The 57,671-nt window shown below is 58.2% G+C and carries 17 protein-coding genes (2 of these 17 cut by a window edge); 6 read left to right on the forward strand and 11 right to left on the reverse strand.

The annotated features are described in order from the left end of the window. The 4 genes from ACVBAU_RS18710 to ACVBAU_RS18725 all read left to right on the forward strand — a co-directional run. Nucleotides 1-494 carry the final stretch of a GMC family oxidoreductase gene (locus ACVBAU_RS18710; protein WP_448329663.1) on the forward strand. Its footprint begins 1,234 nt before the window's first position, so 494 of the gene's 1,728 nt are visible here — the last part of the coding sequence; its start codon lies beyond the left edge, outside the window; its stop codon occupies nucleotides 492-494. Nucleotides 495-571: 77 nt separating this feature from the next. Next, entirely contained in the window at nucleotides 572-2,194 is a 1,623-nt protein-coding gene (locus ACVBAU_RS18715; RefSeq protein ID WP_448329664.1) for a long-chain fatty acid--CoA ligase, read from the forward strand. Next, nucleotides 2,191-3,930, forward strand: coding sequence for an aldehyde dehydrogenase family protein (locus tag ACVBAU_RS18720; protein WP_448329665.1), 1,740 nt, complete (start codon nucleotides 2,191-2,193; stop codon nucleotides 3,928-3,930). The genes ACVBAU_RS18715 and ACVBAU_RS18720 overlap by 4 nt, the downstream gene beginning before the upstream one ends. A 28-nt stretch (nucleotides 3,931-3,958) precedes the next feature. Then, nucleotides 3,959-4,552 carry a TetR/AcrR family transcriptional regulator gene (locus ACVBAU_RS18725; RefSeq protein ID WP_448329666.1) on the forward strand — a complete coding sequence of 198 codons (594 nt, stop codon included), beginning with the start codon at nucleotides 3,959-3,961 and terminating at the stop codon, nucleotides 4,550-4,552. A 32-nt stretch (nucleotides 4,553-4,584) separates the two neighbouring features. Here ACVBAU_RS18725 and ACVBAU_RS18730 read toward each other — a convergent pair whose 3' ends face one another. The 10 genes from ACVBAU_RS18730 to repA form a co-directional block, all read right to left on the reverse strand. After that, complete coding sequence (locus tag ACVBAU_RS18730; RefSeq protein ID WP_448329667.1) at nucleotides 4,585-7,674, reverse strand: efflux RND transporter permease subunit; 3,090 nt, start codon at nucleotides 7,672-7,674, stop codon at nucleotides 4,585-4,587. Then, entirely contained in the window at nucleotides 7,671-8,795 is a 1,125-nt protein-coding gene (locus ACVBAU_RS18735) for an efflux RND transporter periplasmic adaptor subunit (protein ID WP_448329668.1), read from the reverse strand. Before ACVBAU_RS18735 ends, ACVBAU_RS18730 begins: the two co-directional genes overlap by 4 nt. A 262-nt stretch (nucleotides 8,796-9,057) precedes the next feature. Then, nucleotides 9,058-9,873: an efflux RND transporter periplasmic adaptor subunit gene (locus tag ACVBAU_RS18740; protein ID WP_448329669.1), complete on the reverse strand. Its 816-nt coding sequence runs from the start codon at nucleotides 9,871-9,873 to the stop codon at nucleotides 9,058-9,060. After that, nucleotides 9,870-11,864: a preprotein translocase subunit SecA gene (locus ACVBAU_RS18745; RefSeq protein ID WP_448329670.1), complete on the reverse strand. Its 1,995-nt coding sequence runs from the start codon at nucleotides 11,862-11,864 to the stop codon at nucleotides 9,870-9,872. Before ACVBAU_RS18745 ends, ACVBAU_RS18740 begins: the two co-directional genes overlap by 4 nt. After that, nucleotides 11,857-14,007 (reverse strand): peptidase M50, encoded by a 2,151-nt coding sequence (locus ACVBAU_RS18750; protein WP_448329671.1) that lies wholly within the window; start codon nucleotides 14,005-14,007, stop codon nucleotides 11,857-11,859. The genes ACVBAU_RS18745 and ACVBAU_RS18750 overlap by 8 nt, the downstream gene beginning before the upstream one ends. Before the next feature lie 4 nt (nucleotides 14,008-14,011). Continuing rightward, nucleotides 14,012-15,850 (reverse strand): efflux RND transporter periplasmic adaptor subunit, encoded by a 1,839-nt coding sequence (locus ACVBAU_RS18755; protein ID WP_448329672.1) that lies wholly within the window; start codon nucleotides 15,848-15,850, stop codon nucleotides 14,012-14,014. Nucleotides 15,851-15,983: 133 nt separating this feature from the next. Beyond that, a complete protein-coding gene (locus ACVBAU_RS18760) occupies nucleotides 15,984-51,728 on the reverse strand; it encodes an LEPR-XLL domain-containing protein (RefSeq protein WP_448329673.1) in 35,745 nt (11,914 codons plus the stop codon). A gap of 401 nt (nucleotides 51,729-52,129) precedes the next feature. Beyond that, on the reverse strand, nucleotides 52,130-53,419 hold the full coding sequence (gene repC, locus ACVBAU_RS18765) for a plasmid replication protein RepC (protein ID WP_448329674.1): 1,290 nt from the start codon (nucleotides 53,417-53,419) through the stop codon (nucleotides 52,130-52,132). Nucleotides 53,420-53,658: 239 nt separating this feature from the next. Next, nucleotides 53,659-54,627, reverse strand: coding sequence for a plasmid partitioning protein RepB (gene repB / locus ACVBAU_RS18770; RefSeq protein WP_448329675.1), 969 nt, complete (start codon nucleotides 54,625-54,627; stop codon nucleotides 53,659-53,661). Then, nucleotides 54,627-55,811, reverse strand: a complete 1,185-nt coding sequence (gene repA / locus ACVBAU_RS18775) for a plasmid partitioning protein RepA (RefSeq protein WP_323804297.1) — start codon at nucleotides 55,809-55,811, stop codon at nucleotides 54,627-54,629. The genes repB and repA overlap by 1 nt, the downstream gene beginning before the upstream one ends. A 316-nt stretch (nucleotides 55,812-56,127) precedes the next feature. On the opposite strand from repA, the gene ACVBAU_RS18780 reads away from it, so the two are divergent. Together ACVBAU_RS18780 and ACVBAU_RS18785 are read left to right on the forward strand one after the other, a co-directional pair. Next, on the forward strand, nucleotides 56,128-56,631 hold the full coding sequence (locus ACVBAU_RS18780) for a sigma-70 family RNA polymerase sigma factor (protein WP_448329676.1): 504 nt from the start codon (nucleotides 56,128-56,130) through the stop codon (nucleotides 56,629-56,631). Then, nucleotides 56,628-57,371 (forward strand): hypothetical protein, encoded by a 744-nt coding sequence (locus ACVBAU_RS18785; RefSeq protein ID WP_448329677.1) that lies wholly within the window; start codon nucleotides 56,628-56,630, stop codon nucleotides 57,369-57,371. The genes ACVBAU_RS18780 and ACVBAU_RS18785 overlap by 4 nt, the downstream gene beginning before the upstream one ends. A 1-nt stretch (nucleotide 57,372) precedes the next feature. On the opposite strand, the gene sorU is transcribed toward ACVBAU_RS18785, so the two are convergent. After that, nucleotides 57,373-57,671, reverse strand: partial view of a SorU family sulfite dehydrogenase c-type cytochrome subunit gene (sorU, locus tag ACVBAU_RS18790; protein WP_448329678.1) — the 3' portion only. 445 nt of this gene lie beyond the right edge of the window; 299 of the gene's 744 nt are visible here — the last part of the coding sequence; its start codon lies beyond the right edge, outside the window; its stop codon occupies nucleotides 57,373-57,375.

A 57,671-nucleotide genomic window follows, 5' to 3' on the forward strand; every position in this document is an offset into this window, starting at 1 on the left:
CGGACGGTGCAGGCAATCCGACGGACAGCGAAGGCTTCACCATTATGCCGAGCCTAGTCGGTACAAAGTCGGTTGGGGAAATCACGCTCGCGTCAGCCAACCCAGAGGATGCGCCGCTGATCAATCCGAATGCTTTTGCCGAGGCGCAAGATCTGGAAATTCTGGTCGAGGGGGTCAAGATCGCACGCAAGATCATGAGCTCTCCTGCGCTGGATGATTTCCGTGGCGAAGAGCGCTTTCCGGGGGCGGATGTCCAAACCGATGATGAAATCCGAGCCTATTTGCGCGCCAATATCCAGACGATCTATCACCCTGTGGGCACCTGTAAAATGGGGTCCGATGACATGGCGGTGGTCGGCGCAGATTTGAAAGTCCACGGGATCGACGCGCTGCGCGTCGCGGATGCGTCTATCATGCCGACGATCGTCAATGGCAACACCAATGCTGCCGCCATCATGATTGGCGAAAAGTGTTCTGACCTGATCCGGGCCTAACCGGCACTTACCCCTCGCGACCTCGGGGAACCGAGGTCGCAGCCCCCCCTTTAGTTTTAAAATTACGGAGCCGCTCTATGCTTGGCAAAATGATGGACCAGCAGTTGCTGATCTCTTCCCTTATCGATCACGCAGCCCGATGCCATGGGCGCACCGAAGTCGTCTCGGTTGAAACTTCGGGCGAAGTCGACGTCACGAACTGGCAAGAGGTTGCCAGGAATGCGCGGCGCTTGGGTTCGGTATTGACCAAGCTGGGTTTGCCGCAGGAAACCCGGTGCGGCACCATCGCATGGAATAACCGGCGGCACCTCGAGATTTACTTTGGCAGTTCGGGTGCAGGCTTCATCTGCCATACCCTCAATCCGCGTCTGCATCCCGACCAGATGGTCTATATCGCCAATGACGCGCAAGATCGGGTGATGTTCTTTGACCGAACCTTCCTGCCCGCTGTAGCAAACTTGAAGGACCGGTTTGATACGGTCGAGCATTACGTTCTATTGGGCCCGCGGGACGACGAAGCGGCCCAGATGTTTGACGGGCTGCAATTCTATGATGAATTGATCGCTGACGGAGACCCGGATTTTGTCTGGCCCGAACTCGATGAACGCCAGCCCTCTTCGCTATGCTATACTTCGGGGACCACGGGAAACCCGAAAGGCGTGCTTTATTCCCATCGGTCAACCTTGCTTCATGCGCTTGTGGGCAACCAGCCCGACGGGCTTGCGATCTCGGCCTGTGATACGGTGATGCCGGTTGTGCCAATGTTCCATGTCAATGCGTGGGGCGTGCCCTATACCGCTGCGTCGGCCGGCGCAAAACTGGTGCTACCGGGTCCGGGGCTTGGTGGGGACAGCCTTGCAAACCTGATCGACACCCAACACGTGACTGCGGCCTTTGGCGTGCCCACGATTTGGATGGGGCTATTGGCGGCGCTGGAGAAATCCGGCTCTAAGCTGCCAAGCCTGACCCGCACCATCGTCGGTGGCGCACCGATGCCGCCGTCGATGTATACGGCGTTCCGCGATAAGTATGATGTCGAATTAATACAGGCTTGGGGCATGACAGAGACCAGCCCCCTCGCGACGGTCAACCGTCTGCTGCGTCGTCACAAGGGTCTGTCTACCGAAGCGCAAACCGACATTCGCGTGGGCCAGGGCCGCTCGGTTTACGGGATAGAAATCCGGCTGGTAGATGAAGCCGGTAATCTGCTGCCCGAAGACGGTACGACGCAGGGCGACCTGCAGGTGCGCGGTCCTTGGGTGGTTCACAGCTACTTTAACAAAGAAGACTCGGCGCTGACCCCCGATGGGTGGTTCGACACTGGCGATGTCGCCACGATTGACGCGGATGGTTTCATGGTGATCCGAGACCGTTCAAAGGACATTATCAAATCCGGCGGCGAATGGATCTCTACGGTTGAGCTTGAAAACATCGCAATCGGTCACCCGGCGATCGCAAATGCCGCCGCCATCGCCGCCCATCACCCTAAATGGGACGAGCGCCCGATCCTGATCGCGGTCAAATCCGGTGACGTCTCCGAAGCAGAGCTGTTGAAATTCTACGACGGCAAAGTCGCCAGCTGGCAGGTGCCGGATCGCGTGATCTTTGTTGATGAACTGCCCCTAGGTGCCACGGGTAAAGTGGTGAAACTCAAACTACGCGAGACCTACGCGAACATCCTTCTGGAGGGAGCCGCATGAAACATCAAAGTAACTTCACCCCCGATCTGCAAGCGGCCTATGACGTCGACCTAAAAGCCCTAGACGCGGCCAAGGACCGTTGGGCGCAAACCTCGCTGAGTGAACGCATCGCGGTTCTGCAGGCGGTCAAAGATAATCTGATGCGCGTCGCCGACGAATGGGTCGATGCGGCGGGCAAGGCCAAGGGCATCCCGCAAGGTTCCCATCTATTGGGGGAGGAATGGACGTCGGGCCCCTATGCCGTCATGTCCTGCTGCAACGGACTGATGGATACGCTGTCACAGATGGAAGGCAAAACCTTTCTGGACGGGCTAAAGAAACGCAGCCTGCCAAGTGGCCAAACCGCCGTGCGCGTTGTGCCACATTCGATCTGGGACCGGCTGCTGATTTCGGGCGTGCATGCGGATGTCTGGATGCAAAAAGGCGTGACCCCCGCCAACCTCAAGAACAACGCTGCGTCGGCCTATGATATCCCTACCAATCAACGGCGTGGCAAAGTCGCGCTGGTTCTGGGCGCAGGCAATATTGCAGCGATCACGCCGCTGGATGCGTTCCAGAAGCTCTTTCTGGAAAATCAGGTCGTCTTGCTGAAAATGAACCCCGTCAACGACTACTTGACCGAGCCGCTGCAGGCCGCCCTGAAGCCGTTGATCGACTGCGACGCGCTACGTATCCACCGCGGCGATGGCCCGGCGGGGGCCTATCTTACGACGCATCCGCTGGTCAAGGAAATCCACATCACCGGTGCCCGCGCCACCCATGATCTGATCGTCTGGGGCGCAGGCGAGGAAGGCGAGAAGAACAAGGCCGCCAACACGCCGAAAAACACCCGCCACATGACGTCCGAGCTTGGTGCCGTTTGCCCCACCATCGTCGTGCCAGGCCCGTGGACCAAGGCGGACTTGCGCTTTCAGGCGGAAAACATCGCCACCATGAAACTGCATAACGGTGGATTTAACTGTGTCGCGGTGCAGAGCCTTATTTTGCCGAAAGGTTGGGATAAGACAGCCGAGCTGATGGGGAATGTCGCCGATGTGATGGCCAAGCACACCAAACGGGCCGCCTATTACCCTGGTGCCGAAGATCGCCAACAGGCTTTTGTCGATCACGCCGAAAACCCGCAAAAGCTGGATCGTGGGGCGGATGTGGCTCCGCTTTATCTTGCCGATATGGCCGAGGGTGATAGCGATTGGCTGGCCCAGACCGAAGTCTTCACATCTGCGCTTGGTGTCATGCACATCGAGGCAAAAGATGCCGAAACCTATATGATCGAAGCGATTAAATGGGCGAATGACACGCTCTATGGCACATTGGGCGGCAATATCATCATCCACCCTGCCACGATCCGCGCCATGGGCCGTAAACGGTTCGAAGAGATCATCGCCGAATTCCGCTATGGCGCGATTGCGATCAATGCGTGGTCCGGCCTTGCCTTTCTGGTGACTGCCTGTCCCTGGGGCGGCTTTGCCGGCGCAACCTTGCAAAACGTCCAGTCTGGTGTGGGCACGGTCCACAATACCTTCATGTTGGAAAACGTCGAACGCACGGTGATCGAGGCCCCGTTCCGTCCCTTCCCGCGCAATCTGTTGTCCGGTGGGATGAGCTTACTGCCGCGTCCGCCTTGGTTCGTATCAAACAAGCGTCAGCATCATATCGGTCGTTTGCTGACCCGGTTTCAGCACAAACCCAGCTGGTTCAAGCTGCCGCGTATTTTCTTTCACGCCCTCTTGGGCTAAGTCCAACGGGGTCAACAGAGAGCATCCGATGAACGACATGACCCCAGCACCAAAGCTTGCGGACCGTAAGGCAAACAAGGTCCGCAAGCGCGAGAGCCGCAAACGCGAGATCGCCCAAAGCGCGATTAACGCGCTCAAGCTCTATGGCTATGCGCGCACGACTTTGCGTGACATCGCATCGCAGTCTGAAATGTCGCTCGGCAGTCTGCACTACTATTTTGAGGATAAGGACGAACTGCTTATCTACTGTGTGCGGCAGTACAAAAGTGATTTTGTACGGACAATTTCAGCAGCAGTCAGCGGCATCTCCAGCCCACAAAGCATCAAGACTGCCTTTTGTACTGCGCTGGCTCAAACGATCGCCACAGAAGCCGAGCTTCACCGTCTTTGGTATGACATTCGAAATCAGGCCATGTTTGACAAAGCCTTCGTGCCCGTGATTGTCGAGATCGAAGAACAGTTGATCGAAATGATGAGCCCGATTGCACCTGATCGCGCATCCAAGGAACTCCTCTATCTCCGCTTTGACGGTGCTTTTCGGTATTTGCTGCAGCTGAACCTTGCGGGCCATCCACGCAACCTAGAGGAAATGTCCGAGGTCCTTGAAGCCGCGGCAGGATAGGCGGGCGATGGTCATACCCCACAACCGGTTCACTAGGCACTCGCAGGTGCCTGCAGCTCTGCCTTTAGCCTGCGTGCCGCACCTCCGGGTGTTGCGCCCCAGACCGCAATCCAGCGGTAGAATATCGGCGTGAGGAACAGGGTAAACACCGTTGCAAAGCCCAAGCCGCCGACGATCACCCACCCCACAGCGATACGGGCTTCGGCCCCCGCGCCAGAGGTCAGGATTAGCGGAAGACCCCCAAAGACGGTTGAGACCATCGTCATCATCACCGGTCGAATGCGAAGGCGCAGCGCGCTTCGGATGGCGCTGTCGATGTCCTCGCCCGCTTCGCGCAACTGGTTTGCGAACTCGACGATCAAGATACCGTTCTTGGCCATGACCCCGATCAACATCACCAGGCCGATCTGACTGTAGTAGTTCAGCGACCCCCCCGATAGCGAGATTGCCAGCAGCGCGGCAGCAAGGCCAAAGGGTACCGTCATCATGATGACAACCGCACTGGCGAAGCTTTCGAACTGGGCTGCGAGCACAAGAAGCACGACGACCAGAGCCACGCCAAAGACCATGTACATGCCGCTTTGGGAGTCGCCGAGTGTTGCGGCTTCTCCGGTGAAGGTAATGCCCATACCATCGGGCAAGACCTCGTCGGAAATCGCGAGCACCCGGTCCATCGCGGTCGACAGGTCGACGCCCTCACCAAGGTTCGCCTGAAGCGAGACAGCCAGCGCGCCACCCAACCGTTCGATCTGAGCATCGCTCACCACCATGTCGAGCGATGCAACGGTAGAGAGCGGGATATAGGCACCGCTATCTAGGCGGATAGACATGGATGCGATATCGGAAGGATCATCAATCGGTGGCCCGCCGGGGACGACATTGACGTCTATTTCAACATCATCGGAAAAGACGCTGACCGCGACGTCGCCTTGAACCATGGCGCTGACCAGACTGGTGATATCTGCGGTGTTAAGCCCCATGTCCCCCGCGGCGCTATCGTCCACGTTCACTTCCAATTGCGCGTTGACACTGTTGTTGGACAGTTGCGGGTTCAGAAAGGTCGCATCCTGCGACATCGCCGCGACAAGCGCGTCGGCAGTTTCGGTCATATTGGCAAGATTGGTCCCAGTCACGGCAAAGCTCAACCCGCCGCCCGCGCCACGAATGTTAAGGCTATTGGTCGAACGGGCGCTGACCTGCACACCGGGGACCGAGGACAACGTGCCGCTGATCTGCGCAATCAGTTCTTGCTGGGTGAAGTCACGTTCGGCCCAGTCCGGCAGCCGCACGACGATAAACGCGCTGGTGCCGCCACCGACGCCGATAATGCTTTGCACTGTCTCGATCTGTCCGCTTTCTCGATACGGCGCAAGGATATCCTCGACCAGCCGGACCTGCGTGTCGAGATAGTCAATCGTCGTGTCCGATGCCCCACGCGCCTGCACCAGAAAGAAGCCACGATCCTCTTCTGGCGTGACGCTAGACGGCAGCGTCGTCGCGGCCCCCATAGCGATGATCGCAAAGCCGATGGCGACTGCCAGAACCAACAAAGGCGTGCGGATGGCGAAATCCATGACGCGGTCAAAGCTGCGCGCCATGGCGCTCGGTGCGGCTTGCACGGCATTGGCCTGCGTCTTGCCGGGGTCCAGAAGCGCAGACAGGACCGGCGCAAGGGTGAGCGCAGTGATCGACGAGAGCGTGACCGCAAAAGCCAGCACAAAGCCGAATTCGGAAAAGACACCGCCCGCCTGACCGGGCAGGAAAGAAATCGGGATAAAGACCGCCGCGAGCGTCGCCGTGGTCGAAATAACCGCGAAGAAAACCTCGTTGGTCCCCGCCGCCGCGGCAGCAAATGCCCCCATGCCAGACTTTCGCTTGCGCACAATATTCTCGACCACAACGATGGCATCATCCACCACCATCCCCGTCGCCAATACCAGCGCCAGAAGACTGATCGTATTTACGGAAAATCCGGTGATCCAGATTGCAGCAAGCGTCCCGATCAGGGCCACTGGGATCGTGACCGCTGGGATCAACGTCGCCCTGGGAGAGCGCAAAAACAGGAAAATCACCGCAACCACGATACCTGTCGCCATGAGGATCGATTTAACAACTTCGTTAATCGATCCTTCGATGAAGATGCCGTCGTTCGACGTCACCAACAGCTGCACGTTCTCGGGCAATTGGTCGCGCAATTCCTCGACCGCAATCGTAACGTCCCGCGAGATTTCCAGCGTATTGCCAACCGATTGTCGGGTAATATCAAGGCCGATGGCAGTTTCTCCATTCACGCGCGTAAAGACGCTCGTGTCTTCGGGGATAAACTGAACAAAGGCGACATCAGCCACCTGCGTCGTGTCATTGATCGGCAGTTGGTTAATGCTTTCCACCGTGACAGCTTCATTCCCGACCCGCAGCGAAAGCGTCTGGGACTCGCTTTCAAGTGCGCCCAAGGCAGTGTCATCGCGAAGCTCGGCAAGCGCGGTCGAGACGTCAAAGATGGTCAACCCGCGGCTTAGCAACGACGGAATGTTCACTGTTACGCGAAATTCGTTGGCGCGGTCACCGCGCACGGTGACTTCGGCGATGCCGTCGATCAGTGAAAGACGCTCGTAAACCACGCCTTCCGCAAGCTTGGTGAGCGTGTCGAGGCTGGCATCTCCGAGCAGCGCAAGACGAATGATTGCGTCAGCGTTGCTATCGCTTTTGGTGACGCTTGGATCGTCAATATCGTCGGGCAAAGAACGCAAAGCACCCGATACGATTTCGCGCGCCTCGTTCGCAGCTACGTTGACATCAGTCCCGTCGGAGAGATCAATGGTGATGCGGCTCGACCCCGTGCTGGACGTGGATTCGATATAAGACATCCCTTCTAGTGCGCTTAAAGCATCTTCAAGGACTTGGGTGACTTCGGTGTCCACAGTGCTTGCCACGGCACCCTCGTACGTGGTCCGGACAGAAAGTACCGGCTGATCTACGTCTGGCATTTCGCGAATGTCGACGCTGGAAAACGCCGCCAGTCCGGCGATGATGATTAGCAGGTTCAACACGATCCCGAAAATCGGCCGCGCAACAAAGACATCGGCAAAACCAGATTTATGCGCTTTCTTCTCAAAGCTCATGCGCCCGGTCCCTTACGTGCACTAGCGGCAGTAACCTGCGCCCCTTCGCGTAGCTTTGCGGCGCCCTCGGCCACAATCTGAGCCCCCAAGGGGGCATCGGTTTCGATCCAGACCTGATCGCCCTCGCGGTAGCGGATGGTGGCTGGAACGCGGCGGGTACTGCCGTCTTCGGCGATCCAGATGCCGGCACCGGTTCGGTCCCATGTAATTGCCGTGGCGGGCACGGCAGGCAGGGGATCGGTTACTTCGGTCATACGGATGGCAAAGGTCATCCCCGCCAGCAGCACCCCGTCGGGGTTCTCAATCTCAGCCTGAACCGTGGCGCTGCGCGTTACGCTATCAAGTCGGCTGTCGAAGGCGGTAATCTTCCCTCCGAAAATACGCCCTGCATAGGTTGGCGTCGAGACGAGGACCGGCTTGCCCTCGGCCAGAAGACCAATAGAGCGTTCAGGCACTTCGAAAGTGGCCAGCAGGCTGGTGGTATCATCAATCGTCACGATGGTGTCTCCGGTCGATAGACGATCCCCCACGCTCACGTCGCTGAGCCCCAGCCGGCCAGAGATCGGGGCCACTATTGTACGATCATCAAGCGCGACCTGTGCCAGCCCCACGTTGGCCTCCGCCAATCGCAACGCGACGCGTGCTTCGGAAAGGGCCACATCCGTCACGACGGAACTGCCGGTGGTGCGCAAGCCTTCGTAACGGGTGACAGTGGCTTGCGCCTGATCGCGGGTGGCCTCAGCAATCTCAAGCTCCAGCCGTTCGGTGCGGTCGTCTAGCTGCACAAGGACGTCGCCCTTTTCCACCATCGTGTTGGCGCGCAGCGCAGTCTCGGCAACCTCACCCGCATCGACGGCGATCACTTCGGTACGACGGAGCGAGACGGCACTGCCAACGGTGCGCAAAACAAGCGTATATTCGCTTGCCTCCAGCGGCGTAAGGACCACCGTCGTGGCCCGTCCTTGCCCCCGCGACCCGGATCGCGCGTCTTTGGGCGCATCAGCGGTTACAGTCGCACTCCCGCCCCAAAGCCGAGCGATCTGATCCGGAACACCAAAGGCAACACTATAGGCACCCGCAATAATGATGAGCGAGAAAATGGCGTAAAGTAATTTTTTCAAAGTCTTCGTGGCTCCTGAAAGGCCCTGCCCGTGCGGATACGGCGGTTCGTATGCGTTGTATTACGTTCAGTGATCCGCATTCCGTCGCTCGCGATTGGAATTTTTTAGTAGAAGGAATTTTTAGTTAACTGATCCACGCACCTGTCGCGCATGCGCGAAGAACTGCCCCAACGCTTTTCTTGGGCCGGCCCAAGAAAAGCGTTGGTTCCAGCGAGGGCGGGCAAACCGCCCATATGGGAAAATCAGGAGGCGCTTGCTCTGCTTATTCGCCAATCTCGATCTTGCAATCGATACCCGCAACCAATGCACCCTCAGGATTGTCCAGCTTGAGACGTACACCGAACGTATCGCTCGCTGCGTCGAACACGCGGTCGATGGCGATAACCTCGGCTTCGTACAGCCCACCTATCGGGGCTCCGGGTTTGACCTTGGCCATTTGACCCATCTGGACGGTGGTGAACATGTCCGTTGGCAGGAAAACCTCGATATGTAGCGGATCAATGCGGGCGATCTGGATGATCGGCGCTTGGGCAAAGACATACTCCCCGGGGCCGATCATGCGCGTGATGACGATACCATCGACCGGTGCATGGATGTTGCGACGTGCAAGCTGAGCTGCGACACGCGTTTCATCAAGGGCCGCGAGCCGCTTTTCAAATTCTGCCTGTCTCAGTTCAAGGATGGCCTGGTCGTATTGGCTGACGGCAGAGTCGACGACCGCCTGGGGGACAAGTTTCTTCGCTCCCAACTCCTTGGCACGCTCTGCCTCGGTCGCCAGCAGATCAATGCGGCCTTGGGCAATTTCGATTGGCGATGTATCGGTGGCACGTGCGCGGGCGTAATCGAGCGCCACCTGCTCTGCGCCAGATTCCAGCTTGGCGACCAACTGGCCTTGGGTCACCAGATCACCGCGCTGCACAGAGATACTTTGGATGATCCCCGCCTCGGCGCTGCCGATTTCGACCACAAGTGACGGGTCCATCAGGCAATCATATTCGCGGGCAAAACCCGCGTTCGCGATCAGCGCGAAAACAAATGCCAAGGTGAGGGTACAGGATTTCATGGTCTTCTCCATCATTCGCCGCGTCCACTGAACGCGAGCAATTCATCTAGGCTATCATCGGCCTTAAGCAGGCTTTTGCGGATACCGCTATTGCGTTTTTCGCTGGCCCATTGTGCAAGGTTCACGGACGGCCGCGCCAGAATACCGGGCACCCAGCCCCTGCCCCACGCGGTCATTGTGATAAGAGGGCGCAGCTTGCGACCGTAGAAGACGCGCATCAGGTCGTCTTCTAGCGACACAAATGTGACATGGCTGCCGGGGTCGCCCTGACGGGCGGCACGGCCATAAAGTTGCCGATCGATCCTTGCGGCATCGTGGCGCCCCGTCGCGATCACATGCAACCCACCTGCCGCGCGCGCGGCATCGTCCAGCGCGATATCAGTACCGCGCCCGGCCATGTTTGTTGCAACGGTGATCCGACCGGACTGGCCTGCTTCGGCAATAATTTCGGATTCTGCTTCGTTCTGACGGGCATTCAAGACGCGATGCTGCAATCCATTCGCCGTCAAAAGCGCGCTTAGATGTTCCGAGGCATCGACCGACTGCGTTCCAATCAGAATGGGCCTGCCCTTCTTGTGACGCCGCACCACCTCGCGCAGGACCGCCTGCCATTTGTGATCAGTGGTGGCATAACAGAATTCGCCCTTATCCCAACGCTTTGACCGTTTATTCGTGGGCACGCGACGGGTGCGCAAACGGTAAACGGCGCTCAGCTCGCCCGCGACTTCCTGCGCGGTGCCGGTCATGCCGGACAGCCGGATGTAGCGCCGAAAGAATTTCTGGTAGCTGATGCGGATCAATGTTTCCTGCCGCATCGAGATATCGACGCCCTCTTTGACCTCGATCATCTGGTGCAGTCCGCGCTCCCACGATCGGTCCGCCATAATGCGGCCTGTGTATTCATCGACGATCTGGATGCTGTTATCTTGCACCAGATAGTGCTTGTCGCGCTTGTAAAGCCACAGAGCAGACAGGGCCTGACGCCCCAGTTCCTCGCGGTGGGTTTCCGTCGCCCATACCCCGCCGAGCTGCTGCGTGGACCGCCGTAGCTGCGCCTTGCCAAGGTCCGTAAACTCAATTCGGAAATCACGCTCGAACAGGGTGAAATCCCGGGGGGTTTGCATACTACGGGCCGTGTTGATCGCCTGCGTATAGATCGTCTCCATCTCTGATGTATCGCCTTTCTGCGCAATGATCAGAGGCGTGCGGGCCTCGTCAACCAGCACAGAGTCCGCTTCGTCGACGATGGCAAAACACAGGCCACGCATCATCACTTGTTCGCGGTGTGACCGCTGATGCAGCAACCCCTCAAGCGCCATGTGCAGCGGGCGTGTCTCAGCCTCTAGGATCAGGCGATCTTTTAGGTAGTCGAAAGTCAGCTGTTTATTGGTGCAATAGGTGATGTCACAGGCATAGGCGGCACGACGGTCGTCCACCTCCATATCCTCAAGAATGACGCCGACGCGTAGGCCAAGGAATTCAAACAAGGGGCCCATCCACCCCGCGTCACGGCTGGCCAGAAAATCATTTACCGTCACCAGATGCACGGGCACGCCGGACATCGCCATGACCGCCGCCGTCAGTGTCGCCGTCAGCGTCTTGCCCTCGCCAGTGGCCATTTCAGCGATCTGGCCTTGCAGCATGACCAACCCGCCGACCAGCTGGACATCGAAATGCCGCATTCCCAGAACGCGGCCTGATGCCTCGCGCACCAGTGCAAAAGCTTCGGCTGTGTTCGCGCGTTGCAGCCCGTTCAGCTGTAGATCTTGCGTCAGGGCGATGCGTTTTGCGGTCAGTTCCTCGTTGCTCAGGGTCTGCAATTTGCGACCTGCCCGCTTGACCCGCATCAGGAACAGGCGTTTCGACACGGGCCGGCGCGCGAACATTTGCTGCAGGCGACCATAGGCCGCTGCCATGATCCAGTCAGGCGTGCTCAGCCGTTCATCGCTGCGTTCGGGATAGAACCCGCCCAGCAACCCCGGCCGAAGGATCATCCGGTCAGACATTATAGAGCCTCAGGAACAACTGTCGCAAAGACCGATAGGCCTGAAACCCCAACGGTGAAGTGCCATGATCAAAACGAACCCTGACGCGGCGGCCCAACAGAATATCCGCTGAGGGCTGCACCATCAAAATCTCGAATTCAAAAAAGCGCCCCAAGGTTTGCACGCCATTGGGATCGCTTGGATCGACCGGAACGTTGCCCCCACCCGCTGTCCCCAATGCAGGGGTCGGCAGCTGCTGCGTGGCACCGGGGACTTCGCGCAGAATGATCGCCTTGATCGGTTCGGCACCCCATTCCACCGGCATAACGCTGACCGACTGGGTGTCATTGCGTACCAGATCAATCTGGTTCTGGCTCACGACCGTGCGCACGGTCTGGGTGTCCCGCTGCGCCACGACATAGCCGATTACATTACCCTTGGCGACAAAGCTACCCTCAAGGTCCGAGGCATTGGGCAGAACCGCCGTACCGACCCGCGGCGCGCGTATATCAAGCGCCTCTAACTCCTCTACCAACCGCGCGCGGTCATTCTGCACAACGTCGATTTCTTCGGCGATCAGGGCGGATTGCACCCTGTCCGTGCGGATCAACGCGCTGCGCTGAATTTCGAGCCCCGCCAACTGTGTGTCGATCAGTTCCAGCCGCGCCCGCATGAACGGATCGTCAAGCTGCATCATCAGATCACCGCTGCGCACTTTCTGGTCCGTCGTGGTCGCAACCTTGGTGACAAAACCGTTTGTCCCTGCGCGTACCTGAGCCTGCTGACTGGGCCAGATTACGCCATCGACGATGCTGTAAGATGGGAAAGGCACCAGAAACAACGCCCCTAGGATCAAGGCAATCGTAGCAAAGGTGGTAATCAGCGCGCGGGGTCGGTTGGTGCGAAGCTTTGGACTTCCTGACAAAAACTTAATCCCTTTTCCGATGGGCAGCAAAAGCTGCGTCGTGGCCGCCCAGATGGCCAGCAAAACCCCGATGATGAAAAAGCGGCCGGCAATATAAGCGATGATCGCGAACATGATGAACATGCGGTAGATGAAGGCGGCGATGCCATAGAAGACAAACCACACCCGCTCTGACCAAAGCGAGGTCACCTTATCGGCCTCGCGCATGCCGTAGATATATCGTTGTATCAGATAATTAAGATAGTTTGTGGATCGCCCGCTCAGGTTCGGGATCTCGATCCAGTCGGCCAGCACGTAATACCCGTCAAAGCGCAGCAATGGGTTGCCGTTAAACAGCAACGTCGACACCCCACCAATCAGCATGACATTGAAGGCCACCGCCGTGACCGCGCCGGATTCAGCATTCAGCCAGACAAACAATGCGACCGAGGCAAGCAGAAGCTCGATCATGATGCCGATACCGCCGACCAGCATGCGTTTGTGCTTTTCGCGCAAGGCAGAAGCCGCAGAGGCGTCGACGTAAGGCACCGGGATCAGCACAAGAAACATGATCCCGATCTCATGGACTTCTCCGCCGAATTTCTTGACGGCATAGCCGTGGCCCAATTCATGGAACGCTTTGACAACGGGATAGACCAGCCACAAAACGGCGAGATTGCCAGGGTTCAAAACCCGGTCGGTGATGTTTGTGGTCAAGGCGCCGATATTCATCGCCGCAAACACAGCTGCCGTCAGCACCAGCAAAAGCCAGATCACGGCAAAGGTCTTGGTCAAAAACGGCCGCACAAACGGCAAGGTCGCCGTTAGAAATCGGTCGGGATCCCAGATCGGCACGCGCACCGCCAAGGGTGACCAAACCTTCTGTTTGATCTCCATCCGTTTGTGGCGCTTATGACGCCGGAATAATTCGCGACTGTCAGGAGATACATCGGCCACAAGCGCATCGGCGGCATGCAATTGCCCCAATAGCCGGATCGCCTCATCCTGCGTCGGGGCCCGTTCACCCAGCTGTTCGTTGGCAATATCCCACACCTCGCCAAGCGACCGCGTGCCGTCCAGCAAGCCGACCATGCGATACGCGGCGGGGGAAAACCGGTGCGACCGGCCCGTGGCTAGATCCTGAAGGATGAACCAGATGCGCCCACGGTAATCATGGCGATAGATATTCACATGCCGGCGTAGCCGTGGCTTCAGGTCCTTGACCCGATACCACGACGGCGAGAAAAGCGAGCCGGCCAAAGGACTAGGCCCTCCAGGACCAAAAGGTCATGCGCACCCAAAGCACCAGACGGCGGGTCCATATTTCCACCAGTCTGCGCTCGTCGACCTCGATCTTGGCAACGCCTTCCATACCCGGACGCAGCGCCATAATCGGGCCCTCTTCGATGGATGCTTCGACATCAAAGACATTCGCGCCGTTCAGCGGGCTCGAAATCGGTGTAATCCGCTGCACGGCGACGCGGTAGGGCGTATCGGGCAGCGCGCTCAGGACCAAGGGCCCGCTGGTCCCCGGCGAAAGTTCACGAATATCGCGCTCATCCACGCGCATTGTGACACGGTATTCATCAAGCGGAGCGACCTGAAACAACACATCCCCCCGCTCGAGCGGGGCACCAAGCGCTTGGCTAAGGTCACCAGAAACGACAAGCCCGGTAAAGGGCGCGCGGATTGTCATACGTTCAAGCTGCTGATCCAGCAAACTGATTTGCGCGTCCGACTGTTCAATTTGTGAGGCCAGAATACGCGCTTGCGTCCGTTCACGCTGCGCCATCGCCTGACTGTATTCCTGTTGCTGCTTGGTCCGGTCGCCCAGCCATTTTAGCCGCTCAAGACGAATATCACGGTCTTCCAACCGCGCCATCACGTCGCCTTCTTGCACCAGATCGCCGGCGCGCGCCTCGGACTGGACAAGGTAACCGGCGATCGGCGCAGTCACGACCCGCTGTATTTTACCCTGCACAACGGTCGTTGCCGTTACCCTGTACGTGCCTGTCGCATAATAGCAAAAGGCGACAAAGGCGATCAGCGCAATCACCCCCAGCTTCAACAGCGCATGTCGCGCACCAAACAGCGCCTTGAAGAAATTCGTGACGGAGTCCCAAATCTTAGCAGGCAACCAGCGATCTTCGCGCCGTTTGATATCCAGCACAGGACCGACCAGGACGGCGGCCTGCTCTGCCAGCTGCACGCCGCCAGCATCAAATCCGTCGGCCGACTTGCGTTGCAACAGCATCGCGCCAATCGTCTTGCCCTGTTCGGTCAGCGGCACGGTGCACAGCCCTGTGCCACCCTCATGATCCGCCAGCGCCGTATGCGCCCGACGTACACGGGCGGGCGACCCTTCAAGTGGGGGATGCGCGATGACCGCTTGCTGGTCGACGGCTTCATCCATCGCTGTTTCGATCAACCGAACAAGGGTAGCGCGTTTGCCAAAGGTCGCAGAGTTTGACAGCGCACGCAGCCGGATATGCCTGCCGCGCATCATGCCGATCGCCACCAATTCGCAATCCAGCGCACCGGAAAGTTCAGTCGCAACGGCGGTGGCGGCTTCTGAAAAGCGGGTGTGATGCAGACTGGTGGCCAGCAGCTCGATCACCGTCACAAGGTTATCATTGCCGCTGATCCGTTGCCGACGCACGACGGCCTCTATCCATCCGGATGCCCACTGCAAGTCACTGACGACACGGCGCAGGTCGGTATCGGCAGAATTATCCGACAAAACGGCAAGGACGCCGCGCAACTGCCCCCCGATCAAAAGCGGCACTGCAATGGCGGCGTTGTCCTTGGCGCCGGTTTCCACCAGCATCCGCTGCCCCTTAAGGCACCCGTCAACCGCCCGCATGAGCTCGGGCGCCGCACTGGCCCCATCCGGCCACATCGCGACGGGTTCAAATTTGGCTTTGCCGGTGCCTGCCATGACGACAAGACCTTGCTGTATCCCGTGCGTCTGCTTGGCAAAAGCCTGCAACCATGCCGCAGCGACCTGCGCCATGTCGGTGCCGCTGCGCAGCTTTTCGAGCGTTTCCGCATTCAAAAATGGTTCTTCCGAAGACGCCCCTATGGCCTTGGTAAATTCGTTCAAACGGACAATCCCTGCACTTCTCGCCCGCTTTTCGCAGGCATATATTCGAAACCTACGACACTTTGTGCCAATCACCTAAAAAATAAACTTTATTTAATAACATCATCCTGTTGCGCGCTCTCACCAGTGTCTATCAAGGCGCCGAAATCGACTGGATAAAAGGGGTCAGCGCAAATCTCAGGGAACTGGTGCCCGCAACATCAAAGCTGAGGTCTGCGCGGGTAAAATCATGGGCAAAAGACGTCAGGAATTGCTGGGTCACCATTTTGCGCAGTTCATCGTCCAGATCGCCCCAGACATAGGTGTTTGAACGGCTGGACCAGTTACCATAGTTGCCAAACCCGCTATAGCCAGCAGGAGACGGGGTATAACGGCCGTGTCGGTCGCCAAAGGCGAACACATCATAGGACTTGCGATGCCCCGAAAGGCTATCGTGACCTGCGCCCCCCACCAGAATGTTGTTATAGCCCGAGGCCGACAGATAATCGTTGCCGTCACCCCCAAACAGGATATCCGAGCCGCCGCCGCTATAGATACGGTCGTTGCCGCCTTCACCGTCCATCAGATCGTTGGCCTTGGTGCCATACATCCGATCATCGCCCGATCCCCCCAGGACGACCTGACTGGCATCCTCACCATAGCGCAGTTCGCGGCTATCTTTGAAGCGGCCATAGCCCGCATCAAGCCGGTCATCACCCGCGCCGCCATCGATAAAGTTCGACCCCGATATACCGTCGATCCGGTCGTCGCCGCCATTGCCGGCCAAGGCGTTATTACGATCGTTGCCCTTGATCGTATCGTCATAGGCCGACCCCGAAACATCTTCGAACCCACCCGCGGTGGACAGTTTGAGCGACAGGTTGATCTTACCGTACTTGCTGTCACCGTTTATTATCTGGCGGCTGCTGTCGCGCAGGTTCAGATCGATCGGGCCGATAAAGTTACTGAAATCAAGCGCATCACCGGTGTCATTCATCAGGCCGTCAGGCGTTGTGCCTTGGTCCGAGTGTTTGTCGTAGCGCTCGTTCTCGATGAAATCGCTTTCAACCAGACGATCAATGCCAAGGCTGCCCCCCGCAAAGACATAGGTATCGTCATCTGTACCGCCCCACGCCCAGTCATCGCCGCGCCCGCCTTCGATCACGTCTTTGCCACCTTCGGTTACGAAGGTCAGCTGCAGACCCTGGATCGTGTAGGGATCAATCCGGTCAAAGTCATTTTTATAGTATTCGCGCTTGCCGTTGTCCGCGAACCCGTCGAGCCCGATGATATTGCCACGAATGGTGATAACTTCGGCGTTGTCGCCAACGATCCGATCATCCCCGTCCTCCCCATTGAGGGTGTCATTGCCATCGCCACCGATCAGCACATCCCCATCGACGCCACCCAGGATCGTGTCATTCGCGGTTCCGGGCGCACCTGTCAGGGCGGCAAAGTTGAACACAGCGTTATCGAACACGCGCATGAACCCCTGATCCCCCAGCACAAGATCGGTATCATGGTCACCTTGCTGCACGACATCTGCCTTATCGGCACCACCGACAATCTGGATACCAGCTAGGCTCGGCGTGTCGCGGTCGTGGTGATACCACTTGCCTTTGTGCTGGTACCCGCCCGAATTAATGCGCAGCTCGAATGCATCGCCGCTGACATCGCGGAAGATCACGACGTTGGCCGGCAGGCTTGGGTTCATCGGATCATATTCGATGAATTCACCGGTAAAGTTCGCGCCAGCCGGATCGTTCAGGCTGATCGACTGGCCATTGGCAGATACCAGACGATACCCGCCATCGCGCGCCGCGTCGCGGTCTTCCGCGTCGATATAAAGGTATACGTCATAGCTGCCAGTGCCATAGATGGCATCCAGGCCAGAGACGTCTACCCCAAGTTCGGACTTGGACTTGGCGTAGATATAACCGTTGAACAGGCTGCCATTCTGGGTGTCTGCGTTGATCTGGTCATGATCTTCGACATAGGCGTCGCGCACATATTTGCTGTCCAGATTCTGACCGACTGTGATGCGGATCCCTTCGCTTGTCAGCATGGAGGCAACATCCACCTCATAGGTCTTAGATTTTTTGTACCAGCCCCAGCCATGATCATTGCCGTAGGTTTTGGTAAAGTCGCCTTGATCGACAAAATTCGTCCAGCTGCCCGCCGCGACAAAGCCTGCCGGACCATCAACCCAACCTTCGTCAACCTGCGCCCCAAAGTTGAAGCCGCGTGCGATCACATCCGCGCCCGAGGTCGCATCATCCACACCGTTATGTTCGAAAATATCGCCCGTGTTGATGGTGTCGTCACCCTGCCCGCCAATCACCCGATCCGTGCCGTTTCCGGTCAGGATCGTATCGTTATAATTCGGTGTGGCATCGCCGTTACGGCTGATAATCTCGCGCAGCTCGCCAAAGCTGACAGGGCCGACCGGACCGGTCCGCAGGAACGTCAGGATACCGCCGTCGCCCAGAACCGTATCCGCATCAAAGCGACCCATATCGGCATCGCCGGCGCTGTTGATCATGTCGCCGCCCGCCCCGCCAAGAATGATATCCTCGCCGCCACCGGTCAGGATAACGTCATCGCCGCCGATGCTGTCTGCCACCGTCTCGAACGTATCAATCGGGTAGGATTGACCAACAATTTGCAGGCCCGAGATCACCGGATATCCGGAGCGCTGGTTCGACGGGATCGACACTTCGATGGTAATAGAGCCACCCGACAGGCCGGTGCCAACAACATAGTTCCCCAGACCCGGCGCATTCTGATCCTGCGACGTCACGCGGATCAGGTCACCCGCAAAGTTAACGCCATCCGGATCACTGACAAAGTAGCTTTCCGTTCCGATGGTGACCTGACGCACGGTGCCATATTTGCGGCTTGTCTTACCATCATCGCCGTCAAGGTAGACGTAGATGTCGAAGGTCTCATAGTGGCGATCCAAACCGCTTAGCGTGATGACCAGCGTGTCGTCGTGACCGGTGTAAAGATAGCCCTCGTAGAGGCGATCATCGGCAGAGTTCGGATAGCGGATATCGCTGTGGGTATCGTCATTAGCATCGCGCATACGGCCTTTGTCATCACGTACGCTCCATTCGATGGTGACGTCGCGCATGATAGCGCCGCTGTCGTCGCGTACCAATTCGGCCGCGTCGTCGCCAAAGATGCCGCGATCATCGCCCAGCTCGTTCCAGCCGCCCGTACGCGGTGCGGGCTTGTCAGAGGCCGGATCGCCTGCCCCCGCAACACCGTCTACCGTGGTGTCAGCGCGATACTTGTCATTGCCAAAATTAAAGCTGATTACGCCGAATTCCTGACCGGATGGATCAGCAGTCGAAGGCCCGTCAAACACGCCGGTCTTGTTCAAGGTGATCTTGGCGTTGTCGCCAAAGACGAGGTCGGTCAGGTTGTCCACGATGCCCGCATTGATCGCGTCATCACCGTTGCCCCCCAGAATGATGTCGGTCGACAGGCCGGTGCTGATCACATCGTGGCCGCCGAATGCGGGGTCAATCGACACGATGTCGCGCAGGAACGTGTAGCTGCCGGTCTCAGGGTTCACAAAGTTGATGTAGCCGTGGTCGCCCAAGACAATATCGTAGCCATCGGTGCCACTGAAATCACCGGCAAAGTCGGTGACAATCGTATCATCCTTGGCCCCGCCAAAGACGATGTCATTGCCCAGACCTGTGGTGATCATATCATTGCCGCCGATGGTGGGGCTTTGCGTGGTCACGCTCAAAAGCGCGATGGGAAGATCGCCAAAGTTGGTCACGGTGCTGTCAAAGATCGCGGTGCCGTTGTCGCCAAGAACGATGTTATCACCCTGACCCGCGTCGATCAGGTCATCGCCATTGCCGCCAAAGATCAGATCGGTGCTCGCGCCCGTGGCGATCTTGTCGTCGTCGCCCAAAGCATCAGCGATCGACGTCAGGGTGCGCAATGCCAGGCCAAAGCTTGGGACATTGATTTCGACCGCACCAGATTCAAGCAGACCACTATCACCCAGAACAATGTTCGATCCTTCGGAGGCGTAGATTTCGTCGCGGTCAAAGCCACCCAGCACGATATCATCGCCGCGACCTGTGTGGATCACATCGCGGCCGCCATAGGCTGTGTCGATAGATGTGACCAGATCAAGCGTCGACAGGTCGCCGTCAAGGTTCCAGTACGCCGCACCAAAGTCACCGAAGACCAGATTGATCGCGTCAGGCTGGGCCGTCGTTTCGCCGACATTTGCCGTGATCATGTCATGAGCACCACCGCCGAGGATCAGGTCAGCGCCGTAGCCCGTCCGAATAATGTCGTCGCCACCGGTTGCGGGCGACGTGGTCGAAATTTCGACCAGTGCAATAGCGAGGTCACCAAAGTTGGGTGCCTGCGTCTCGAAGATCACATAGCCGTTGTCGCCCAGAACGATGTTATTGCCCTGCGCCGCGTCTATGTCGTCGCCGGCCTGACCACCCAGAATGATATCGGTGTCATCGCCCGTACGGATTTTGTCGGACCCGCCACGGGTGTCTTCGATGGTCCGGATTGTCCGCAGTGCCAGACCAAAGGCCGGCACATTCGTTGCCGCCGCACCCGAAAGGATCTCGCCGCTGTCCCCGATAATCAGGTTCTGGCCCTGGCTTGCGTCAATATCGTCGTTTGCGTCGCCCCCGATGATAATATCGCTGGCGCGGCCTGTACGAATGATGTCATTGCCGCCGACGAAGGCATCTGTCGACACCACACGATCCAGCGTCGACAGATCATTGTCGTCATTCCAGTAGGCGGCACCGAAGTCCCCGAGGATCAGGTTCACCGCATCGCTTTGCGCCGCCGTCTCGCCCATATTTGCAACAATGTTATCGTTGCCGAACCCGCCAAGGATCAGATCAGCACCAAAGCCGGTACGGATAGTGTCATCGCCACCCGTGGTCGCATCCAAGGTTGCCGCATATACCAGCGCGTAGCGGAAGGTACCGAAATTCGGAGCCTCGGTCGCGAGCAAGACCTGACCATTATCGCCGAGCACGATATTGTCGCCCTGACCCGCATCGATCACGTCACCCGCCTGACCGCCGATAATGATGTCCGTGCCGGTGAAGGTGTTGATCGTATCAACGCCCCCCACATCAGTGAACGTCGAGGTAAACGAGGTCGGCGCACGCGCCACCCCATCGGTCACATCGGTCAGACCGCCGGTGCCAAGACGCAGGCTCAGGGCGCCGTTTTCATCCAGATACTCGAGCACGCCACGGTCGCCAAAGACGATATCATCCGCGGTGCCCGTATCAATCTTGTCGGAATCCTGACCACCAAAGACCACAAGCGGCAAGCTCGTATCCGGTGCGGTGACAATGTCAGCGTCGCGCACGGCAGCATACTGGTCATAGGGGCCTTGGGTGTTCAGCGCAAAGAAGTCGTCGGCGTTGTCCAGCGTGATCATCACGTTGTCATTGCCCAGACCCGTGTTTAGCGACGTCACCGTTTGCGCACCAGCAATTGGCCGCGAATGTGTCGCATCGATAAAGATCGCGTCGTCGCCAAAGCCGGTCCAGTAGGTCACGCCGCTTAGGAAGTTGCCGTCGGCATCCGCCGCATAGCCGATGGCAGCAGGGGCGATCCCGACGATGTAGATGTCGGTCTGGCCAATGAACGTCTCGTCGATGCCGCGTTCTGTTGCCGCAGCTTGGGCAGCGGCGCGGTTGTCGGTGATCAGCGCGCGCTGGCCGATGGTACCATCGGCCAGAATTGCGGCCTCGTCCGAGATCATCAGCTGATGACGTCCCGCGCCCGCATCGATGTTAAGCAAGCCGGTGATGTTGTTCAGGTGACCCTTCAGGAAGCGGGTATCCGTGGTCAGGCCTTCTGCAGCTTCCGACGATACATAGATCCGCTCGTCTCCAGCACCCAGATGAAGGATGGTGCGGGCCGTCGTGCCCTGAACGTTGAGAACGTCGTCTTTATTACCCAAAGACAGGTCAAGGAATTCGACATTGTGATAGCCGATGCCGTCATTCTGCAGCGTTGTGGCGATGCGGTCGGTCTGCTGGCCAGCAGCCGCCAATGCGCCTGTGATGGCAACCTGAATTGGTGCGCCCGAACGGCTGGTGATACGCAGCACACCGTTCTCGGCGGTGGCGACCAGATGCGGGCCTTGTGCCGCGGCGATCTTGTCAGCCAATTTCTGCGCGACGGTCTGGGCCGTATCCCCCAAAACGGCAGTATAGCTGAAGACAGAGGCAGCCGCCGCCAGACCCGCGATCTGCGTCGGGGTCACAAGATCGGTCACCGTAACTGTCCACTGCTGGCCTACAACAGGTGCGGCGATAGCGAAGTCGGATTGGGTATAGTCGCCACCCAAACCGCGCGTGTCGATGCTGGCAATCCGCGTACCGGCCAATGCGCCCTGCAGCGTCAGATAAATCGCATCGCCCAAGCGATCCACGCCGACGTTATGGGTATAGGGTAGGAAATCGAAACCGTTGTTCGGGTTCAGGACGGGATCAAGCGCTGCAAGAATCTGTTTTTCTGTCGCGTTCCACGCAATCGCTTCGGTCGTCCGCAGGGCAACGACGCCGTTCACATCCGGCACCATGAAGGTCAGGGTGAAGGTCCCGCTGGTCGCGGACAGGCGCAGAACTTCGACGTTGTCGCGTATCGGGGTGATCGTGCCTTTGCGCAATTCCTCGATTGTGACAGCGGTGGTCGTATCAACGGCAGCAATCAGACCTGCAGTGTCAACGACGGTCAACGTATCTACATCAAGACCGCCTGCCTTGCCTCCAAACCCGACCAGATAGGCGATGCCGTCTTTGGTTTCGACGATTTCAACCGCGACGTCATATCCGGTGATCGCTTCGATCTGCTGGCGTGCAGTCTCGGTCGCGGCGGCGATGGTCGCGGCATTGGCGGTGCTATAGACAAAGGCCGCGAGCTCGGCGATGGCCATCGTGCCACCATAGCCAAGCACGAAGCGGCCGCCAATCGCACGCACTGCGATCTGCTGCACTTCGGCAACCGACGGCATATCCAGTCCGGTGAGGCGATCCCCGGTCAGGATCATCACGTTGGCATTGGTATCTAGGCTGTCGTCGAGGTTAAGTTTGTCGCCTGCGTCGGCCCCCATATCCAGCACCAGTTGGCCCGTGATCTGGTCAAGGATGCCGCGGTCGGAACCGACGTTGATGGTGTCGTCGCCAGCGCCTGTGGTGATGAACGTATGGCCGTTTGTGGATTTGACATTGACCACATCATTGCCGCGGCCCGTATCAATGCGTGTCTTGCCCTCATGTGTGCCTTCGACCGTCAGCGTATCAGTATTTCGGCCCAGACGGATATCGAGCACTTCGATACCACTGTAGGTAATGCCACCGGCAATGCGCTTGCCTGCGATGACAACATCATCCCCCATGCCCAGACCGCTGAGGCGGTTCGCGGTGAGCACGCCGTGGTCGGCTGCAGGGCTTTCGCCGTTAAAGATTGTCAGCGTATCAACCTGATCCGCCTCATCCACGCGCAGGTTGGCATTCACCGGCGCGTAGGAATAAAGGATGTTCTCACCCGTTGCGAAATCGCCTGGCAAGGCCGCCGCAATCGTCGCGGATGTCCCCGATACGACTGGCGTCAGGCTGCCGGGCAGCTTGTTCGCAAGTGTTTGCGTAATCGACGCGGCATCGGCTGTCGCAAGCGCAGTGCGCGCGTTTCCGTCAATGCTCAGCGACCATGTTGCACCGGCGGTTGGATTAATCACCCGGATCGCGGCCATCGTCCACGTCACACCGGTCTGCTTATACTGCTCGGCCACGGGAGTACCGCCGATAATCGCCTCAGCCCCTGTCGGCGTTGCTACATCGATATCAAAGCCACCGATGGCATCCCCGACTTCGACAATCCGCAGGCGCGTCTCGCCAACAAGGTTCACGATGGCACGGGCCTTGAACTGGGTGGTGGCCGCGTTGATCGCGTTCGCAAGTTCCAGCGCGATCGTCCCGGCAAAGTTCTGGCCCGCAGCCGGCGTGTAGCTGACAGTGATCTGGCCCGCAGTCGACCCTGGCGTTGGTGACAGCGTGATCGCATAGGTGCCCGCAGTTGCGGCGGCGGTCAGGTCAACTGTCGCCTCCAGCCAGTCCAGCATGCCCAGAACTGCCGCACTTTGATCCGGTGTGCCAAAAATCTCTGCCGCACCAATCGCGGTGGCATCGTCATCATTTACGGTCAGGTCGACCGTGAACGGCGTGCCTTCGCCAATCTGGCTCCCGCTGGCAAAGGACAAGATGTCCTGCGCGGCGCTGACCAGATCAACAGGGCCGCTGCTTCCATTGGTACCAAATGTCGATACGTCATAGATGGTCGCCGTGCCGTTGATGCGCGGATCAAAGCCGGGACGCTCGCCATAAAGCTTGTTCACATGTGTCAGCGCCTGATCCGTGATTGTGGTCACGCCATCCGACGTTTCGATTTTATCCGCTGTCCCGCTCGGCAGCTTGTCGTTGGTCTCGCCGGGGCGCAGGATCGGGTTGTTCAGTTCAACTGCGGTTGGCGACGTACCACCGATGACACTGATTGGCCCACGGATGGAGTTCACGCGCTCGTTGAACGCTGCAAAGACCTTGGCATCGCCACCGTCGATGATGTCGTCGTCAATCGCCAGAACCGTGATGGTTTGTGCCGTGGCCCAGTTGTCGGCATCAAAGCGGACGTATTGGCGCAGTGTCATGGCCCCATCGCTGTCGGCGACAGTGGACCCGACCGGTGTGATCTCACCCGATGCGGACAGCGTTGCGCGCTTGTCTGCCAGCAGCTGAATACCGACCACTGTGCCGTTTACCGTCACATCGTACTGCCGCGCACCGCCGTTTGTGATCCGCTGGTCGTCGTCCCCCTGAATGTCAGCCGCCAGCTTGGCAGCCAGCGTTGCAAGGCTGTCATCGGTCACAACGGTCTGGCTATACAGCTTGCCGTCAAAGGTGACATCCCACGTTTCGCCAGCGGCAGGGATACCCGCGAATTCGATCTCGAGCACGTTGTCAAAGCTGAAATCCGGAACCGTACGGGTCAGGATTGTACCGCGTGTATCGGGCGTGATCACCGTCTCGACGAAGAAGCGTGGCAGGGATGCCGCATCGGTTGCCGTGATCAGGATGACATTCTGCGTCAGCACGGCGGAATAGTCGGTCAGCAAATTGATGGCGTCGATCAACCCGCCACGGACGGTCGCCAGCGTGTCACCGCCCTGCACCTCATAGAAGGCCGTAACCGCGCCCACCTGATAGGTTGCATCGTCATACAGCGTGACAGACCATACCTCGCCCGCAACTGCGGAACCGCCAAACGAAAGCTCGGCATAGGGGGCTGCGACGCGTACCTGAACGCGGTTCGCCTCGCCAAAGTTGGCCGCTGCGTCAAATGCCGCATCGCCATTATAAGTCCGTGTCTTCAGCGGCGTCACATCAACGGTGACCCATTTGTCGCCGGTCAACGCACCCGTCAGCACAATATCGAAACTGTCGGTGGCGCGGGCATCCGGCCCCGTGACCCCATCGCCGGCAAAACGCTCGGCCAGATCGGTGGAATTGCCGCTCTCGATGATCTCGACCGTGGGCGCATCGTCATCCAGCAGTTTCAGATCAAAGGCCGCAGGGGACAGGGTTTCCTGATTATCACCGGCTACATAGTCATAAGGCTCAAGCAGGGCGGCATCAGCACCTTGCGCAATGTCAGCCGCGCTTAGGCGCAGACCCCAAGTCGTGCCTTGAGCAATCACACCGCTGATCGGGCCAAAGCTGACAGTTGCAAAATCCCAATAGGTAGTGCTCAACTGGCGCAGTGCACTGTTAACCGCACCGGTCTGGCTGGTTTCAGCGCCCACCGTTTTTAGGCGCACAACCTGCAGGCCGAAGGGCGGCACGCCTGCTGCATCAGGGCGCTTGAAGATCACGATGGTGTTGTCGACGAACGCAGGCGGCGCGATGCTGTTGATGCCCGCAGCACCAAGACGGGTCAGTCCGCCCGTCGCAAGCGTCACAATCGAGAAGGCGTCGCCAGATGGCCGCGAGATCGAGATCGCGCCGCCAGCAGCAACGTTCACCACATACCCATCATTAAGCGCTGTAATCTGCCCCGCGATCTTCTGGCCGATCCCCGAGATACCGTTCTTCACGTCCGCCTCAACCGAGGTGTAGCTTATTACTTTGCCGTCCAGCAGAATGCTCCAGGTTGCGTCGGCAACGACACCGCCGACGATCGAAGGCACAAGCGTTGCCGTCCGGTAGAGTTCGGACGCGGCATAATCGGTGCCCGCCAGCTGGGCGACCAGACGGCCAGCGATGCTTTGCAGGGTATCGCCGGTGACGGCGGTGGCCGATACGGTCAGACCGTCCAGAATGATCTCCCATGTCGATCCGATCACGACACCGCCCGCAGCATTTTGTGTACCGTCGGCGGTCGAGGACGTCAGGGTGACAACAGCGACCTCAAGCGCGCGCTGGCCAGAAACAGGAAGCGCCGTCCCAGTGGGCGCAACTGCAGCAAGCTCGAATGCCTCGCCTTCGATCAGCACACCCATTTGGCTGTTCGCCGTGGCTTCGATTTCGAAACCGTTGTCGTAGAATGGCGTCTGCACCGATGCCTCGACGCTGAACCCGGCAGTATCCGTGATCCGCAGAGCCCCACCGATTACCGATGCCGTCAGGCCCGCTGGCCGACGCGCATCACCGTTGATTTTGTCACGCAACGCTTGCGCCACGGCAAGGCTGTTCGCGCCCGACCCGATAGTAGTGCGGTAGTCTTCGCCGTTGAGCGTGATCGTCCAGGTTTCAACGAAAGCGCCGGTATTGGTCGTGCCGCGGAAAATCTGGATGTCGGCAGAACGGTACAATGCAACGGCATCGCGGCTTTGGCTGATATCGGCGTTGATATTCGCGGCGACGCCCCGTGCGACATCGCCTTGCCCCAGCCCCAGGAACGCGTCCTGACCAAAGGTGATTTCGGGCGTGATGCGGGTATAGTGAACTCCCTCATCGACGCCGTCATTATTCGCGGCAATTTGCAACAGACGCGGTGTGTTCCAGTTGGTGCCATCAAAGCCCACAGTGACCGAATTGCCCGACTGCGTCCCCGTGAGGCCCGTGAACGATACCGTCGCACCATCCCCGACATTGAAGGTGACAGTCACAGGGCCAGTAGGCGCGCGCGACAGGGCTACATAGACGCTGTCGCCATTGGCGGTCAGACGGATGTCTTCGGCTGCAACATCTTGGTCGATGGTATCCACAGTCGACGCATTATCTACATGCGAGAAGATCAGAACCTCGGCGCTGTCGTTATCGATCACCTCGACCAGCACATCCGCGACCACCACGTTGTCATAGGGTTGCGCATCCGTCCCGATTGCACCCTCGACCACCGAGTGGCGCAGGTTCACGACCTGCCGCCCTTCGGCCAGTGCATCATTGACGCCAGTCACCGTGACGTACTGGATTTCGTCCCAGTTGGTCGCGTCGAACACCAGATCGGCAAAGGTCTCGGATCCGTTGACCATCACGCCCTTGCCACCGGCGGCTTGCGCGCTTTCGGTGCCACGGGTTGGCGTGATTGTCACTGTCACCTTACGATCAGGCGCGCGCGACAGGGCGATGCCGTAGGTGTTATGGATCAGCAATGGCGATGTCTGCGTGTCTTCGAAAACCCGCAGCGCATCGTAGTCGTTAAAGATGATGACCCCCGCTTCATCGTTATCCGCGATATTGGCCACGACATCCTTGGCAAATATCGCGTTATAGCGGTCGTCGTTACTGCTGACCGTGGTCTGGATCAGGCCGTTGTGACCATTCAGGCTGTTGGACACGACCGTGATTGCGCCGCCTTCGGTCACATCATTCAGATCGGCACCAGCGATGTTGATGTTGTCGCTGCCCAGACCACCGACGATTTCAACCTGCACGTTTTCGTTGGTGCTTTCGATAAAGAAGGTGTCATTCCCCTGCAGGGCATCGACGACCAGCTTCTCGAGGCCGACGAAGCTGACAAACAGACCGCCGCCAAAGACGCCATTTTCGGTGATTACATAGTCGTCGCCAAACTCGCTGCCCACGATGGTCAGGCTGTCAAAGCCGTCGCCGCCATCAATCCGCACAGGCGCATTAATGTTGTAGGACACAAAATCGGCACCCTGCCCGCCATTGATGTTCGTATAAGGTGCTGCGGGATCATCGGGATCGACGCGCACGAACGACCGCACAAGGAAGCTATCGTCGTCTTCATCCCCGAACAGGAACAATTCAGCCTTGTTGGAATAGACGGTAAAGTTGTCTTGCCCCGTGCCACCGTTCAACGTGGCGTTCTTGCTGATCCCATTGGACAGGAAGCCAAGCGTCACTTGCGTCGTGGTATATTGGTCGCGCCCCTTGAGCCCGTTGTACGGGTTCGACGCATCGCGCGCGCTGTCAAAGAGTTGGCCAACCTGGAAGGTATCATCGCCCGCGTCACCAAAGACGTTGAATGTGGCGAGCGTATCATCGAGCACAAACAGATCGTCGCCATCGCGGCCATTGACCTGAATATCGCCCTCAAGCGCGCCGTTATATTGCACTTCTTCAAGGATACCGGCGACCTGATCGCCGTTCTCGTCAAGCTGCAGTGCTGCGACGACACCGGTTGCGACCGTGGGGTCAAGGTTCGCGCGGAAGAGGAACAGATCGGCGCTGTTGGTCCCGTTGATCTCGGCGCGGTCAGCGCCCTGCCCGGCAACACCGCTGTCCAGCAGGCGGATCAGAGCCGTGCCCTCGCCCGACAAACCGATCTGATAGAAATCAGAGCCCTGCTCGCCATCAAGGTCAAGCTGGTAAGTCGTGCCCAGATCGCCGCTTTGCAACCCGTTTTTGAAGGTCTGTTTGCCGTAGCGGTCATAGTTGACCCGTACGATATCGTTCCCCTGACCCAGTTTGACCTCGGTCTGGCCGCCAAGGCGTTCAATGTTCAAGACATCATTCGCGGCGTCGTCAGTGGGCGATACAGCTTCGTCCCCCATATCGATCTGGGTCAACCCTGCGTGGGTGCCATCGATATGCAGTTCGTTGTTCGCATCGCTGGTCTCAAGGATCAGAGTCTCGAAGCTAGTGTATTTGATCCCAACAGTCATGCCGAGACCGATAATCTCGGTCGCGGTCAGGCGGCCGCCGCGATCGGCTGTTGTATCGCCATTGTCGCTTACGCGCAGAATGTCGGTGCCTTGCGCCGTGCCAGTCGGCTCTGACCCGCCGTCGATGGTCAACTGGCCGAACAGGATGTCGTTGACCGTGTATTCGCTGCCAGCGGTGGTCGAAATCGGGTTCCCCACAATAACGCTGTCAGTGCCGGTGCCGGTTTCGACAAAGGTTGGGCCATTGATAGCGTGGATATTGACCGCATCAACGCCGCCCCATGTGCGCAGCGTAGTCTTATCGGCCAAGCCGGTCGAGGTGATGGTCGCTGTGTTTGCGCCGTCGCCCAGATCAACCTTGACCACTTCGACGGCGATGTAATGGATTGCAACGGTCTTGGTCCCGTCCACAAGGTTAAAGCCAGTGACCGACATCATGCCTTCAAGGTTCGCGGGATCAATCAGGCCAATCGTACCGGAGGATGCATTCGCGTCATTGCGGCCATTGATCAGCAGGGTGTCACTGCCGCGGTCGGTCGGCACCGTCGCACCCGATGCGAAAACATCGAAAGCGTTGATCGTGACAACCGCGTCAATCGCTGTCAGCGACCCCGCAGCATTTCCGATGCGGATCGTATCATCCCCGAGCCCCGAATTGATTTGCAGCGGAATATCTGTGCTTTGAACCGCAATGTCATCCGCGCCACCTGCCGTGTTCAGCACAACGTAGTCGGTGCCGATATGCGTCACGCCAACGGTCGCGGCACCGGTGACGGCCAGCGTGTCATCGTTGACAATGATCATGTCGCTATCGTTGGACCCGTCAAAGCGCACAGTAGATGTACCAGACCCGGTGTCATTGATGACCACATCAAAACCGGACCCTTTGGGCGCGTTGATGCGGTACGTCTCGGTCGATCCGGTCGACTTTGCATCCAGTGTCGCGGTGCCATCAAAGGCGACCACGGAAACAACGTTGCCATTGACCCGAATGGTCCGATCCATATCGTTGACCACCATGCGGTTGGTCGCATTCGATCCGCCGGTCAGGGTGACATTTTCAAAGATACCGTTCAGGTTTTCGAGGGTCGCGCTGTTCCAGACATCGGTATGTGGGCCAGAGACAGTGCCGACCACAAAGCGGTCTTCGAACAGGCCGAAGTCATAGCCCGCAAAGCTTTCGATCAGCGTATCACCGGTATCATTCGTGCCGCTGTCAAGGAAGGTGTCAAAGCCCTCGCCGCCTGTGATCGTGTCATTGTCAGAGCCGCCATCAATCCGGTCGTCAAAGGACGAACCGACAATCGTATCGCTGCCGTCATCGCCATTCAGCTCAAGCGCGACGGTGTTCTGCGTGAGCCCCTTGGCATCTATGGTGTCACCGGATGCGCCAGCGTTAATGATCAGCCTGTCACCGGCGGCACGGCGGAAATCGTTCAACACGATCGCGGTATTCGACCCGTTCCACTTTACGTCGACCTTGATGTCGCTTGCATCCACGGTGTCTTGCAGCAGCGTAAAGGTGTCTACGCCGGCGGTGCCGTTGATGATGACGGTGTCCGCGTTGTTGTCTGTGGTCCCTTCGCGCGACCCCGGACGGTCGGCTGGCGCGTCACGGAAACCCGGACCCTCGACCGCCAGATCGTCTTCGATGATCAGGCGGTTGACACCCTGGCCCGAGATATCGTCGACGATGACCGTATCATTGCCGCCAAGCAGCTGAACCTGAACCGTGCCCGTGCCACCGCGGATATCCACGCCGCGCGTATTGTCGCCGTTACGGATCACGACCGATCCTTTGCTGAGGCGGGCAGTGTCAGCACGCGCCGAACCGGTCACAAATACGGTATCCTCGGTGCCCGTCCCGTTGACCGTCAGAATGCCGGAAGCTGCCAACGTACGGAAGATCAGGTCGGCTCCCGTGCCACCATCGATCGTATCCGAGCCTTCGCCGCCATCAATTTCGTCTGCGCCGGACCCGCCGTTGATGGTGTCGCTACCCGCACCGCCAAACACGATGTCATTGCCCGCGCCCGCCAGGATTGTCGCGGCACCCGCCCCCAGCTGCTGGATAAAGTCATCCCCGCCGCGTGCGTTGATATAGATCGCATTGGCGCTGCTTGAAATGATGCGGTCGCCAAGCAGGCTCGCGGTTTCGCCGTCCGCCAATGCGCGTGTCACATCGGTGCCGTACACCTCGGATCCGGCGGCGGCAAAGCGCCCGATGGTGATCTGATCGCCAAAGTCGCTCGCGCCGTCTGTCTTGTTGATAATCGCGTTGCCCGACCCTTGGTAATCAACCAGATCAATGCCGTTGCCACCATCAAACACCAGATCGGCCTCGACGCCTTCGCGGACCAGAATGACGTCGCTGCCTTCGCCGCCATAGCCGATGATCCGGTTAACACCGGTGAAGACCTGTTCGCGACCCGAATAGATCAGCTTGATCGTGCCGGGTGCAATTTGTTCGATGATATAGGTTTCGTCCGTTGCACCAGCACCGATGCCGCGATCCCCATTGCTGGCGCCCATATTCAAGGTCAGGTCGCCGCCGTTTTGATCCGCGAGCTTGATGGGTTCGGGCAGTTCCAGATAACCGATGGTAAAGTTCAGGTTCAGCCTGATCCGGACGAACAGGATCTTGACGCTTGCATTTGCCTTGACGTTGATCGGCACACGCCCGCCGCGCTCGACATTCTCGATCTTGGCACCAAAGCCGATGCTGGCCCCGCCCCAATTGATGCCCAGACCGTACAGGCTGACCGACGCACTACCAGAGAAACCGATTGCCAGATTGCTTGGCGGCCCGTTGGCCGGACGGTTCAGATAATCATAATAGATGTTGAAGTGGAACGACCCTTCCATTCCGAAGCTGCGGCTGCCCAGCAACACGCCGCCGTTCAGGGTGACGTTAAACGTCCCATCGCTGCGGAAAACGCCATTTGCCGACATCGTCGCGATGCCGAAGAAGTTGATATTGGCGTTAAAGTTAACGGTCCATGCCTCGTTCACGACGATGACACTGAAGGCCGCGTTGAACTTAATGGTTTTGAGGAACTGAACGTCACCACTCAGCGCGAGGCTGAAGCTATTGGCTTTGAGGGTAAAGCTGCCAATCCGGCGTTCCTGATTGGTGGTGTTCAGCGTCAGCCTGCCGCTTGCGTTGATATCGATGATCCGCGCGACATTTGCATCAATCGACACGGAAAGACCAAGCGCGATGCCGGTGATCTGCACACCGGTATAATACAGCCCCGCCGCCCCCGCCGCGCGTACATTCAGCCCGCCAAGGCCAAAGACGACATCAAAGCTGATTTCAGTCCGGTTGCTGAGGATTGCAATGGTGGTCTTGCCGCTTGCCGTGGCGAAATTGGCGAAGGTCACGCTGCCACTGATGACAAGTTTGACGCCTGAGCCGACACTGCGGTCTGCGCCGTCAACTTGGATGACCCGTGCCGATGAGAAGGTGTTCAGTTCGAATATTGCGCGGCCGTTAAAGATCAGCACATTCGGGATGCCGGCATTCGTAATCTGGATCGATCCATAAAGGATCATCCCGCCGTCCGATATGACGATCTTGCCGACCAGATCGAGGTTATCCAGAACGCCAATCAGCCGCGCCTTGACGGCGATCTCAGCGCTGACTTCTGTCCCGTTGTTCCTGATCTCGAAGGTAAAGGCCCCTTCAAGCTCGACGATCGGGTCAATCTTCAACACCGCTTCGATATAGAGCGACAGCCCGTTCTTAAGAACGATGATGCCCTTTTTGTTGCCGCTGATATCCGTGATCGGCAGGCTGGTATCCGGATCAAGAACCAGCGACAGATAATGCGCGCTTGTGGGAATTTTTGCGACTTCATCTGCATTCAGGAAGGTTTCGAAGTTTTCTGTGGCGGTGAATGTATTGATCTCGAGGCTCAGCGTTGCATCCGCTTCGATATTTACGCCGGGGATCGCAAGGCCGCTATCAAGCGTAAGCAGTGCACGCCCGACTACACCGCTTTCGCCCGCTGGCGAAATTCGGATTTCCAGATCAAGCAGACCGCTCACCACGCCGATATATTTGATCGATCCGCTGACATTGCCTGTCAGACGGGTGGTGTTCACTGTCTCACCGTTGATTTCAGACTGGCTATTGGCCAGTTGCAGCGATCCGGTCAGTGTCACGGCATTGAACAGCGTCACCGAACCCTCGAGCATTGCGATAAAGTAATACTCGGTCGGGCCCGTTTGCCCCGGTGCGTCGCCACCAATGACGATCTTGGCTGGTGCATCGGCAGGCAGCAGCGGCAGGAAGCTGGTCGGAACAATAAACTCTTGATCCACGCCCGTGGTGTTGAAGACCAGCGAGATGGTGACGTCGAGCAGGAACAGATTGTCTGGGATACCGCCAAAGTCGCCCGTATCCTGGTCACCGTCCGTGCTCTGTGAACCACCGCTACGTTCAAGCGACAAGCTACCCGCGATGCCTGCGCGGCCACCGGCGTCGGCTACCAGATCTACGATGAACAGGCCCTGCGCGCGGCCTTCGATCAAAACCAGGTCGCGGCTTGCGCCGAAGACGGTCGCGCTGGCCGTTGCGAAGATTTCGATCCGTTCCGCCGTGATCGAGAGGTAGAACCCGCCGTTCAGTTCCGCCAGCGGGCTGACGGCAGGGTCTTCGCCTGGCACCGTCAAGGTGATGCTGCCCTGGATCTTAAAGGCGAACGATCCGGCGAGCAGATCAAACGATTGCTCTTCCGAGGAAAGGATCAGCTCGGTCCCGTTCTGATCGGCGAAATAGGTCTTGCCCGCGCTGGTGATGCGCCATTGATTTACATCGCCGGCCAGCTTCTTGGTGAGCGCGACAGTCGCATTTTCAGCCAGCGTCACGCCGCGGTTTGCCACGGCAAAGGCAGTGCGCAGGCCCTGGCTTACCGCGCGTTCGGCAAACAGAGGCTCGGATGTGGACAGGCCAAGGCTGTTGATATTGCTCTGCCCCGAGATCACAGTGCCAAGCTGATCGCCCGCGATACCTTCGAGCGCGATTGTTTCGACCCGATCCTGATTTGAAAGGTTGATCTGCAATACGGCGCTTGCGTTGATATGCAGACCCATCGGGTTCAGCGCGGCAAAATTCGTCTGGACCGCCGCCACACCCCAGAACTGCGGCACGCCGGTGTTGCCGCCGTCTTCGATAGTGAACGACCCTGCAATCGACCCGACATTGCCCAGCTTGATGATCTTGGCCGTGCCCGAGAACTTGAGCGAGAAGCGGAAGACATCGCCGCGGTCAGGATCGGCGTAGGTACCGAAGGTCAGGCGCGCCATGCCGCGTTGTTCTAGCAAGGCCTCGCCGCCAAAGCCCGGCGCGTCATAGCGGATGCCACCGGCAATCTCGATAAAGAAGATTTTCGACGTCGATGGCGCACCTGTCTCCGGTGTTGCGCCGTTGGCGACGCGGTCGATGACTTTGAAACTTTCAGTGCTTTGCGCGCCGGTGTTGCCTTCAAGGTCGGACCAGCTGCCCGCTGCGAAAGTGACGATCACGTCGCCCGTCGTGTAGGCACCAGAGGTGTAATAGCGGAAGGTGTTGTTGCCCAGCTGTGTGGGTGCGCCTTGCAAGACAGTGACTGATGCGCCGGCCCCGCCGAGGGTAAATTCATTGCCGGTCAGCAACTGCGTATTGAGTGCGAAATTCGGGTTGAGAACGGTATCGCCAAGCGTCGCAAACTGGACGTCGATATATCCGTTTGTCTCTGCGCTCGTGACACTAAGCGTCTGCGTCTGCTGGGTCTCGATCGCGGCACCGGCGTATGTCCATGCGGTGGCGTTATAGGTCAGGGTGACAAATTCACCCGCAGCAATCGGGTTGGTCGTTGTTGCGCCGGACACTGTCAGTTCAATTAGGCCCGGACGAAGTGGTTCTGCTTCGGATGCCCCGGCAGGGGGTGCGCGGGCGTATTGCCCAGTGACGTTGAGCGTTGAACCATCGGCGCGCGTGATCACATAGGCTCCGCTGGCGATCCCTGCTGCAATGCTGGCACGATCAAGCAGCTCTGTCGTGCCGAGCTGCAGGCTCAGATAGAAGGCGGCGGGCGTCGTGCCCTGCTCGATCTGCAGCTCGACACTGTTGCTGTCGGTGACCGCGTCGACCGTATTCCCGCTGGCATCCAGCCAATTGAAGCTGCCGCTGATAAATTCAACCGTCACGTTGTCCGCTGTGGCGTCCCCACGGAAGCTGCCCAGATACCAGACACGGAAGATCGCGTCGGATCCGTCCATCCCCAGATAAAGCGGTGCCTGCGACGTATCCGCGACTACCGTGCCGTTGGTGGTGCCAAAAATCACCTCGGCATCCAGATCGGTGACCGATGCCAGATCGATGGCAAATGCGTACGACGGCATCGCAAAGCGCACGTCGATATAGCCGCGGTTGTTCAGGTCTTCGACCCCGATCACACCGCCATCAACAGGATCAGCGATCGCACCCGACAGTTGCAGCACGCGGAAGCTTTCGACTGACCCTTCGCCCGCGTGCGCCCCCGAGCTATAGCTGCCCGCCTGTACCGCCACGCGAACCTCGCCAGCGTTTAGGCTACCGCCAAGGAAATAACGGACCGTCAGACCATCGCCGATGCGCATCGCGTCAATGACGTTCACGTTGACGGGGGATGCGTCCGGACCAGTCGAGACGCTAATTTCGTCCCCCAATGTGCCAAAGTCGATGGCGTCGCCGAAGGTCGGGGTAAAGCGGACATCAACCCAAGGCGTATCCAGCGTCAGCGTGTCAAAAGATACGGTGCCGGTCGTTGTCACGGCCACACCGTCGTTGCGCAAGACCGTGGCTTCTTCGACGCCATCGGCGTTCACAAAGCCCGCGATCCGTTCAATGGTGGTGCCCGCTGTGAATGTCCCCGTGGTCCAATAACGGAAGCGATAATTCTCGGTGATCGTATCGGGATCAACGGGGTTGCCAGCAGCATCGAAAGCAGGATCAGGGTTCAGCCATTCCGGGGCCTGCATATCATCAAAGGTGATCTGAACATTCTGCCCGACAAATACAAATTCGGGCGCAAGATCGGTGATGGACCCGATGCGCAAACCTTGTGCAGGCCGCGCGAAGCTCAGATCGACATAGCCGCGTCCGTTGATTGCACCGATGCCAATGATCCCATCAGCACCCGGGTTCACGATATCGGCCTGCGCCCCCGCCACCTTAAAGCCTAGCGTCAATGCGCGGTTCTGCGCGCCGGCCGCGCCAAAGGTGCTAGCGGCAATTTCCAATGCGGCATCACCGACCGAGAAGCTGCCGCTTAGGAAGACACGTGTAATCCCTGCGCCCATATCCATCAGTCCGGTGACAGTAACCCCGACAGCCCCCGCACCCGTCAGGGTGAAACTTGCGACATTCGCGGTTAAGTCTGGCACGGTCTGCCCCGTCGCGGGAGCTACCAGAATATCGATATAGCTGACATCGTCAGTCGCGCCGCCGTTCAGTGACGCGATCGTCAAGGAGCCACCTACGTCAGCCTGATAGGAGACCTGATCCCGCTTGAACGTCAGGGTGACCGCAGCGGAAGCTGCCGCGGCATCGGTGGGAACGATGGCATAGCGATACTGAACCGCCGTCGCCGTACCCGACCCATCATCCTGACGCAGAGTCGGCGTATTTCCTGCCAGTGCCCCGCCCGTGGTCACCGCAAATTCGGGTGCTGCATCCAGCAAGGACGCCGGATCAAAGCTGTAGCCGGTGGGTGCGGCCCCAAAGATAGTGGTCAGCGACAGCGGGTTCGTGACCCCGGCGACCGCGTCAGTCTCGCCAATCTCGAGAACGCCGTCGTTCACCGTGCCGTTCACCGTCACATCGCCCGCTGCCTTGACGAAGGACCATGACCCGTTGATCCCAGTGACCGTGATGTCTGCCGTGGCAGCGCCATCCGCGAAATCACCGGTCAACCAATAGCGATAGGTCGGCGTGCCCGTGGCCGATCCCGAGATCAGCGTCGGTGCCTGTGCGCTGTCCAGCGCGATCGACCCGATGTCATCACCCGAGAGCGTGAATTCTGCCGCCAGATCCGTGATCGACACAAGATCGTAGGCCGCGAACGCCGTTGGAACAGCCGGGAAGGTAATGTCGATATAGCTGCGTGCGCCCAAACGGTTGATGTCGATCGACGCACCCTCGCCCGGATTTACCAGTGCCGCAGTGGCACCTTCGACAACCAGTTCAATTGCAGTCGCCGCGATGGACTGGTTACCGGCTGCGTCGCTAAAGGCATTATCGACAAAGGTCAGCTCGTAAACACCCGGCGCGTAGGCGAAGCCAGCCTGCGTTACAGTGTACTTGAACTGGGTAATCCCCTCGGAGGTCAGGTATTCTTCGAGTGTTACGCCTTCGGCAGCTAGATCTGCGGGCACGGACACCGCCGTATAGATGACCTTGCCATTGTCAGGGCTGCTTGCATCGTCGACAAACCCTTGTCGCACAGCCACAGGGCCGCTAACGGCGATATTCGATCCATTAAGGGACAGCGTGAATTCCGCATCCGTGTCAAAGATTGACGCATAATCCAGTGCATTGCCCGAAGGCCCGCGGAACGAGATGATCAGGTCATGCGATCCGGCGTTCAGCGCGTTCACATCTGCCGTGTACCCCGTGTCAGAGGTCCCGAAAGGCCCGACCAGTTTGGCCGTCGGGTTCACGATGCTAAAGCTTTGCGTGACGGTCTGGATGCTTGGTGTGCCATCGCGGGCCCAGCCACCCGCATTGAATTCAACCGTATAGGTCCCCGTCGCCAGCGTGGTGTCGGCAAAGAAGAAGCGCACGATATCGGCACCAACAATCACGCGGGCGTTGTTTTTGGTCGCAGCTGTAAAGGATTTGAGCGCAACGATAGCGTTGTTCTGGTCGCGCACCGTAAAGGGTGCCACGTTATTGTTCACAATGGCGCGAAGGTCATCCAAGGTCAGTTCGGCACCGATCTCGGGGATAAAGCGTATATCGATCCAAGGGCCGGAAACCACGCTCGCCGTTCCCGTATCCGACGTCTCTTCATCTGCTACACCACTGTACAGCACTTCGCCGGTCTGTTCGTTCAGATAGCTCCAGCCTTGATTAACGTAGGTATAGCTGATGTCGCTCGTCGCGGTGCCGATCACCCAGAAACGATAGGTCGTGCCGCCCAGATGAACAGGTGCCAGTGTATCGTCCAGCGCAACACCGCTACCGTCCGCGAGGATAAGCTCAGGTGCCAGATCCAAGACGCTGGCGGGATCAAGGACAACACCTGTCGCATTTGTCGGCAGGGCATCCAACGTCACATCGATATAGCCCCCGCTATTGATCGCCGACTGACCCAACTCGGTGCCCGCACCCGGTCCGGCCAGTTCCTGTGTCGGGCTGGCGGCACGGTCTTGAACGATGGCAATCGCGACATCATCCCCCATTAGGGTTTGGAAACCAAAGCGCAGGCTGCCCTCTATCGTGATCAGATCAATCTGGTCGGGGATTTTTGCAAGGAACAGGATCGTCGCCTCGCCCGACGCGATCTTGCTTAGGTTCGCATAAAGACGCGCCGACAGAGACAGGTTGTCTGCCGCAAAATTCAGCTGCCCGATCACAAGGATCTTGCCATCCGTGGAGATCTTGATCGTGACCTGACCGTTGAAGGTCAGCTCTGATGTGTAAATCGAATACAGCTTTGCACTGCCGGTGATCACCATGGGTGCCTGGAAGGCAGCTGCAAAACCGCTTTGCGACGGGTTCGCCTGAACTAAACGGTATTGCGTCAGAACCTGACCGCGCACCATGTCCAGCCAACCGTCAATGCTGACATTGGCTGGCAGTTGGAAGGCAGGTCCGGTCAATTCGCCCGGTGTGGTGATGTCCGGCAAGCTGGTGAAGAAATCAACGCCGCCGGTAAAGTTGTTGATGGTCAGGCCCGAGAACGGCTCCAGCAGGATACCGCCCGGAATTTGCGCCGTCACAAGCACCCCAAGCGGGCCAAGTTCGCTGAGCGCAAAGCGGATGGTGAAGCCCGACAAACCAGCAAAGGAATACCCTGCCTCTACCCCGATAAAGAAGACGCGGTCGGCAACCACCGTATCGGTATCAAGCACGCCAATCTCGTTACCATTGGCATCCACCTTGATAATGCCGCCAATCAACGAGCCCTCAATCTGGCCACCAAAGACATTGCCCGAAATAGAGACCCCGAGCGATTCAATCCCGATTATTGGGTTATCACCCGCAATCAATGCGCCCACGTCGATCTGGATGCCTCTGACCGTGCCTTCGAATTTCAGGCCGGGGTTGCCTTGCAGGCCGGTGATGGTCGCTGACAAAGTCAGCACGAATTTTTCAGGAGCGGCCTGAATATCTGCCCATTGAACGCCGATCTCGGTGATCCGGATCGGTAGCCATGCGGGCCATTTGAACGTCGCACCTGTCGCAGACCCGACGCCGATAAAGACGCCAAAGCCACGCTTGGTAACAAACGATCCGTCGCCAAGGAAGGCAAACTGACGCGCCTCACCGACCAGCGTCACAGAGCCGACAGTCAGTTCGGCCCCGATGGCGGCAAAGCTGATCAGCTCTTCGTCGGCGGCAGCGCCGGTATCAAGGTTCAGATCCTGACCCGTCAGAACAAGGTTCGGCCCCAGTGTGATGCGGAAGGTATCCATGCGCCAGATAAAGCCATCGACCACGCCATTGGTGAAGGTCAGACCAAGGCGGATCGCTTCGGTATCCGGTGCGCCAACTGTATCGGTCAGCTCTGGTCCCACACGGTCGCGGATGTCTGCAGAAATTGCCTTGCCCGGCGCGAACTTTGCCCCGCCCGAAGCAAAGAAGATCGACCCGTTGAAGGTCACGGCCTGACCGAACACGACGCTAAAGTCCGTGACCCCAATGCGCAGATCAACAAATTCTAGCAGGCTGCCAAACCGGATCGGACCGGCTTGGTCGTCGGTGCGCGTCGCTGCAGCCGCGTTCGGGTTGGCGGACAACCCGCCATAAATCAGCTGCGCCGTCTTCAGGCTGAACCCGTTTTCATAGACGATCAAACCGGGCGTCGTGGCATTGCCTGTAATCAGGCCCGTCAGACCGAAACTTGGGAAAGTGACGCGCACGGTGCCAATCTGGACCAGCTTTTGGCCGGCACCGTCAAGCGTGTTCAACAGATCCTTTGACGCGTCATAATCGGGGTCATAGCCGATTTTGATGTTGAACGCCTCAAAGGTCAGAACTTCTGGCACGGTCCCGATCAAGCTGTCCGCCGTCACTTCCCACTTGCCTGTGAAACCGATGTCCGGCTCCCCGCCAGTCACCGTCGCCAGCACATCAATGCCAACGTCGAACTTGACCAGCAGGCCATTGATCACAACGCTTGTGCCACCCGTATTAGACGCTGTCCCGCCCTGCGCAGTAGTACTGCCAAAGGCAAGCGCCGCGCGATCAGCACCGATGGCAATCGTCAAGACCAGACGGCCATCTTTGAACGCCAGCTTGTCCAGACCGACAGATGGCGATTCAATCGTGACCGGGCCGATGTTGAAGGATAGGCCGCTGGTCTGTGCCTCGGGAATATTGGCAACCGTAAAGACCGACGAATACTGAACCCGAAGCGGATCGGCTGCAGTGCCCGCATTTGCAGCGTTGTTTACGGTGCGATCCGTCAGCGTCACACCATCGACAGCGCCAAACAGAACAGTTGTCGGTGTCAGACCCGTGCGGTCTTGCTCATACGACCAGGTGCCAGCAATAAAGTCGACCTTTACGTCGCCGACACTAAACGCCGCATTCGACCGTGTATTCGCAGCTGCCCCAACGGGGCTGGCCGGAACACCCACGACAGGAGCCGGGGGCTTGGCCGCAATGAAATAGCGCCATGTTGTCGCTGACACCCGCGCCACGCCAATGACACCGCCCACATTGGCAGCCCCCTCGACCGCCGAAATTCGGATCTCATTGCCGTCGATTGTGTCTAGGTTCAAGCGCTGTCCAACGGTCGTGCGGAAGGTCACGTCGATATATCCGGCAGCGTTCAGTTGCATCGCGTCGACAGTCGCCCCCGAGAACGGTTTAGCGAGCGCGATCGACGCGGCCTGCGCCGCGGCTAGGCGGGCCAGTTCGAACTCTGCCGCGCCAAAGCCATCGCCAAGGGCCCGCAAAACGCTGAACCTTTCGATCTCTCGTGCACCCAGTGAATTGGCGCTGTCCTTCCAGGAATTCGCAAGGAATTCGACCTCGTAGGTGATCGGGGTGTTGGTGGGGATGCTGTCAGGTTTGCTCAGAATTTCGTAGCGGAAGGTCGGTTTGGCCGTGCCCTCGACCCGCGTGGCCGCGCCGGACACTTCAATATTAAAGGTCGTGCCAGACTGGTTCACCGCACGGATAATGAATTCCTGCTCGGCATCGGTGATAGAGCTATCGACGATACCATCAGGGTTATCGGCCGTGCTGAGGTAGTTATTGTTGTTATAAATAACGTCGATATAGGTCAGTTCGTCCAAACGCACGATCTGGTTCTGCAACGGTGAGGCCAGATCTGCGCTGAGCTGGACCAGATCGCGGGGCCGCGAGTTGACGACGCCAGTCTGGCCGTTGATCGTATAGCTGGTCAGACGGATATCGGACAGCTGGAACCCGTTGCCGCCGCCAAAGCTGAACCGCGCTGCCCCCCCCAGACCAATAGCGCGATCAGCGTCACCTTCGGGGTTGACCGTGATCCGCGTATCCGGCGCAAATACCTCGATCACGCCAAGTGGAGTGCGGGTGAACTGCACAGCATCCGATGTAATGACCACGACATCCTCAGCCGAGGTTGCGCCGATCCCGATGGTCAGCTTTTGGTCGCCCGTGCCGCCCATAACCATTTCCATCGTGCCGGATACGAACTTGACCGAGAGGCTCGGCAGCATGTCATCAGAGTTCAGTCGTGGAATATCCAGAACCTGCGTGGGTTCAATGGTCTGGCCAGAGTTGTTGATCCAAACCTCGACGGATCCTTGAATGCGCAGCCCGTCAATACCGACAACAGAGGCATCACCCTTGGCATAAATCGCAAAGGTCCGCAGGCCGCTTGTCACGAATTCCAGCACAACAAGCTGGGTATTGGTGATCAGCAGACCCACATCATCATCAGTGCTTTGGAGGTCGGCACCTTTGTCCCCAAGGAAAATGCTGATGTTGCGTGCCGAAATCCCGCTGCTGACGCCTGCCGCGACAAAGCTGGCATAGTCAGCGATGTTCAGCGTGTTCACCGACCCCGAGATGGTCAGATAGGGGTCATAGGTCAGGGTCAAATCCGCAACGCCAAGCTGGATGAAGTACGGCGTAGTTGCCGTGGCGGCCTGGGCCGCGCTAAAGGTCAGGCGGTAGAGGGCATCGCCGATATCGACGCTTTGATCAATGGTCCGCGCTGTGGTGTTAAAGCGCAGAATGCCCGTGGCTTCGGCAGCGAAATCACCGGCACCGCCCTGCGCAGTCAGTTCGATCTGTCCCGCAAGGCCGTTCTGTGTCGGGTCGGTTTCGCCAGCATAATAAAGGATCACGCCCTTGGCGTCGGTCAGCCCGTAAACGTCGGGGTTGGCCGCGTCAGAATTCGGATCGGTATAGGTGCCTGTCACACCGCTAAAGACAAAGATCGTACGTTTCTTGACATTATCTGGGTCGGTCACATCCGAAAAACTAGCGAGCGAAATCGCGCCACTAAACTCAAGCTCGGGTCGGTCGGACGCTGCAATCGTGCCGGATGCGTTATCCAGATCGACCTTCAGGCGCAGGTCCTCGCCCGTGATGCGGATGAACTTGCCCGCAGGCAGGTCAAGGCTGCGTGTGGTCTGCACGACCCCATTCTCGTCGGTGTAGGGCGCGACCTTGAACTCGTCTTTGACCGCGACGGTCGCGGTGTTCAGCTCTAGCCGGAATGTGGGCGCATCAAAGGCGAATGTAGTGCGCCCATCGGTGAATGATTTAGCAGGCAGCGTCACATCGATATTTGCGGTCAGACCCGCAGGGGTGATCAGGATCAACGCGTTGCCGGTCACGGAAAAATCAATGCTGCCCAGGCTGGCGGTCACATTGGTTGCGGAAATCTTGGTGACGATAGACCCGTTCTGCAGCGTGGTCCGTTCAAAGCTGATATCAGCCAGAAGGGCGAAGTCTGCATCGGCGACGCTGGTCGGGGTGACGCCGTTTGTGTTGATCAGCAGCGAAAGACCGGTGCCGGCGGTGCTGCCGATAGCCTCGAAACCAATAACGGTTTCTTTGAAGCCCTGTTCTTTGAAGACGTAAAGGAAATCTGGTTCAATTATCTCAGAGGTCGTGGCTCCCGGTGACAGGCCGGTAACCTCGGTAAAGTCGAAGGCAGCTGGCAGGGCCGTCTGTGGCGTGCCAGCTGGCGCACCGGCGCGGCCTTGGTTGACCTTGATCTTGACGTTGGTCGACGCAAGCGCGACGCCACCAACGCCCACAAGATTGACGCCAGCAACCTGGGCATAAAGCGCGGTGTACCGGTCGCCGTTCAGGCTGGCGACATACTGACCGGTCGCGGTGCTCAGCTCTACCTGTGACAGCAACGCTAGATCAAAGGAAATTCCCTGCGCCGAGACGCCAACCGCGCTACCGGCGTCGGCCGGAACCGAAGACGTGCGGTTCGGAATATCTAGCTCGAAATACGGCCCGCCTACACCAACAAAGGCGTTAATGTTGCTGCCGCTGATCTGCGTCACCGCAAATTTCTTGGCTGTCGGATCCGTGGTGGCAGCGACCACCATCCCTTTCGAGAAAGTCACATTGCCAGACAGGAAGACATACTGGTCAATGGTGATGACGGCAAAGCCCGTCACCTCAAGGATTTCGGCTGCCATCGACAGCGTCACATCATTGGCAGCATCAAGTCCGGTGGGTACAATCAGGTTATTGGCATCAAAGTTGATCGTCCGCCCGATATTGGCCGCGTTATATTTTACTTCAAAGTCATAGGCCGCCAGCGTCAGCCCATCGATGCCCACCAACTGCACGTCTCCGCCGGCGTTCAGCGCGGTGTAGGCCCCTGCCGTTGGCGCGCCTAAGGCAACCGGCAGACCCGTTGCCGCATCAACCGACTGCAACAGCGCCAGCGCCATGTACCCGTTCGAGATTCTCAGTCCGACCAGATCCGTCTGCGCATCGAAGGCCTTGGTTAAATCATAGCCCGTGCCGACAAAGATGTTCACATCCCGCGCACCGACAGTCAGCGCCGAAACCGTTCGCGCCGCGCCATCCGACAGCACCACATCCAGCAGGGCGTCGCCTTTGCGGAATGCAAACTCGCCCGAGATAAAGACGTATTCCTCTACCCCCAGTACAAGCGATCCGCGCACTTCGATTGCCGTTTCGATCAGATCGTCAAAAGTGATTGCGGTGTTATTACCAACGGTGACATTCCAGATGTCCGTATCACTGAAATCAAGTGTGCTGTAGGTGGGCAATGTCGTGTCGATGCCGTTTACCGCAACATTCAGCGTCCCGCTGAGCTCAAGCCCCTCGACCCCCAGCAGCGCGGCGTCACCGCTAGCCTTGATCGCATACCAAGCGCGCAATGGCGTTGTCGCTGCTGGAACTGTCGGGCTTTCCTTGACCAGCAAAACGCCAAGGCTGTTCACATTTAGCGTTACGCCGGTGACGTTGCTGGCAGGGTCCACGCCAGTCACGCGACCGGTACCTGCATCCGTCAGATAGTCGGGCACCCCGTTGCCGGCAAAAACCGCGACATTGGCAAGGCCAAGGCGCAGCACAGATGTGTTAAAGGTCGTGGCATCATCCAGCGTCCGCGCGGCGACATTCAGCTCGGATACAAGCGATGCTTCACCGCGGGCATAGATGAAATCATTGATGATGATTGTTGCATCGGCATAAAGCGCAACGCCGTCGCGGGTCATGTCGAGAACGGTATCTGTATCAGGTGCCACAAACCCGTTAACATTCGTGGCCGAAAGCACGTCGTAAGTGGCGGCATCAATGGCTGTCTGTGTCGTCCATTCGGTGGAATCGAGGTTTACGGCTTGGTTCCAGTCAAGAACGCTCAGCGGGGTCAGGCTGCCTTTGATCGCGGCAGTGTTCAGTTCAAGCGTACCATTGTTCAGCGTCGCGTCGATCACCTCTACCCCTTCGAGGGTCGCGGTATCGATGTTTGCCTTCAGACCAAAGTAACCGCGTGCATCAAGTACCGGATTAGCTGAAGTAATGCTCGCGAACACCAGCTCGGCACTGGCCACCGATACACCCGGTCCATCGCGGATACCGATGGTCAGCCCCGGATCGGCTTGGGTGCCAACGACACCAAGACTGATACGGGTCAGCGAGGCGTTATCCATGTCGGCGGCCAGATCAAAGTTCTGATCGCTGTTTACATCGACATCAACGATGTCCTGCGCAAACGAGAATGTTGCCTGCGCCGCAATGAAGTCGAAGGCGCTAAAAGAGACCAACCCCGTGACCAGTGTCTTGTCCGCGGTCTCGTTGAAACGGGCCGCTAGCGGTGCATCCGAGGGACCATAGTTAAAGAGCACACCATCGCCCGACACCTGATCCGGCACAATAACGGACGTCCAGCTAAAGCCGGGGTCAGCCACATCAAGCGGCACATGGGTATAGTAGTCCAGTGTCAGGCTGTTGATGTTGAAATCAATCCCCTCTGGCAGATTGGTGATGGTCGCATCACCTAGGCTGGCCGTGATCGCGGTAGCACTTGGGATCGTGGTGACCGTCGCCGTGGGTACTGCATCCGGCACCGCCGAAAGTAGGGCGACCGCGACATGTCCGTTCCCGACCGAAATCCCGACACCGCCCGGCTGCCCGATGAACATCGGATCCGTCAGGGTCAGGCCCAGCATCAACAGCGTCGCATCCTCGAGCGCCGCGTCCGTATCCAGCTGCGCTTCTACGCCAGAGATAACCTGCAGATCGAACCGCGCCCCCAGATCGACAAACCCGAAGGCATCTAGCGTCAACGTGCCCGCGACTTTCAGATCGGTGCCCGCATCAAACACATCCGGCACGGCCGTGAACTGCGCGACATTTACCCAGTCAAGCTTAGTCCCGTCGGTGAGAGCCCCACCCGGCAGTGCCGTCACGCTCGCCTTGTTAAAGATGACCTCGATATCCGTCACCGCGATGTCGAAGCCTTCGGGTAGGCCGCGCGGTGCGACTTCGCTTGCTGTCGCATAGAGACCGGTCCAACTGCGAACGGATGTGGCACCGACGCCAGCAGCCTCGTTCACCACGTAAAGATTAAGTGCCGCGTTGGTGACAGCAAAGCCTGTCCCCTGATCTGAAATGCCAATCACAGCGCCATCCGCCAGATCACCGTCGCGGGTAAAGGCACCGCCATCGCCGATGAACAGATAGGTATTGGACAGGTTGAATTGGATCAACTGCGCCTGTGCAACTGTGATGCCCGCGCCGTCGGTTACGTTCGATACAGTCTGGATTGCGCCCGAGAAACCGGCTGCGACAAGAACGTTGTCTTGAATGTTCAGCTCGATCTCTCCGCCGAAGGACAGGTCAAGCGTCGCATCAATCGTGCCGATCCGCGTGCCGTCAAAGTCGCTAATGGCCGACCAGTCCAGTTTGGTCGATACCATCGCCGCATCTGTCGCCGCACCATTAAAGCGGAACGTAACGTTGCGCGCAATCGCGGTAACCCCATCGATGCCACGCAAGTCAGCCTTGCCAATCTCGCCTGCGACGGCAAGCCAGCTCAGGGGCGCTGTGGCTGTAGCGGGTTCGCTGATAATCGCCAGCTCAAAGTTGGCATTCTGCACGGCCAGGCCGGTGCCGCCGTCTTCCAGACCTGTCGCACGCTGGGTTGTACCGTCATAAATCAGTGCGCCCCCTGCCCCTGCAAACATCGTTGCACCGCTAATCGAGAAGGACAGAACCGACGCATCGGCAATCGTGATACCATTGCCGTCATCAATCGTCTTGGTCTGCGCGTTGAGACCAAAGGCTCCAAACAGCAAAACGTTGTCTTCAATCGCGACTTCGATGGCCCCCGAAACGCTGTAATCAAGATCGGCATTGATCCCGTCTTGCGCATCCGTGATCGACGAGGTGCCAAAGATCGGTGCGTCGGTGGCGCTGAGCGTGGTCCAATCTAGCTTGGTCGCCGTCGCAGCAAGATCAGTCGTTGCGGCTGCGTTCAGACGGATTTCGAGGTCATAGGCCTTAAGGTCAATACCGTCGATCCCGCGAATATCAAGCTGCCCTGCCCCTGCCTTGATCGCAGTCCAGGTCTGTGTCGTGCCAACAATTGTTGGATCAGTCTGACCTTGACTGATCGACAGGAAATCGAGCGACAGATTAGCCGCTGCAAATCCGGTACCGCCCGCCGCAATGTCCGTCACGACACCGTCAACCGTGGTGAAGCTGCCGCCAACGCCGGCAAAAAGATACCCGTTCGCGACGGTAAAGCTGACCACGTTAACGGTCTCGGACGCGGCCACGTCACCGGGCAGCGCATCAAGTTGTTCAAGCGCAACAATGTCGCCGGTCAATGCCCCGGCGAGCAGAATAGTGCTGTCGATTTCGCCCCGGAATGCACCGCCAAACGAAAAGCCCAGAGTGTTGTCAAAAACGACACCAAGGCTATCATCCATCGCGCCGACTGCCGCGAGCCCCGTCACCGCCGAAAATGCGGTTCCGTCCAGTGTTAGAGCGTTCCAGTTCAGTTTGGTGCTTGATGCTTCGTCTGCGATGTTGGTGCTGAAATAGACGTCTTTGACACTGGCCACGAAACCCTCGGGCAGGCCGAACAGATCGGCTGTGCCCACGCGTGCATCAATCGCGGTCCAGCTACGTGCGGCCGCTGCGGCCTCGGTGATGAAGGCAAGTTCGGCCGAAACACCCGTCGCACTAAAGCCGCTGGCCCCTTCCAGATCATTCAGCGCAATCAAGCCGGTGATCCGCGATGGATCGGCAACACCATATGTAAAGCCACCGCCGACACCCGCAAACAGGGATGCATCATCAATCGAGAAGGTTGTCACATTCGCGGCAAAATCCGTCCCGATCCCGCTGGCCGAAACGGTGTAGCTACCCGTCAAAAGCGAGAAGCCGCCGTCGAGGTAGACAAGGCCGTCGCCGTAAAAGATCCGCCCTTGAATGCCAAAGTCCGTGCCGCTGTCCAGATCGCCAAGCGCTGTGGCTGCATCGGTATAATCGATGGTCGACCAATCCAGCTTGGGGGCCGGCTGGCCCGCGTCATCTGTCGCGGCATTGTAGTGCAAGATCACATCAGCGGCCTGCGCCTCGAAGTTGCCCAGACCCAGCACCTGCGCCAGATCAAACCCGCCGGTCAGCCCGATATAGGTCACGTCGTCTGTCGTATCGATCACGTCGGCACCGGTATCCACGAGCACGCCCAAGGCAAGGTTCGCATTCTCTACGTAGACGCCGCTGGCATTGCCGCGGTTGATCAAAAGGTTGCCTTCGGTATCTTCGGCAAAGACCGCGCTGCCACCGGCAAAGAACGTGGTCTCGGACAGGGTCAGCAAGATCAGATCCCCGTCGATACCCGATACTGGGTCCGTCGGTACATCCATCGCCACCGCCATCGAGAAGGTCGAGGTCAGGTAAACTGCGTTGGTAATTTCAAGCGTCAGCGTGCCGCCGATCTTGAACTGCTCGAGCCCGTTCAGTCCCAGCACCGCATCCGTCAGATCAAGCTGCGGGCCGGTCAGATCGTCGGCCAGGTTTTTCCAGTTCATCACCGTGGCGACGGCACCGGGGTCAGCCACCAGATCAACGAACGAGGCAAAGTTGCCGGTGACCAAAAAGTCCCGACCTTCGATGCTAAAATCATCCGGGCCGCCAAGCCCCTGCACCGCAATATTCTCTACCGTGGCGCGGAAGGCGAGCCACGTCTCGAAACCCGGCGCGCCATCAATCGCGGCGCTGTCCAAGTTCCGTGCGATCACTGCCAGCTCGAAACTGACACCCGCGGCATAGAACCCTTCGAATGTTGCCGAGACACCGTTGGGCGCGTCATCGGTCGGCGACCGTGTGATTGGTGCCTGCACCAGCGCATTGTTCGCGTCGCGGGTAAGGTCGATGATACCGGCTGCAAAGAAGCCATCGCTGAGTTTGAAAGTGACGACCGTCGCGTCCGTCGCCGTGATCGCCCCATCATCGATCGTCTGCGTCTTGACCGACAATTCAACCTGTCCGGCAATTAGAACCGTTTCAGCAATCTCGATCTCGACATCGGCCAGCAGTTCGATCCCGTCAAAGGTCAGATCCAGATAGGACGCGCCCGATGGATCCTTCAACGCATCCTGTGTCCAATCCAGCGCCGTGGTGAAATCGGATGCGACATTCAGCTTTACCGACAATTCGCGCGCGATCAGTTTTGTCTCGGCGAGACCAAAGGATTCCGCTGCCGTGGTAAAGCTCAGGCCGGCGTAGATCACCGAAGCCACGTTGGTGTCCGCCTGCGTCTTGAACAGACCAAGCGAGAAATTCAGGTCGGTCGCAAGGATGCCTTCGATATTCGGGCTGCTTGTGTCGAATGAAATATCCGCTGGCGCGACCAACACGCTTGGCAGTTCGATCCCGACGCCGATAAACGCCGACGCATCTTGCAGCTGGAAGACCAGCAGATCGCCAAAGACGGGATTGCCCGATGGCAAGGTTACATCCGCCGTTGTCTTGGTCAGCGTCACGCCACCCGCGACATAGGCGATGTCCGTATAGGTAAAGACACCTTGTGTCCGCTCGGTCTTTTCTTGCACAACCAGCGCGGCTGTCCCGGTGACCGATGCAAATTCGGCCGTCGCCGTTTCGAACGCGGTGTCGGTTGCGCGGATCACGACGGCGTCGCTTATATCGACCCCGTCGACCACCGCCCCGTCAGACGCAACGTTCAACAAAACTTCTGCCTGGCCGATCGACCCTCTGACCGCGTCGGCGTTGATCAGCGTCAGCTGTTCAATCAACGCATCCAGCGATGCCCAGACGTAGTACCCGGCGGAGGAGGCTTGGCGATAGAACCGCAGATCAAAGTCAAATTCCTGCCCCTCTATCCCGGTCGCGACATTTTCTTGGCCATTCGCCATGCGCGTGAAATACGCTTCGCCATCAGAACCGGCAAAGAGCGTCGCGCCGGTGACCGTCATCGTGACCACATCAACATTGGTCAACGTGACCTCTGCCCCGCCGATCACAAAACCCGTCACCGTTTGGTTTTGCACAAAGCTCGACGATACGCTGGCACCGTCCCCCAGCGACAGGGTGACAAAATCGCCGACAGTAATTTCGTAAACGTTGGTCGCGTCCGCCGCTGCGTTCTGTTTGCTGTCGTCAAACCCGTGGGTCAGCAAGCCGCCGGTCGCATAGATGATCGCGTCATTCTCGGTGCCGCCAACCAGCTTGCCAATATTCTGGAACTGGATTGCGCCGGTTTCAGACGTTACCGTACCAGCATTTACCGAAGTGATATCCCAGACGCTGTCAACATCCTGGCCTTCGACAACATACAGACCGGTGTCGGTGTCATTCCCGCCGCTCAGCAATCCGATGTTGGAGTAGGTCAAAACGTGGTCGGCCGCGGCACCCGTCGCAAAGCTGAGCGTACCACTGTTCAGACCGGTGATCTTGAAAGTGCCCTCTGGCGACAGCCCGCCAAACAAATCGTCGGCCCCGACCAGCACATCATTGTGGCCTGCCAAACCGGTCAGGGTTGTCACCGGGCTGCCGGTTGTCAGAACTTCTTGGGTGAGGGCCGCATCGCTGAACGCCGTGATCCCGCCGCTGGCGGTCATCTGGTAAAAGAGCTGACCGCTTAGCTCAGCGGGAATGACGCTGATGTCGGTGGGCAGTACAATCCGTTCGCCCTCGGCGAGGGTGTCTCCCATCAAGGCCAATCCCCTGGTATGATCCTGACCGGCAGCGTGGCCGATCTCGTGCAGCATCACGGTGAGCAGATCGATGCCTTCAGCAGCGGCGTTCCCCTCTGCCTCAAGCGCGTATCCGTTCAGGGTTGTATATTCATTATTCGCATCGGCGGTGGTGTCTATGAACCACCCTGCCCCGGCCGCATCGTCATCAATGGTGATTAGGTTTTCGGCCCGATCATAACTGGCCAGTACACCTGCCGCGAGATCGCCGATGATGAAATCAAGGCCTACTGGCTCCGAACCGCGTGCCACCGTCCACATCGACACCGCACGATTGAATGTCGCTTGGGCTTCTGCCTTAAGGGCGATGGCAGTGACCGCACCGCTGTTGCCACCCTCTAACATCAGATGATGGATATCCGAGACGCTTTCAGCAGGAGGTGTATGCGCACCCCCTGTCGAAAGAAACTCAGCCGTTCCAGTCGCGGATGCGGGTGGCCCTGTCGGCGAAATACTATCGCGATCGACGGAGGTCGAAACGAAGGTCGAGCCAAATGCGTAGTCTGCGTCTTCACCAGCACTGGTATCCAAGGGCGCGTGGGTCGCGACTTCGCGCTCGGCCTTTTCAACCCACTCTTCTGGCCACGCCATTTCGACTTCAGCCTCGTCGGCTGTTTCGACTTCAGCAGCCTTCGCATCCTGATTTTCAGTTGCGTCTATAACCTCGACGATTGCTGCCAGATTTGACATCGGATTATCCCAGCCCGCCTTGTCAGCGATGCGTGCCATTTCACCCAAAACGGGGTCAGCGGACAAAAGAATCCGCGGTTCCAGCGCTTCGACACGAAATGATTCTTCGCGGTTCAGGCTGTCATGTGTCGGGTCACGCAAAACGCCTTCAGCACCGAATCGAGAAGGCTCAGCGCGCGCGCCGTCCTTTCGAAACAGTTTTGAAAACAATGACCTGACAGACATTTAATGCACCCTGAAGGGGACCTATGAGACGATTGAGATGCTCCAGAAAAAATGGAGCGAAATAGGAAAAAACGCAGAAACAAGAATGATTATTCCCGAGACTAGGCGCAAATCCGCCTTCGAAGCAAACCTTTTGTGACCTAAGGGAACCTTTCCACAGAACCTGCGATTGCACAGGCATGGGCATATATTCCGGGTAGCGCGTATAGCGGCAGTAGGCCAAAAGGTTGCTATATGCTCGCCGGTAGACGCGTGTCGGCAGGGGATGGGCTGGCACTTGAGGACGCCGTTCGAAGGCATCCTGCCGGCCCCTGCAACTAGCTCATCCGTTCAAGTACGCTGAGCCTGCCATAAAAACTGCGATCAATATGAAGCTCTCCGGCGGCCGCTTTTCTAAGCATTCCTCTCAGATATCCAGTGGGTGACGTGACCTCGCCTTTGCTATGCTTTTCAAATATCAGCGCGAAGGAGCACGCAGCCATGTCCTTGCCCAGATGGTCCTCAGCGAGGTGCCAGGTTTGCTTCGACATCCCGATCATCGGTGCCAGCTGACCAGCGACACGATGCAGGTCGCCCCAATCGGTGACCTTAGAGCCCAAGGTCTGCGCCCAAGTGCCAAACTCGGGACATGTCTTCATAACCGTTTTCAAAGTAAGCTTTTGGTCGCTCCGCTGCTTTGTGGAGATGCTTTCCTCTGGAATAACAGGAAGCCTGTTTTGGGTCGTGGTATTTGCATGTTCTGTGATCCCAATCGTCTCAACTGTTTGATTACAGGTTACAGGATTAAGTTTATTAGTAGTTAGTATATGGGGGTCATTTCTGGCCTCTTTGGGGGCCGTTTCCGGTGCAATCCCTGTTCGTTCAAGAACGGTATCTTCGTCTTGGTCCGCAGGTTTCGAAATCTCGCAGTAGGCTGTTTCGACGTCGGTCTGCAACGCATCAAAAGCTGCGAGTAGTTGTTGCAGTTGACCGGAGCCTTTTGGGCGCCGGGGTAGTTTGGCCAGCAACATGTCAAACATTGAGACGAGCTGCTCCCAAGGCCCTCGAAGGCCGTCAGCCAGAGCATCCAAAAGACGCGCGCGGATCATCCTGCGGGCGACCGTGATCTGACGTTTCAGACGCTGGCACAAAGCGCGTTCAGCCTGCAGTCCAGCATAGAGATTTTCAAATTCGACAGCACGCGCGGCGAGGGGGGATAGGTCAAAGCCATATGCCTCGCTGATATACCCATGCGGGTTTCTATGACCCCAGCGTTTGCCGTTCGCGCTATCGCGAAAGCTGATGACACCGTGATCGGCCAGCCGACGTGCATGGCGCTTTAGGGCCGAGAGGGAGAACCCGGTGTGATCCATCAAGAGTGCGTTGGAGGGCCAGACAATGGGCCGGCACCCGCTTTCCCAATCCTGCGGCTGCGTGAAAGCACCAAGCGTATCGAGCAGCAGAAGGTCACCAGCTTTCAACCCGATATGCGCGCCGACTCGTTTTACCGCGACGAAAGCGCGGGATTTTGGGACCCCACTGCCCTCCCCCATACCGGCAAGATGCTCAGCATCCAGCAGATGATGGGTTGTTTTTCGCCAACCCGAAGGTCGGTCAATTTTCGACATAAGACCACTGTTCTGTGGCTGCTCGGCCCCAGTTACCCCACGCGGGGTGTCGATAGATTTTTCCATTTTTATGCCAGCGGCAAAGAAATCCCGTTCGCTCGGAAGCGTTTTCTCTTGTATGGCGATTCGTTGGCTGCTAACTTCTAGGTGTCTAATCTAAAGTTTGCGCTTTGCGCAGCAGCCCTCGAAGCTCCGGCTTTGAGGGTTTTCTTTTTCGCGTCTCTCCTTTTTGCTCTGCCTCAGTTATCGTCTGCCGGGTTTACAGCTGTAAACTCAGCGTACGAATCTTCAATTATCTGGCTGAGATTTTTCTCTAGCCAGACTGCGAATCCCGCGTTGGTTCCGGTCTTTTTGACCGATAACGACAACGCGCTGCGCCCTGTTTTAATCGTGACGCCTTCCACAACGGTCGTTTCCTCAGCCTTCGGGCTTGTTTTCGCTCCGCGTTTGGTCGCCTCTTTGATAAGCCGCTCTAGACGTTCATCGGCGTTCGATGCCCCGGTAAGGCGCTTCAACAGATCCAATGCTACGGCTTCGGTTAGCTTTCCTGCCGCAAAGAGATCTGCCAGTTCAGTCCAGCGCGGACGCCCTGACTTGGCCGCCGCCCCGATCATATCTCCGACTTTAGCCGGGACATTTTGTGTGACCTTGGACAAGTGGGACAAGCCCGACGCCGACAGGTTCAACACCTGACGCACTGTAGTGGTGTCGTGGCCCGCGGTTTGGATGGCTTGGGCGAAACGGGCTTTCTCGTAAAATGAAAGGTTGCGACGTGCCGCATTCTCGAGCCCTTTTGCGAGCAGCGCGGTGGCGTCGTCCACGTCTTGGACGTTGGCGCGGACTTTGATGCCAAGCTCTCGACAGGCTTGCAGGCGACGGCGACCATAGATCGCCTCATAGCGGCCCTCAGCCGTTTTGGATCGCCGGATGAGAATTGGCACCTGTTGCCCGCCGTCACGAATGCTGTCCTTGAGCCCCTCAAAGCCCTCGTCCTCCTCGTCGTTTACAGTTGTAAACGCTTCGAGCCGATCTATGGGCCCCCAGTCGTCTACCAGAGCTGGATCGACCTCGCGGATGGAGGCCAGCGATCCTTGTAGCGCTCCAAGGGCAGGGGCGCTGGTTTTGGGGCGCTGCTCGCTTGACGAGGTGCCCGAACGTGCAATGGTGTTGGCGATTCCGGACATGCCGCCCAAAGATTTTCTAGCCATTATTTACGCCCCCAGGATTGTTGTATCATGACCTCGACCTCACGGCCGACCGCATCCATGGACCCTTTGGCGCGGTCATATGTGGCGCGGGTCATTTCAGAGCGGACAACTTCGTAGATGGATTGCTTTAGCATTGTCGCATCGCTGATAGCGGTGCTTTTCAAAGCCGTCGCAGACATCACGCGATCCTGAAACAGTGCCCTCATGAAGGAGGTGAGCTGCTGAGACGGTACATCTGTCGGCTCGTCACGGGTGATCAGGAACTTGAAGTGATCGTAATCCAGTGTGGCGCCGGCGTCTTCGATCACACCCATGTAGGCCCCGGCGAGTTCGAGGAACTGTGCCGTTGAAGAAACATCCAGCATCGAAGGTGTCAGCGGAACGATCAAGGAGCTGGCAGCCGCCATTCCTGCAATGGTCAAAAAACCGAGCTGAGGGGGGCTGTCCATCAAGACGATGTCAAAGTCATCCTCTACCTGCACAAGTGCATTGCGGATACGCGTAAAGAACGGCTGATCCGGATTGGAATGCACGGCCGATTCTGTCTCGAATTCAGATAGCATCAGGCGTGACGGGGCTATGGAAATCCCCGGGAAATAGGTGGGCATCACGACTTCGGCCATACCAACCGGATTATCGTATCGGATCGCGTCATAGACGGTCAGCCCGTCGAACTCGATCTCGGGACTAATGCCGCACATGGACGTCAGAGAGCCTTGGGGGTCAAGATCCATGACCAAGACGCGATATCCGCGCAGTGCGAAATAATGGGCGAGGTGGACGCTGCTTGTACTTTTGGACGACCCGCCCTTGAAGTTCATGAGCTGCCAGACCTGTAGCTTTTCGTCGCCGCTGCGACGGGGCAGGTAGCGACCTTTCTTGCGCGAGCTCACCTCTAGGATCTCGCGGGCATTCCAGATCTCTTGTGCGCTATAATAACGGCGACCGCCGCGAATGTCGGCAGGTTCGGGCAGCGTGCCTTCGGCGTGAACCTTGCGCATGAACTGGCCAGATACACCCAGTAGTTCGGCCGTCTCTGGCGCCGAAAAGGACCGTAGCGTTTTGGAGTTATCTGGTGCAAAGGCAGAGAGAAGATGCTCCCTAATTGCGGCGTTCAGCCGTTCGGAAATATCCGTCGCCAAAGCCGAAGGGCGACCATTCGCCAATGGTGTCACAGGAATCATCTAGTTGCCTCAAATTCAATACTGCAGCTTATTTTGCGCTACTTGAAGGTAGAAGCAATGATTCAGGGGCCTAAGTCAAGAAATTTCCTCTATATAGGGCCTGTTTGGCGCATTAGGGACTATATGCGAAGTCGCTACAAAGGTATTTTTTGTGTCGTTGCCTTCGCACCTGCCGGCCTGGGCAATGCGTTTCGGTATAATATATATCGTGATGCGGGTGTTTACAGCTGTAAACTTTGTCCGAAATCTGATGGAGGATTTACGATAGCGCGGCATGCTGGCTTTGATCCGGCCTAAAAACGCGGTACGGTTTCTCATGTTGCAGCTTACCGATATCGAGATTCTTTTGCCCGAACTTAGGGCCTATGCGATTGCCATCTGCCAATCGCGTGATCAGGCCGAAGATCTGGTTCAGGACGCGGTCGAACGGGGGCTGCGATCTGATCGACGGCCAACGCTGCTAAATGAATTGCGGCCATGGATGTTTCGCGTCATTCGCAATCTGCATTACGACGAGCTGAGAAAAAGGCGGGTGCGTCGGGAATATTCCGCGGTCGAGAAACGTTTCTCTGATGAAGCGGGCGGATCGGACATCGCACGGGACGTGCTGATCCGGTTAGCGTTTGAAAAGCTGGCACCCGACACCCGCGAGGTGTTGTGCCTTGTGGACATCATGGGGTTGAAATACGCCGAGGCGGCGGAAGTGATGGATGTGCCGATCGGAACGGTGATGAGCCGGATCAGCCGCGCCCGCAAGGCGTTGCTGGAAATCGTCGATGGGGCCGAAGCGGCAAAGCGAAAAGTGGTGCGGAAGACATGAGTGAACTGAACGAGCAGGACTGGATACTGGTCAACGCATATCATGATGGTGAGCTAAGTGCCGAAGAGATGCGCGCGTTAGAGGTTCGGTTCGCGTCTGAGCCTGCGCTTACTGCTGCGTTGAAGGACGTGCAGGCTGTCGCTCAAAGCTTGTCATCCTTGCGACCGGAACTGGTTCAGTCGGCTGCTATGCCTCAAACCCGTCCGTCTAATAACAACTGGCATCCCCGACGCTGGCTTGCGGGCGGTGCGGTCGCCGCGGCTCTTGCTTTGGCTGTGGTGTTCGGCTCCGCGTTTAATGCGTCCCCGACCGTGTTTGACATACATGCCGAGCTGGCCGCGCAGACATATGACATCGAAACCGCCGGCCTACGGGCCGCTGCGGCGGGGGGCGGGGCAGGGGCGCCAGACCTCACCCTCGCAAATATGACGGCTGTTGCTTTTCGCGCATTAGACAACAAAGTTATCGCGCATTACGCGGGGCAAAATGGCTGCCGGTTGACCTATCTACGCGGCACGTTCAATTCGCCAGAGGGCAGCAGCACCTCGGATCAGCAGATCGCGACATGGACGTCGGCGGATAACCTCCGCCACATGATTGTTGCGACAGGGATGGATCATAGCCGGTTCACAGCAATCGCTGATTATCTCAAGCTTGAAACCGGCGACCGGGCCGTCTCTGAAAGCGTTATGGCGTCGCTGTCAGAGGCGATCCGGTCGGCGCGGTCCTGCGTCGGGTAGATCAGTCGGCCTTTGCCGTAGCGTCCAAGCTGTCCAGATACGCGATCACATCGGGCTGATCTTGTTCTTTGCGCAGACCGGCAAAGCTCATCTTCGTGCCGGGAACCGCCTTGCGCGGGTTGGCAAGGAACGCCGCCAGCCGATCGGGTGTCCAGGCGCCGCCATACCCCGTCAGCGCATCCGAATAGCGAAAGCCATCGACCGACGCGACAGTTGCATCGACGATGCCGTAAAGATTGGGGCCGACCCGATTGGCACCGCCTTGGTCAATCGTGTGACAGGCTTTGCATTTCCTAAAGA

The sequence above is a fragment of the Sulfitobacter sp. M13 genome, from assembly GCF_053474885.1.

Coding starts and splice junctions, on each gene's coding strand:
- ACVBAU_RS18715 (WP_448329664.1), top strand. CDS start 572: ATGCTTGGCAAAATGATGGACCAGCAGTTGCTGATCTCTTCCCTTATC.
- ACVBAU_RS18720 (WP_448329665.1), top strand. CDS start 2,191: ATGAAACATCAAAGTAACTTCACCCCCGATCTGCAAGCGGCCTATGAC.
- ACVBAU_RS18725 (WP_448329666.1), top strand. CDS start 3,959: ATGAACGACATGACCCCAGCACCAAAGCTTGCGGACCGTAAGGCAAAC.
- ACVBAU_RS18730 (WP_448329667.1), bottom strand. CDS start 7,674: ATGAGCTTTGAGAAGAAAGCGCATAAATCTGGTTTTGCCGATGTCTTT.
- ACVBAU_RS18740 (WP_448329669.1), bottom strand. CDS start 9,873: ATGATGGAGAAGACCATGAAATCCTGTACCCTCACCTTGGCATTTGTT.
- ACVBAU_RS18745 (WP_448329670.1), bottom strand. CDS start 11,864: ATGTCTGACCGGATGATCCTTCGGCCGGGGTTGCTGGGCGGGTTCTAT.
- repC (WP_448329674.1), bottom strand. CDS start 53,419: ATGTCGAAAATTGACCGACCTTCGGGTTGGCGAAAAACAACCCATCAT.
- repB (WP_448329675.1), bottom strand. CDS start 54,627: ATGGCTAGAAAATCTTTGGGCGGCATGTCCGGAATCGCCAACACCATT.
- repA (WP_323804297.1), bottom strand. CDS start 55,811: ATGATTCCTGTGACACCATTGGCGAATGGTCGCCCTTCGGCTTTGGCG.
- ACVBAU_RS18780 (WP_448329676.1), top strand. CDS start 56,128: ATGTTGCAGCTTACCGATATCGAGATTCTTTTGCCCGAACTTAGGGCC.
- ACVBAU_RS18785 (WP_448329677.1), top strand. CDS start 56,628: ATGAGTGAACTGAACGAGCAGGACTGGATACTGGTCAACGCATATCAT.